Genomic DNA, 57671 nt, shown 5'->3' with positions numbered 1-57671 from the left:
CCACACATACAAGGAATTTATTCCCTTCACCATCTACAAAGCGTGATTTCCTTGTAGATAACACCTTTTTTGTTCCTCCTCTAACCGTCATATTCTCTTCAACGATACTTTCAATACCATCTGCCAAGACTTGCCTATCAATCTTCAAAAAAGATTCACGCTCTTCTTTCGTCACCTCTTCAGCAAGTGTCTTTCCAATGATTTCCTCACAGGAAAGGCCCATCATTTTACAGAAAGCTTCATTTACCAAAATTATTCTACTTTGATCATCCTTAACAAAAACGGAATCACCCATATTGTTTAGAATAGTCTGGGTGTATTCATTATCCTTATTAAAATGATTTTTTAGGCTAAGTGGTTGACTCATCTGGATACTACGGTTATTTAGGTTAGAACTGGGGACAATACCGGCATTACTATTACGAAACCTAGCTTTAAGACTAGGTCGCATACTTCCATGAGGGAGTAGGAATCTGCTAATCAATACAAAGCAGTCCTTAAATTTAAACTTATTTTTTTGAAACAAGGTAAAAGCCCGTAAACTAAAAAGTACAAACCCCTATATTTTAACAGGAATACACAACACAATATTACTTTTAACAACTTCCCTAGGCCGCTTTAGGAATATGTATCAAAAAACGATTGACTTTCTCTAAAGCACATTTTTTTCAAAGAGATTTTCTAATTCCTGTTCAGGATCAAAGCAAAGACCTGGATGTGGTTTTGAACTTTGAATAATGGTACTTCTAGAAGCTGTAAGCCAACGAAATCTTGATGGTAAATCTAACTTCCCTATAGCTCCACCTTTGGGTTCACCCTCACATACCTTCTCCCAAGCTTTTAAATAATCTTCAATAATATCGGGTTCTATCTCTGATGTAAAAGCCTGAATACGCTTGCGATTTACCAAGAATTTTATTCCTAAGAATTTTTTTCTTTTAGAGAATACTATGGCTCCGACGTTAATGAATTCTCCTCGTTCTACCTTGGGCACTAGCCTTATAATAGCAAATTCGTATGTAACTCTATCTTGCATCTTGGGCCTCTTTAACCAACACTTCTAATTTTGCCAATCTTGTTTCTAAAAACTTCCTATAAGCAGCTAGTTTCTCTTGTGGTGTTATGGGGTCAGATTCACTCAATAACCAATCTTCGGGAATTTTAGATATAATTTCTGTAATGGTAGCTTCATTTATGTTTGCTCTGATATCTTCTGCGGCCTTTGGCAACTCAGTAGCACGCTCCAAAAGCACATGGTCCTTAATAGCGGGGAAGGTTCTTTCTAAATGAGTATTCCAAGTTTCCCAGTTATGGTGGAAATAAAAACTAGACCCATGATCAATCAGCCAAAGTTCTTTATGCCAATTGAGCAAATTCGTATTCTTTGCCGTACGGTCTATATTACTGATCATACTATCCAAAAGAACAACTTTTGAAGCCGTAAAAGGGTCCGCAACAGAAACCAACGGATCATAAACTATGGAACCCGAGAGGTAATGCAAGCCAAGATTCAGACCCACACTGAATTTAAGTAAATCTTGAATTTCTTCATCTGGCTCAGTTTTACTAAAACTATCGTCCAAATTCATGAAAACAATTTCAGGTACTTTAAGACCCATAGCACGTGCTAATTCTGCCCCAATAAGTTCAGCAATCAAAGCCTTTTTACCCTGGCCTGCACCTCTGAATTTAATAACATACAAAAATTCATCATCTGCCTTTACTAGACCCGGAAGTGAACCTCCTTCTCGCAAAGGTTTGATATATTGAACGACATTTACGGTTCTAATTTCAATTGCCTTCATAATTGCTAAGGTAGTGAAAGTTGAATTTTACAACCAAGAGTAATTTGTAATAGATCTACCTAACAATAAAACAACTGCAAAAAGCCCCAAACGGGGCTTTTACCTGTAAAAAATATTCTTATAATTTAAGTTTTCTCATGAAAATCCTCATTTTAGGAATGATCTTATCTGCATCTTCCTCAAGAGCAAAATGGCCGGTATCATAAATATTATAGTCGATTTCTTTCACATCTTTCTTAAATGCTTCTGCACCACTTTCTGGAAAAAAAGCGTCGTTCTTTCCCCAAACAATGAGTAAAGGAGGTTGATTATCCCTCAAATATTGCTGCCATTTTGGGTACAACTTTATGTTATTCCGGTAATCATAGAACAAATCTAGATTTACAGCATGGGCATTAGGCCTTGACATTTTCAAATAGTCCAAATTCCAAGTGTCAGGATCTATGTTTTCCGGGTTTCTAGTTCCATGTGTATATTGCCACTTTAGGCCTTCTATGGAAAAAGCATGTAAAAGAGCTTCTTCTGTCTGCTTATTTCTATTAGCCCACATACTTTTTGTGTCCTTCCAAGCGGCTCCCAATCCTTCTTCATAGGCATTCCCGTTTTGGTTGATAATAGCCATAACCCTTTCCGGGTGAGCTGTGGCAATTCTAAACCCTATGGGAGCACCATAATCTTGAATCATCAATGCATAAGAAGTAATGTTCTTTTTCTCAAGAAAAGCATCTATAGTTGATGCAAGGTTATCAAAAGTATATTCAAATTTATCTGAATCGGGAAAATCACTGTTCCCAAATGCAGGATAATCCGGAGCTATCATATGAAACTCGTCCGATAATTGATTTAGTACTTTTCTATATTGATGAGATGAAGTAGGAAAACCATGAAGCAAAACTATAGTCTGGTTTTCAGGATTTCCTGCTTCTCTGTATGCTATATTCACTCCATTAACTTCAAGGGTTCGATACTTAACTTTGTTTGTATTTTCATCACAACTACAATGAGTTGATATTTCCAAATCAGCCGATATTGCTCCAGAAACAAATAAAGGCGCTATAGCCAGTGCATAAAGAATTAAATTTTTCATAATTAAAATATTAAGGATTAATTTATTACCGAATGTTCGGTAAATAACTATTTTAAATTTTTTTATTTGTTCAAATATTTAGACTCTATATCCTTTAAGGTTTGGTCAAATATGCTCAAATCATTCAATCCTTTAGTAACTACAAGGCTCCCCTGTAGTTCCACTAAAGTTCGAACGGCATATTTCTGCGCCTTACCTTCAGACAAACCAAATGATTTACCTATGGTTTTGAATGCGTCAATCCACTGGGTCATGCCGTTTTTAATCTGATTTTCAAATAATTCTAAACCAGAACCCAAAGAGAATGCACGCAACACACATGCGTTTTTTCCATCGCTATACAAAACTCTAATATTATCCAACCCCCTCAACAATCGCTGTGCTGGAGGAATAGTTTCATCATTTAAAATATTAAATACATTTTCTTCCGCCCACTCCCCCAAATAATTTAACACCGCTACAGCCATTCCTTGTTTCCCTTCCGGAAAACGGTGATACAGACTAGCTTTTTTTAAACCAGTTTTCTCGGCCAGTTCAGAAAGGCTTGCACCATCGTAACCATTAGACCTAAAAACCTCTACAAGCTTTGTTACAATTTCTTTATCCAATACTTTTTGTGGTCTCATAAGGCAAATATAACACAATTATTTATTTTACCAAACGTTCGGTAATTACAATTTGTTCTTTTACAAAAACAAAAAAGTTGCACATATTGTTTTGCCCTACCTCCATCTCGCATTAAACACCAAAGTTTAAGGCATAAAAAAAGCCGAGAATACATCTCAGCTTTTTTCTTATTATCCTGTACTCGAGGCGGGAATCGAACCCGCACTCCAAAGGAACTGGATTTTGAATCCAGCGCGTCTACCAGTTCCGCCACTCGAGCATTAAAATCGGACTGCAAAAGTAAATAATTTTTTTATTTCCAAGGTAAAAAATAACAACATTTATCCTTTAGCAACACAAATAAATGTCTAAATTTGCACCTCGCTAACAAAACGACTTGTCAATAAACTAATTAACAATACGTTACCCATGGCCTACCAAGTTCCCGAACCAAAAATATTCGCCTGTACACAGAGTACTGAATTGGCACGTAAAATTGCCAAATCCTACGGTGCCGATTTGGGCAATGTACTCTTCTCTAGATATAGTGACGGAGAGTTTCAACCATCGTTCGAAGAGTCAGTTAGAGGGGCGCGTATTTTTATCATTGGTTCTACCAACCCTAGTTCTGAGCATTTAATGGAAATGTTATTGATGCTAGACGCAGCCAAACGTGCATCTGCTAGACACATAACAGCTGTAATGCCATATTTTGGCTGGGCCAGACAAGACAGAAAAGATAAGCCTAGAGTACCTATTGCAGCAAAGCTAATAGCCAAAATGCTTGAAGCAGCTGGGGCAACAAGAATAATTACAATGGATTTGCATGCAGACCAAATTCAAGGTTTTTTTGAAAAGCCTGTTGATCATCTGTTTGCATCCACCATGTTCTTACCTTATTTAAAGAATTTAAAACTAGATAACCTAACCATTGCCTCTCCGGATATGGGTGGTTCCAAACGAGCCTACGCCTATTCCAAAGCATTGGGTAGTGATGTTGTTATTTGTTACAAACAAAGAGCTAAAGCCAATGTTATATCTCATATGGAGCTTATTGGTGACGTTCAAGGTAAGAATGTGGTCTTAGTAGATGACATGGTAGATACCGCCGGAACATTGACAAAGGCTGCGGATTTAATGATGGAAAGAGGCGCATTGAGCGTAAGGGCCATTACAACGCATGCTCTTTTATCCGGTGATGCCTACGAAAAAATTGAAAAATCTCAATTGTTAGAATTGATCGTAACAGATTCTATTCCTTCAAAAAGAGATTCAAATAAAGTGAAAGTATTGAGTTGTGCGGAGCTTTTTGCAGATGTTATGCATAGAGTGCACCACAACACCTCAATAGCATCAAAATTTTTAATGTAGTCCTATGGGCTACTCCAATTACGAGTATTAATTATTTAAATCATATAATGAAGTCAATTAAGATTAAAGGATCAGAAAGAGAAAGCGTGGGCAAGAAGGCAACGAAAGCCCTACGTAATGCTGGACAGGTTCCTTGCGTTGTATACGGAGGGGAAAAACCATTACACTTTTCAGCTGAAGAGTTAGCGTTCAGAAATTTAGTTTACACCCCGGCCGCACACACCGTAAAGGTTGACTTAGGCGATGTTAAGGTAAAAGCGATTATGCAAGACATTCAGTTTCACCCAGTGACTGATAAAATTTTGCATATCGATTTCTATCAACTTTTTGATGATAAAGAAGTTACCATGAACATTCCTGTTCGTTTAGAAGGTAACGCTCCAGGTGTAAGAGCCGGTGGTCGTTTACTTTTTAGAAAAAGAAAACTTGCTATTAAAGCACTTCCAGACAACTTGCCAGATTATTTTGATATTGATATATCTAAATTAAAAATCGGTGACAACATTACCGTTGAATCTTTGTTGAAAGATGAATTTACCATCTTACACCCAGAGTCTATGGTTGTTGTTCAAGTTAAAACTCAGCGTACAGCGGTTGCCGTTGACGATGACGAAGAAATTGAAGGAGAAGAAGGTGAAGCTACTGAAGGAGCAGCTGAAGCTACTGAAGGTGGAGAAAGCCAAGAATAAATTTCATTTGAAGTTTTATAAAAAGCGCCCTAATTTAGGGCGCTTTTGTATTTTTATACCTTAACATTGCATCTTATATTTATTTAAAACATAATCTTATTCCAGAAAAGAGCTACTCCAAAAACCAAACGATTATGTTCAAATTTCTAAAATTAATTTTTAATACGGACAAAAGGGTTCTAGAAGAAACAGACAGCATGAAAAAATACCTAATTATTGGTCTAGGCAATATAGGCAGCGAGTATTCAGAAACCCGTCATAACATTGGGTTTAAAGTTTTAGATGCTCTTTCTGAGGTTCTAAACTTTTCTTTTGAGACTGTAAAACTAGGAGACTTAGGCGTATTCAAAATTAAAGGTCGGAGTGTTATTTGTCTTAAACCATCAACTTATATGAACCTTAGTGGTAAAGCGCTAAAGTATTGGATGGATAAAGAGAATATTCCTTTAGAAAACATTCTAGTTGTTACGGATGATATTAATTTGGAGTTTGGGTCATTACGCTTAAAAACGAAGGGAAGTAACGGAGGTCATAACGGTCTCAAGGACATTCAAAACGTTCTACAAACCACGAATTACAACCGACTCCGTTTTGGTGTAGGAGCAGATTTTGGAAAAGGCAGACAGGTAGAATATGTTTTAGGTGAATGGAGCGAAGCAGAGAGAAATGCTTTAACAGAGCGGTTCGAAAAAACCACAGAACTGATTCAATCATTTGTTCTAGCCGGTGTTGCACGAACAATGAATCAATTTAACGGGTCTTAAACTCTGTAATATTACTAGTTGAAATATTTCCTTCTTCGTCTGTAGTAACAACTTTCCAATAATAAACTTCATCAGAAACTACCTGTACCTTTAGCTCATTAACCCCTGCATTCGTATTTTGCAACAGTGTTACAGGTGGATTCTCATTTGAAAAATATACATCGTAAGATTTAATATCATCATCTAAATCTTGGCCTGTCCACTTTAAACTTATTTCATTGTTCACATCTTTAAAAGCTGTAGAACCTTGAGCAGGGAAAGTCAATTCAGCCGGAAAAGGAACGTGACTAACTTCTGAACCCGGATTGTAAAACAACCAAGAATCACTACTTACAGATGTTGTTGTTTCTGAATTTTCAGAGACTACTACCCATGAAAATGGCGTACCCTTGGCAAGAGACAATGTTTCTATAGTAGCAGAAGTGTTTTTATACTGAATTGTACCTGTAGTTAGGTTGGTCACTTGCAAAACATATACTTCTGTGTTATCTGCTGCGTTCCAATTAAACCTTACTATACTACTTGTTTCACCATCACTTTGAACTGGTGTGCATTCAGAATTTTTGGCCGGAGATACCAAACTTACTTTTTCCGGCGGTTTAGGCGAGTCTTTTTTACAACCCGAAAAGAGCACCAAACACAATAGTATAAAAGCTAGTATTCTCATCGTTTTATAACTTTAACCGTTCCTTCAATAGTTTCTCCTTTTACTTTAACAATATAAATTCCAGAAAGCAGTGACGAAAAGTCTAAATCCACTTCACCACCTCTTGGTGTACTTTGCTCACTTTTAACCAATGAACCACTTATAGTAAATATATCAATTCTTACTTTTTCCGTAGATGAGCCCAATAGCAATCTAGTATTGGTATCAAAAGGATTAGGAAAGACCAGAGGTTCACTTCCTACAAAGAAACGGTCTTCATAAACACCTTGACATGACCGACCTGTGGACACCCGCAGCATATTACCTCCAGATTTAAGATCTAATGTAATCTCTGATTTATCCGTAAGCACAGTCTCTCCATTTAATTCTACAGTATAAAGTTCTGCTCCTTGCATAGAAAGAACCACCGTTTTACCATCTAGGGAAACGGCAGAAGTTACACCTAATGGTTCTGGTTGTGAAACCGTAACCTGTGAACAGAACTCTTCATATTCAAAATCCGCACCCGTAGCATTTATACAAACAGTATATACACCAGAGGTTAAACTAGAAAGTGAGAATACATTAGTGAATGTATTGGTGACGTTCGTAGTGTTACCCGTAATAGAAATGGAGTAATCCATAGATGTCAAGGTACTTATAGTAATAACACCATCATCATTGTTTCTACAAGATTCACTATCTACGGTAATTTCGAAACTATCTGCTGGAAAACGATGCACTTGGCAACCAGATGTGTCTACCTCTGCCCCTTCGGGTGTATTAAGACAAAGATCATCCCCGTCATCAAAAACACCATCATTATCAACATCAGGTCTAAACTCACCTTCAACACAAATATCCAAGGAAAATTCATTGATAAACCCGCCATCCTTGGCCGCATTGTCCACCACTGTTAATATCCATTCACCCAATATAGACTCTCCGTTAAAAGAACTTAGCGAACCAAGTGGTTTTACTGTTCCTTTAATTGCCGTTGTAGCGGTTGCACCACAAACAAAATTAGCCACAGCAGAATCATCAAAAGTTGCATCTACATTATCTAGTTCTCCACAGGAGCTAGAAATTAATGGAACCACGGTGTTATTAGGCGATGTAAGTGTAACTACGATATCCTCTAAATATTCATGATCAATATTTAATCTCACGTTAATATCATCTACTTTCAAATCCTCGAAAAATGCTATTTTTGATATTACCGTTGTTCTTTCAATAGCGCTTATTTCCAAAGGCAGATCTCTTGCGCGCTTATTAGTACAGTCCAATTTAATCGTAGCAAACTTACGAACAGCGCTGTAAGGCCCCTCACCACATTCGTTTTTGGGTTTTACACGCCAAAAATATTCGGTTTCGTTAATTAAATCTACGGGAGCATAGCTATTTCTTGTAACCGTAACCAATTCCACCAAGTTGGCAAAGTCAGCATCAGTAGCAATATGTACTTCGTATGAAGTGTACGAGGGGTTATCCTCCCATTGCAAAAGTTCAGTTGTGGCTGCATCTTCTAAATCATCTACGGGCGCTGTTAACTCAACCGTTGGAAAATCGGTATCATAAATATTTAAATCCAACGTCATCTCTTTGGTTACACTTAACGAAACAGCAGAAACGGTCAATGAATAGACCCCTTCCGAAACACCTTCCGTGTTTTCAATAATCATATCAACCCTTGTTCCGTCTACTGAAACCGTATCTGGCATAAAAGTGATTCCCAAATTTTCTGGCGCATCGATCACGTTAAAAACAACCTCTTCACTAAATCCTAAATACGCCTCATAGGTAAAGGGAATTGTAAGGTCATCAAAATGACAGGCCTCAAATTCCAACTCCGGAAAATTCATTACGAATTGAGCCTCTTCGATATTAAAATTTTCCACGTTTACTGCATAGTAAACATTATCAGAGGCCTTTACCATAATTCGCGCTTCAGCGGTAGAAATTCCACCGGGTACAACAATCTTATGAGACCCGTCATTCACTACGCCAGAGGCCAAAGGAATTGTAAAAGTAACTCCACCATCCACCGAAAGAACAATATCTACATTTTTAGTTGCAACCGGTAACATATCAGTACCGGCAACATCCCAATCTATTTGTAATAATTCACCAGCAACATACGTTTCCCCATTTGCCTGAGAAGTGATCCGAAAAGGTCCAGCACTATTTACAACGGATACGTTCATTAACTCGGATACTACTTGTCCTCCCCCTGAAGCATTATCTCTAACACTAAAGGCAAAATTCATTTCTCTTTCCACATCGGAAACGGTTTCCCAAGCAGAACCTAGTGTTGGGAAGGTTTGGGTTAAATTGCCTTTAACCACTTGCGAAAGCATTGGAAAATATCGTATTGGCGCCAAACTTGGCAGTCTTGATCTAAAATTTGCTCCACTCGCATTATTAGGGCCAAAAGAAGCTTGGGTAACTATGCCATTATCTATCTGTTCCCATGTATAGGTCAAGACGTCATTTTCGTCTGGATCAGTAGCACTACCTTCCAACATAAATGCCGTAGACTTTGGAATGACATAATCTTCTAAATCCGCAACTACAGGTGGATTGTTTGAAATAGAGATTACCTCTCCACAAGTCTTAGTCTCTAGATTTTCTATAATTTGTTTTATACTGATGTAATGAAAATAATCATCCCCCCTAGCGGCAACGTCATTTACATCCGTAACGCCGGCATAGCCCATAATCGTGGAACCACTACCCGGCTCTACTTGCATTAAGGTACCCTCAAATTCATGAGACCAAGTATGATTCGCTCCTAATTGATGGCCCATCTCGTGAGCTACAAAATCAATATCATATCTATCCCCTTTTGGCGTTTGACTAGATGAATAGGCACTTCCTTTTCTATTGGTAATACAAATTGCACCAATAAAACCGGCATTTCCATTATTCACACCTTTGTGAAAAACATGGCCAATATCATAATTGACCTCTCCTATTTCACTGGTCATGGCCGCTTGTGCCTGGCCACCTAACTCACTTAACGATCCTGTATAAGGGTCATTTTCAACATCAGTATAAATAATCTTATCCGTATCTGCTACAATCTCCAAACGTACCGCCAAGTCCGTTTCAAAAACTTCATTGACCCTCGTTACAGTGGCATTGATCCCTGCAAGAGCATCTGCTACTGTACCACCATGGTACGCTGTATACTCCGCAGTTGCTGAAACTGCCAACCTATATATACGCAACACCTGCCCATCTAAAGGTTTGGCCGTCAGATTTGCTCCTGCAGACAACACCTTTTCTTGCGTACTACAAGTAAAATCAGATTCATCTGCGCTTTTTGCACTTCTTGAGTATACTATATATTTATCGTCATCTATTTTTTCAATAAAACTAGTTTCCTCCTCTTTTGCAGACACGATCATGGCCTGTACATCTTTTTGAGAAACACTAAATCTTATTCGATTTTCCTTATTATTGACCGCTTGGCCGGAAAATGACTTAATTTCAGGATACTTCTTTGATAAAGCTTCGGATAAAACTGGAGTTTCCCGAACACTGTATGCAATCATTTTTCCTCTTGAATTTGGGAAATGAACAATTTTAGAAAAATTTTTAGAAGTTACCGAAGATTTCAGATTTTGCTTGAAAAGGTTTTCGTGTAAGGCAAAAACTTTTCCGTCCTTTACGTTCAATTCTTGTGAAACTATCTTGTAAGAAGATTTTTTTAACGAAGAGCTTTCCCAGTATTCACTCTGTGCCGAAGCGGAAAAGGAAAGAAATGCTATGGTAATTGAAAAAACAAGACGTAATTTTGTAACCATCAAGGGGGTTTAGAACTAATTCAAATATAAGTCTTTTTATTATTTTTATAAGGTGGTAACAGTCCAAAGCATTTCCAAAAACGATAAACGGCATCCGACTGCCATTACCATAGGCACATTTGATGGCGTTCACATAGGTCACAGGAAAATATTGGAACGTTTGATCAACAACGCCGCTTCCTTAAACCTTAAATCTACAGTTCTTACCTTTTTCCCGCATCCCCGAATGGTTTTACAGAAAGATGCGAACATAAAATTGCTAAATACTATTAAAGAAAAGACCAAAATTCTGGAAGACTTAGGATTAGACCAACTAATCATACATCCTTTTACGCAAGAATTTTCTAGGCTATCTGCAACAGAATTCGTCCGTGACAATTTAGTGAACCAATTACAGACCAAAAAAATAATCATTGGTTATGACCACCGTTTTGGCAGAAACCGAAATGCAAATATTACGGATTTGAGAGCTTTTGGGAACACGTATGGTTTTGAGGTCGAGGAAATAACCGCTCAAGAAATAGATGAAGTATCCGTTAGTTCTACCAAAATAAGGAAAGCCCTTCAAGAAGGAGATATAAGTACAGCAAATGCATATCTAGGATATAACTACATGCTAACGGGCATTATTGGAAAAGGAAAAGGATTAGGGAGACAAATTGGTTTTCCTACAGCAAACCTGAATATTGCCGAATCCTATAAATTAATACCTAAAAATGGTGTCTACTTCGTAAAAAGCGAGTTCTCGGGCAAAACCATTTACGGCATGATGAACATTGGTTATAACCCGACTGTTGCCGGAAAAGAAAAAACTATTGAAATCAATTTTTTCGATTTTGACCAAGACCTTTACGGAAAAGAACTGCAGATAGATATTTTGCACCGCATACGCGATGAGCATAAGTTTGAATCTGTAGAGGCACTAAAAATACAACTGGAAAAAGACAAGCAGACCTCGCTTGCCCTAATCTCAAAATAATGTTGGATCGTTTTCTTTTTTCGAAAATCGATAATTCACAACTAATTATATTCCGTATTTTTTTTGGAATCCTTGTCTCTCTTGAATGCTATGGCGCCATTATAACCGGATGGATACGAAGAACACTGGTTGAGCCTAAATTCACTTTCAATTTTATTGGTTTCGATTGGTTACAGCCACTACCAGGTTACGGAATGTACTTTTATTTCTTCATTATGGGTACGCTAGGGGTTTTAATAGCCCTTGGATTCAAATACCGGTTTGCCATAATTTCGTTTACCTTAATGTGGACAAGTGTTTATTTGATGCAAAAAACATCGTACAACAACCATTATTACCTTCTGGTTCTCATTTCATTGTTTATGTGTATTTTACCAGCACACAGAAACTATTCGTTGGATGTAAAGCGGAATCCACTTTTAAAAAGTGGCAGCATGTTCGCCTATGCAAGGTGGATTATCATATTTCAATTACTTATTGTGTATACATACGCTTCCATTGCCAAGTTATACGGAGATTGGCTAGATTTTGGTATCGTTCGTATTCTAATGCTCAACAAGGCTAGCTACCCAATAATCGGAAGTATTTTACAAGAACCGTTCGTCCATAAAATAATTGGAATTTCAGGTATATTTTTTGATTTACTTATCGTACCGGCCTTACTTTGGAAACCTACCCGAAAAGTTGCATTTTTTGCTTCGGTGTTTTTCCACCTATTTAATTCCATAGTATTTCAAATTGGGATATTTCCTTATTTATCATTGGCCTTTACGGTGTTTTTTTTCGAACCGGAAACCATACGCAAAATCTTTTTCAAAAAGAAAAAACCATACCTACTCCAAAATTTTGAACTCCCGTCTTTTAAAAATCTCGTTTACGTATTAGGAGGCATTTATTTTATAGTGCAGCTAGCGCTACCTATTAGACACCATTTTATAAAAGATGATGTTTTATGGACAGAAGAAGGTCATAGATTAAGTTGGCGCATGATGCTAAGAAGCCGCATTGGAAAACTCAAATTCCAAGTAGTAAATAAAGAAAATGGAGAAAAAACCTTAATAAAAACAGAAGATTACCTTTCCAAAAAGCAGATGAAAAGAATTGGGGGTTATCCAGATTTTATTTGGCAATTTGCCCAAAGGCTAAAAAAAGAATATGCAGATAAGGGTGAACAAATAGAGGTGTACGCAGTAAACTCCAAAGCAAGTGTTAACGGAAAACCGTATCGCCCTTTTATTGACCCTAAAGTAGATTTAGCAAGCACCAAGTGGAATTATTTTGGGCACAACGAATGGATTTTTCCCTCTCCCTACAAAGAAAACGATCTTAAAAATTGATTGCCCTTTCACAAAGTTGCAAAGGCATTCCCCAAGGATCCCTAAGCATGACCAAATGAGCATCTTTCCGCTTTATTTCCTCTACTAATGTAGCACCCTCCGCTATAAGTCTTTGTTTATCAGACTCCGCATCGTTAGAAACGAATGCCACATGAAAGGCAGACGGTTCTTGTTTTTGGAAGTTGGTCATAGGTTGGTCTTCCTTTTGATAAAGTTCCAGTATAACCCTATCCGTTGAGTCGGCCAAAAACGTCATGAAGGGACTATTTTCTTTAGCCACTACTACCTTTAGTCCTAAATGGGTAACAAACCAGTTCACTCTTTTCTTTATATCCGTAACGTTCAGCGCAAAATGTTCAAAAATCATAAAATAACAAGATTAAACGATCGTAAATGTATTCGTTTTTAATCATTAGTTTAAATTTGCAGACTAAATTTAAGAGCCATGTTACAGCTACAGGTCGTTCGAGACAAAAAAGATAACATCATAAACGCACTGAAAAAGCGAAATATAGATGCCGAACCCCTAATTAACGAAGTATTAGAATTGGATGAGAAAAGACGTTCAACTCAAACTTCGTTGGACGAAATCTTGGCGGAAAGCAATAAACTTTCCAAAGAAATAGGTATGCTCTATAAAAATGGAAAAGCCCAAGAAGCCAATGTACTGAAAGAAAAAACGGGAACTTTAAAAGAAGATTCCAAAAAATTGGGCGAAGAACTCAATAGCATTGCCCAAGATTTACAAAAAGCACTCTACCAAATTCCCAACGTACCACATGAATCAGTACCTGCAGGTAGCACGGATGAGGATAACGAAGAAATCTTTAAAGAAGGTAATATTCCTAATTTAGTAGAAAATGCGCTTCCCCACTGGGAACTGGCTAAGAAATACGATATTATTGATTTTGAGTTGGGGGTAAAAATTGCCGGTGCCGGTTTTCCTGTTTACAAAGGAAAAGGAGCCAGATTGCAACGCGCCCTTATTTCTTATTTTCTAGATAAAAATACAGAAGCTGGTTATACCGAAATGCAAGTACCGCATTTGGTAAATGAAGCATCTGGTTTGGGAACAGGACAATTGCCGGACAAAGAAGGCCAAATGTACCATGTAGGGGAAGATGACCTATATCTTATTCCTACCGCTGAAGTACCGGTAACCAATATATTTCGCGATGAAATAATTGCAGAAAGTGATTTTCCTATTTGTTATACCGCTTACACCCCTTGTTTTAGGAGAGAAGCTGGTAGTTATGGAGCACACGTTCGTGGCCTCAACCGTTTACATCAATTCGATAAAGTAGAAATTGTTCGTGTTGAAAATCCTGCTAATTCCTATAAAGCTCTGGATGGCATGGTAGAACATGTAAAAAATATTCTTAGGGAACTAAAATTACCATACAGAATTCTAAGGCTTTGTGGTGGTGATTTAGGTTTTACCGCGGCTATTACCTTTGATTTTGAGGTCTTCTCCACCGCTCAAGACCGCTGGTTGGAAATAAGTTCAGTTTCCAATTTTGAAACATACCAAGCCAACAGATTGAAGTTACGCTTTAAAGATGAAAACGGGAAAAGTCAATTTGCACATACCTTAAACGGAAGCTCTTTGGCGTTACCAAGAGTATTAGCCGGGATTTTGGAGAACTATCAAACTGCGGACGGAATTGAGATTCCAGAGGTATTGGTGCCTTATTGCGGATTTAGTCGAATAGATTAAATAGAACCACACAAGAATAAAAAATCGGCCAGAACTTACAAGTCTGGCCGATTTTGTTTTACACAATTTACATCTCTCCTTCCCCAACCTCTTCACCTGAAGCGTAGACCACATAACTTTTCCTAGTGGTATTGAACGTTACCCGTATTGGTTTTTCATTTCTAATCAAATCTAAATAATCACTATACCTATCTATAGGTTCGTAACCCACTCCGGTTTTTATGTCTTCGTTATAGGTATTCTCAGATAAATTCCCATCTACAAAGATTAGATACAACCTATATCCATCCGCACAGTACAAATTAATTCTACCTGAATTAGTTCCGTTTGGATAAAGAAATGCCGCATAGCGGTCACAATTTTTTACAAATGCTGCCATTTTTCCGATTTTAAATTTATACTCATTAATATTCTGATTATAAATATATTACACTTAAATACAGACATTACTTAACATTGTATGAATGGCTTTTAATCGTGTGTAAAACGAAGCAAACCTGGGTTACCTCCTATTTATGGCAAATTATAGTCCCATTAACAGATTCTTTTCCATGGCTGACGTAAATTTGTTAAATTTCATGTATGAAGGCTCTATATAGCATCGCCATTCTTCTTATTACATTTTCCGCTGTTGCCCAAGATGATTTCTTGGCGAAGCAGTATTTTAACGATGGTAATTTTGATAAAGCGGTAGTGTACTACGAAAAGCTTGTCAAGCAAAATCCCCGTAGAACAGATTATACCGAAGCCCTTATTGCCACCTATCAACAACTGGAGCGTTATACAGATGTAGAAGAATTATTGTCGGAGAAAGTTAAAGAGAATAATGTGTACCCTACACTGCTCATAGAAATGGGGTATAATTATAGATTGCAAGATCAAAGGGAAAAAGCTCAGGATTACTACCAAAAAGCAATTTTACAAATTAAAGAAAATCCTAATTATGGTTACGGTATTGGCTTTAGATTTCAAAAATATGCACTTTTAGACCAAGCCCTTGCGGCCTACACCATGGCCATGGAACTTAATCCCCAATTAGATTTTAATTACCAAATGGCTCGTATTTATGGTGAACAAGGAGATGTTGAAAAGATGTATGTTTCGTATTTAAGACTTATTAGCGAGGGTAAAACATCAAAATCCAAAGTACTCCGTAATATTGATGAGTTCATCACTGCGGACCCAGAGAACGAGAATAACATCATACTAAAAAAAATACTATTACAAAACGCACAAAAAAATCCGGAAATTCTTTGGAACGAACTGCTCAGCTGGCTCTTTGTACAACAAAAACAATATGGCAGCGCGTTTAGACAAGAAAAGGCTATTTATAAACGTGTTGAAGGTGCTAATATGCAACGCCTAAACACTCTTGGCAATTTAACGCTTGAAGAAAAAGAGACAGAAACCGCCCAAGAAATATTTCAATATATAGCAGACAACAGTGGTGATGCCGTAACCAAACTTAACGCTCAACTAAACCTAATAGATATTCAGCTCTTAGACGCTACCCAAAAGGACCTTGAACATATAGAGAAAGAATTTGAAGAACTCATAAGTTTTCACGGTTACAAAGCGCAAACTTTACAATTACAAGTAGCGTACTCTAATTTTCTCACCTTTAAAAAAGAAAATCCGGAAAAAGCAATTCAGATTTTAAAACAAAGTTTAGAACTACCACTTAATGCACGTGGAAAGGCTTTTGTAAAATTAGCCCTTGGTGATATTTTAGTTTATGACAAGCGGTTTAATGAAGCTCTTATTTATTTTTCTCAGATACAACAAAATCTAAAAAACGATGTCTTAGGGCAAAATGCTAGGTTTAAAGTGGCTCAGACCAGTTTTTATAAGGGCGATTTTGATTGGGCGCTTACACAGCTAAAAGTACTAAGAAGCTCTACCTCTCAACTCATTGCCAATGACGCCATGCAATTGAGTTTATTAATCTCCGATAATTCACTGGAAGATTCTACACAGACCGCTTTAAAGAAATTTGCCCGAGCAGATCTTTTGGCGTATCAAAACAAAACAAAAGAAGCCATTGCTGAGCTTGATGGTATTCTTGAAAACCATAAAGGCGAAAAAATAGAAGATGAAGCGCTACTAAAGCAAGGAGAGCTTATGGAATATATAAAAGACTATGAAGCAGCGGAGTATAATTACCAGAAGATAATAGAGTTTTACGCCAATGGTATAATAGCGGACGACGCCTATTTTGCACTTGCAGAGTTATATAAGAATAAATTGAACCAACCAGAAAAAGCGAAATCGCATTACGAGAAAATTATCTATAATTACCAAGACAGTTACTATTTTCCGCAAGCGCGAAAGAATTTTAGAATGCTTAGAGGTGATGCCATAAACTAAACCAACAATATGTACATATACAACATTACGACCAATATAGAAGAATCCGTTCATGATGAATGGCTGGTATGGATGCGCGAAGTTCATATACCGGACGTACTTGCAACCGGAAAATTCCTAAACGCCAAAATGAGTAAGATTATGGTGGAGGAAGATATGGGCGGCATAAGTTATTCCGTACAATTTACGACTTTAAGCAAAGAAGAGCTACTTCGCTATTACTCTGAAGACGCACCAAGATTACGGGAGGATGCCCACAAACGGTTTCCAAACAAATTCGTATCCTTCAGAACCGAAATGGAAATCGTAAGCGAGCATTAAAAAATATGCATTACCTCTTCAGTTATGGAACGCTTCAAAACCTTTCTGTTCAAATTAAGGTTTTATGGTGGGCATTTGAGAGGTCGCGAAGCCATCCTAGTTGGATATCAAATTTCCCCTAAAAAAGTAATGGAGAGCTACTTGGTCATTGAAGTTACCAATACCAGAGAAAACGCAATTAACGGCATGGTCTATAAACTAGAGCAGTATGAATTACAAAAAGCAGACCTTTACGAAGGCACAGCATATAAAAGAATACAAGTCAGTTTAAAATCAGGCAGCAGTGCTTGGGTTTATATAAAGGCTTAAAAGAAAAATATGGGTAAGAAAAAGAAGAAAAGCTACGATAAAAAATTTTCAAAACCTTGGAAAGAGGACAGTCCGGTAAAAGCTAAAAAGCATTTGGGACAGCACTTTCTAAAAGATGAGGAAATTGCTCAAAAAATAGCGGGGACCATTTCACTAAATGGTTACAGAAACGTAGTTGAAATAGGACCTGGTACAGGCGTGCTTACAAAATATCTTCTTCAGCAAGATATGAGGCTCATAGCAATGGACCTGGATGCAGACTCAATTGTTTACCTTAACCATAGTTTTCCTTTAGAACATGCCAATGTTATGTCCGGTAAAAGCACGCTTGAGGTTATTGAAGCAGATTTTTTAAAATATGACCTAAACACCCTTTTCGGGGATGAACAATTTGCCATAACCGGAAACTTCCCGTACAATATCTCTACCCAAATTATTTTCAAAATGTTGGAAATGAAAGAACAAGTGCCTGAATTTTCAGGTATGTTCCAAAAGGAAGTAGCTAAACGTATTTGTGAAGGAGAAGGAAATAAAACGTACGGTATTTTATCTGTATTAGTACAGGCCTATTATGATGCCGAATACCTTTTTACAGTACCTCCGCAAGTGTTTGACCCTCCACCAAAAGTACAATCTGGCGTATTACGCTTGGTACGCAAGGAGAATTTTAGCTTAGATTGTGACGAAAAACTATTTTTTAGAGTGGTGAAAGCTGCTTTTAATCAGCGCCGTAAGACTATCAGGAACAGTTTAAAAACTTTTGATCTTTCGCCAGAACTTAGGGCTGATATTATATTTGACAAACGCCCGGAACAACTAAGCGTAGTGGATTTTATTGAACTTACTAAAAAAGTTGCATCTGATTTAGGGTAAATATCCACCGGCATATCCTCTTTAGAACCTTTTTTCATTCTTTCTATAGCTATAAATTGGATTTAATGGATAATGCATACTAAGAAATCGTAAAGAGCACAAAGCTTTAAGCCTTTTTCTTTAGCTTTGCAGCTGTTTATTCATAACCGCTTTATATGATAAGATAAGATGACACCTTTTAAACTAACAGATGACCTTCTAGCTGAAATTGAGCAGCTGATTGAATCCAAAAGAGATACCGACCTGGTAAAACTAATGGATGATATTCACTATGCCGATATTGCCGATATCATTGATGAGTTAAATGAAGACGAAGCCACTTATCTTATAAAACTTCTTGATAGTGACAAAACATCCGATGTTCTTACAGAGCTAGATGAAGATGTTCGTGAAGCTATACTTAATAACCTTTCTGCCAAGGAAATTGCCGAAGAACTTGATGAATTGGATACGGATGATGCCGCAGATATAATTGGGGAACTCCCCAATGAAATTATTCAAGAAGTAATTTCCGAAATTGAAGACCGTGATCATGCCAAAGACATTGTAGACCTTTTAAGATATGATGAGAACTCTGCCGGTGGTCTTATGGCCAAAGAATTAGTAAAAGTCAGGGAAAATTGGGATGTGCTCAAATGCGTTAAGGAAATGCGCGCTCAAGCCGAAAACGTAACTAGGGTTCACTCCATTTACGTAGTTGATGATAATGATAAACTCAAAGGTCGCTTATCCTTGAAAGATCTGTTGACCACATCTACTCGCACCCACATTAGTGAGGTTTACATCCCAAAAGTAGATTCTGTTAATGTCAACGAAAAACCGGAGGAAGTAGCCAAAATCATGTCTAAATATGACTTAGAGGCCATTCCCGTTGTGGACGAAATTGGTCGTTTGGTGGGTCGTATTACTATTGATGATATTGTAGATGTTATACGTGAAGAGGCCGATAAGGATTATCAAATGGCGGCAGGTATCTCGCAAGATGTAGAAGCAGATGATAGCATTTGGGATTTAACCAGAGCGCGCCTTCCTTGGCTATTTTTAGGCCTGGTGGGCGGTGTTGGCGCTGCTGCCATTATGGGTGGTTTTGAAGAAATGATCAGTAAGCATGCCGTTTTATTTTTCTTTACTCCTCTTATCGCTGCAATGGCAGGCAATGTAGGCGTGCAATCTAGCGCTATTATCGTACAAGGTTTAGCCAATGACGATTTAAAGGGGAGTGTAAGTAGCCGTCTGGTCAAAGAAATGTTATTAGCCTTATTGAACGGATTTGCACTAGCTACTATTCTTTTAATTTTCACTTGGTTCTGGAAAGGGGAATTTCTAACATCATTAGCCATTTGTCTGTCTCTAATAGCTGTAATCCTCGTTGCCGGTTTCATTGGCACTTTTACCCCCTTATTTTTGCACAAACGCGGTATTGATCCGGCAATTGCCACGGGTCCTTTCATTACGACCAGTAATGACATTTTTGGTATTCTTATTTACTTCTCTATTGCTAAAGTGGTGTTGGGCATCTAAAAATTAATATCTTTCAGATCATAAATTTTAATTTGATGAAAGCAATCAACCTAACGCAAAAGCATACTCTTTTTAACAAACAGTGGCATCCACATCAAATCGCAGTTGTAGATGACATGCAGGTTCTACTGGCTAAAATTCAAGGTGAATTTGTATGGCATGCACATGAAAATGAAGATGAGCTTTTTCAAGTATTAAAAGGTGTACTGTACATGAAATTTCGGGATCGTACAGAAGTTGTTCACGAAGGTGAAATTATAGTTGTTCCAAAAGGAGTGGAGCATTGCCCTTCAACAAAAGAAGGAGAAGAAGTCCTTGTTTTACTTTTTGAAAAACAGAACACGGCCCATACCGGAAACATAGAACATGAAATAACACAGAACATTTATCCCAAAATCTAAATTTATAGTATGAGAATTTTACACGTTGATGTCAACCATCCACTATTAATAGAACAGTTTAATGAATTGGGATTTCAGAATGATGAAGACTACACCTCTTCAAAAGCTGATATTGAGGCTAAAATTCATGAATATGACGGACTGATTATTCGTAGTCGATTTAGCATCGACAGTGAATTTTTAAATAAGGCTTCCAAGCTAAAATTTATAGGAAGACTAGGTGCCGGTTTAGAGAATATTGATGTACTCCATGCCGAGGCTAACGATATTTTCTTAGCAGCTGCCCCAGAAGGCAATAGAAATGCCGTAGGAGAACATACCTTAGGCATGCTCCTATCACTCTTTAATAAACTACAAAAGGCCGATAAGGAAGTCCGTAGGGGTAAATGGGACCGTGAAGGCAACCGTGGCATTGAACTAGACGGAAGAACCGTAGGTATAGTTGGGTACGGTAATATGGGCAAGGCTTTCGCTAAAAAACTACGTGGTTTTGATGTAGAAGTAATCTGTTATGATATTCAAGGTGGTGTTGGTGATGAAAATGCACGTCAAGTAGGCATTATGGAATTACACCAAAGAACAGACGTCCTTAGCTTACACATTCCTCAAACAGACCTTACTATTGGTATGGTAGATGCTGAATTTATAGAAAAGTTCCACAATCCTTTTTGGTTACTTAATACAGCAAGAGGTAAAGCCGTTATAAGTAAAGATTTAGTATCTGGCCTTAAATCAGGTAAGGTTCTAGGAGCAGGGCTAGACGTTTTAGAATACGAAAAAGCTTCTTTTGAAAATATGTTTACTACAGCAGCGGATGGCGATGTAGACCTTAGCAGGATGCCCGAAGCCTTTCAGTACCTTATTCAAGCGGAAAACGTAATACTTACTCCACATGTAGCTGGTTGGACGGTAGAGAGTCTTGAAAAACTGGCACAAACCGTAGTAGATAAGGTAAAAGAAAAATTTTGCTAACTTAGAAGACCATAGTCCAAATTGCATATACCTCCCCCACCGGATTATGAGGCGTATAGTTTATTCATCTAAAAATCAAAAACGATGCAATTAGGTAACTTTTCTGTGAGCTTGAATGTTCAGGACATTCAAGTATCCAAACAATTTTATGAAACTTTGGGCTTTTCTGTATTTGCAGGGGATATTGAGCAAAATTGGTTAATCCTTAAAAATGGTAATGCTACCATAGGTGTTTTTCAAGGTATGTTTGACAAGAATATTCTAACCTTTAATCCAGGGTGGAACTCAAATGCGGAACCACAAGATTCTTTTGACGATGTCCGAAAACTTCAAAAACACTTTAAGGCAAAAGGAATTCACTTAGAAGCTGAAGCAGATGAAAGCACATCAGGTCCTGCAAGATGTATGATCTTAGACCCAGATGGTAATCCTATCCTTATTGATCAACATGTTTGAGCATGAACTACAAAGCAGATTCACCGCTAGAATATATTGCTCAACTTCCACCAGAACGTCAGGAAGTTATTTCCTTGCTAAGAAATACCATATTAAAAAATATACCAAAGGGTTTTGAAGAACAAATAAGCTACGGTATGTTGGGTTATGTTGTTCCACATTCTGTATACCCAGACGGGTATCATTGCGACCCAAAGCTACCGCTTCCGTTTATAAATTTGGCTTCTCAAAAGAATTTTATAGCGCTCTATCATTCCGGTATTTATGCCAACCCAGAATTGCATGATTGGTTTGTAACTCAATACCCAAAACATTGCAAGCGCAAATTAGATATGGGCAAAAGTTGTATTCGGTTTAAATCAATGACAGACATACCGTACGAACTCATTGCTTCGCTATGTCAAAAAATGACCGTAACCGATTGGATTCAACTTTACGAGAAAAATACAAGACCAAAAAGTAAGTAAACATCATCTACGAACCACACAAAACCAAAAATGAATGAAAAACAGAGTTACCGGTCTAGGCGGATTCTTCTTTAAAAGTAATGACCCAGACCACATGAAAGAATGGTATAAAGAGCGCTTGGGACTAAACACAGATCAATATGGGTGTACTTTTTGGTGGAAAGACAAAGAAGGCAACGATTGCTCTACCCAATGGAGCCCAATGAGCGAAGACACCAAATATTTTGAACCCAGCCAAAAGCAATTCATGATGAATTTTAGGGTAGAAAACCTAGTTGAGCTTTTAGAAGCTTTAAAACAGGAAGGCGTTACCATCGTTGGGGAAATCGAAGAATATGATTATGGAAAATTCGGATGGATCTTAGACCCGGAAGGCAACAAACTAGAACTTTGGGAACCTATAGACAAAGCGTTCCTGTAATTAGAAAATATAGTTATATTTAAGACACCGTAACCACCAAACCCACATACCATGTCAGAAGAAGGAAAAGATTTCTCAGAAAATGCAAAAAAAGCGGCGAACGACTTTCAAGAAGAAGTGAAACAAACCTTTGACCCAAATAATCCCGACAATGGTAAGATTGTAGCGATTATTGCCCATATTACAGTAATCGGTTGGATCGTAGCCCTAATAATGAATTCTCAAAACCAAACAGAATTTGGTAGCTTTTACATACGTCAGACGCTGGGCATTTGGCTACTGACCATTGTTTTAGGAATTATCCCCATTGTAGGATGCTTTGCAGCTATAATAGGCCTTGTATTAATAATCATGAGCCTTATTAATGCCGCTAGCAACAACATGAATCCAACTGTGCTGGTAGGCGAATATTTTCAGGATTGGTTCAAAAGTTTATAATCTCATAATTTTTAAACCTTAACCATGGAACATCTAGAACTAAGACCCATGTTGCCAGAAGATTGGCCTTCCGTTTCAAAAATATATGCCGATGGCATAGCAACTGGTTACGCCACATTTGAGAACCAACCTCCTTCTTACGAGGCCTGGAACAGTTCCCACATCGCAAATTGCAGAATAGTGGCTTTTGAAGAAGACCAATGCTTAGGTTGGGCAGCACTTTCTCCTGTATCTAGCAGATGTGTATATGGTGGTGTGGGCGAAGTTAGCATCTATATTTCTAAGGAAGCCAGAGGAAAGGGCGTTGGCTCCGTACTTATGCAAGCCTTAATTGCACAGAGTGAAGAAAACGGAATATGGACCTTACAATCCGGTGTGTTTCCTGAAAATATAGGAAGTATTAAACTTCATGAAAAAATGGGTTTTAGATGTATAGGAAAACGGGAGCGCATTGGTAAAAGAGATGGCGTTTGGAAAGACAATGTATTGTTTGAAAGAAGAAGCAAAGTAGTTGGTATCGATTAACTCCAAATTACTTCTAAAAATTTTGTCGAGACTCCGTAAACTTTCGTTCCAATTCTGCCTGAAACTCTTCCATTACAGGCTTTACGGTACTTTCCGGTAGATCCGATATTTTAATGTACATCAATCCATCTATAGCATTGTTGAATAATGGATCAACATTAAAGGCAACCACCTTCGCATTTTGCTTTATGTACTTTTTTATTAGAACCGGTAAGCGTAGATTACCCGGTTCTACCTCATCGATCAACTTATCGAATTTGTTCAAATCCGCCTGCGTTTCATCAAAAACAAATTCTTTATCGGCATCCTTTAATTTTACCTTAAATTCCTTTTTAGGGCGTACATATTGAGCTACGTAAGGATCCCAATAATTACTTTTCATAAACTCGATCATCAGTGATTTCGAGAAATTAGAAAACTGGTTACTGATGCTCACACCGCCAATCAAATACTTATGTTCTGGATGTCTTAGAGTTGTATGTACAATACCTTTCCATAACAAAAACAGAGGCATTGGTTTTAACTGATATTCCTTAACAATGTAAGCTCTACCCATCTCAATGGATTGGGTCATCATACCAAAAAGTTCAGGCTCAAAACGAAAAAGATCTTGAAGATAAAAACCATCTATACCATATTTGGCAAAAATCTCCGCCCCCAATCCCATGCGGTATGCTCCGGCAATTACCTTAGCTTCATTATCCCACAAGAACATATGATGGTAATAGGAATCAAATTCATCAATATCTATAGAATTATTGGTGCCTTCTCCTATTTCGCGAAAGGTAATCTCTCGTTGGCGTCCAATTTCTTGAAGCGTAAAAGGAATTTCATCGGCGGGTGCTAAAAATACTTCGTAGTTTTTGCTTTGTACCATACGCCTATCATTTTCGACAAGCTTTTGAATCTCGGCTTCAATGACTTCTTTACTAACCGGCTTCACAATTTTTCGTGGTTGTTTAGGCAGTTTTAAAGAGGTAGGTATCTGGTCTATAAGCCTTTCCTTTTCGTATGCGTTGGCAAGTATATATGTCTTTCTACGCAGCAGCTCCGTATACTCCTCTAAAGATTCCTGTTCCTTCTGAGTTGCAATAGAAATAGGTTGACCAATACGTATCTTAATGGGTCTGTTTCTTTGGGAATAAACCTCTGAGGGCAACTTAGCCGTACGGAAAACACCACTAATTTTTGCCAAGCGATAGAACAACTTGCTGTTCTTTGCATGAAAGTAAATAGGAACAACGGGAACTTCTGCCTTTCTGATCAATTTTATTGCCGTTTCTTCCCAAGGTTTATCTACGGCAATTTTGCCTTCTTTCTTAGTAGACACTTCCCCTGCAGGAAAAATACCGATAGGGTGTCCATTTTTTAAATGTAGCATGGCGTTCTTGAATCCTGCTATACTACTCTTAGCTTCTTTGCGGTCTTCAAATGGATTAACCGGAAAGATATATTGGGCCAATGGTTTAAACCGTTGTAATAAAAAATTGGCCATTACCTTATAATCTGGTCTATGCTTCAACATTAGCTTTAGCAGAACAATCCCGTCCATACCACCTAAAGGATGGTTACTAACGGTAATATAAGGCCCTTCCTTGGGAAGGCGTTTTAAATCTTCTTCTGGGATTTCATAATCTATTTCATAATCTTCAAGCACGGCATCCAAGAAATCAGGGCCATCTAAATGGCTCATCTTATCATACCGTCTGTTCATGTTAGAAATCTTAGTGACCCTAAGCAATACCCAAGCCATAAACGTACCTAAAAACCCGTATTTATCAAGTTTGGTAGCTTTGGCCACTTCTTTCGCGGTCACTAAACCCATAGTTCATTTTTCGATTAGGTGCCCGCTAAGATAGGAAAAACGTTATAGGGGAAACCCTTTTTAACAAATTTAGACCTACAAAGCAGAGATTACTTTACGACCAGTTGCAAGGTCTCCTTACCCCTCTGCTCTAAGAGGACTTCATGCCCGTTTTGTAAAGACTCAATTGCCTTGTCATCAAAATGTCTAATGGTGTAGAGCGATACACCTTCATGATGAGCGACTTTAAATCTACTTTTCAACAGATTTAAAAGATCATCTAAACGACCGAAACGATTATCAACACAAACTGAAAAACTAATTGCAGAGTTTTGAATCAAGTCGACTTTCATCTTATGATCATGGAACAATTTAAAAAGTTCGCTGATACTATCTTCAACTATGAATGAAAAATCCAAAGAAGATAATTTCATCAGTACCTGATTTTTCTTTACGATAAAACAGGGGACTTTTGGCTCTATTCCAACTCCTTTTCCAACAGTTGTACCTGCATTGGTAGGATTTAAAAAAGACTTTACGTGAAGCGGAATCTCTTTTTGCTGTAAAGGTTGTAATGTTTTAGGGTGTATTACAGAAGCCCCGTAAAACGCAAGCTCTATGGCCTCTCTATACGATATATTGTTCAACAATTGAGTTTCCGAAAAATATCTTGGATCTGCATTCAATACTCCCGGTACATCTTTCCAGATGGTAACCGAATCTGCATTTAAGCAATATGCCAAAATAGCCGCTGTATAGTCAGACCCTTCCCTACCCAATGTAGTTGTAAAATTGTTATCGTCACTACCCAAAAAACCTTGGGTTATATTCAATTTAGTTTTATCTATACCTTTAGATATCCTTTCTTGGGTCTTCTCCCAATTAACGGAAACATCACGGTAAATATCATTGGTTTTAATAAAATCCCGAATATCTACCCAATTACTATTGATGCCTACTTCGTTTAAATACGCGTTTAATATTGTTGTAGACACCAACTCTCCGTAACCAACTACTTGATCATAAACGAAGTTGTAATTAGGAGATTTATTCCAAGCTAAAAAGCCCTGCACTTCATCAAATAAACCTTTTACAAGACCAAAAATCTCATGGTTAGCGTTAGAAAAGAGATCTTTTAAAATTGCGTTGTGATACGCTATAGTCTCCTGAAATGCTGCCGTTAGGGCAGATTTATCATCAAAATACGCATTTACGGTGGCTTCCATGGCATTGGTGGTCTTACCCATAGCAGACACTACCACTATAGTGTTCTCATGCCCCGTTTGCTTTAATACATCAACAACGTTTTTTACTCCTTCCGCATCTTTTACAGATGCTCCACCAAACTTAAAAACTCGCATATTTTTATACTATTAATTTTTATTTCCGCTAGACGGGAAAAGTATTTCTTATTTTTTATCTAAAACCTGCTACAGCTCTTCTAAAATAGAATTCCCTTTAGATCTGTCTCCAGAAGTCCACTGCCAAGTTTCGTGCAATCTTATTTTTCCTTCTTTGGTAAACTCCGGTATGGATGCGCATATACCAGTCATTAACTCACCATTTACATTAACTTGATGATAACGCATATCTATATTTCCCTTATCATCTACCAAACCAATAAGGTGACCTCTTTTTATGTTTCCTCCGGTATATTCGGAGGTAAGTATATTTCCTGTTTGTTGGTAATGAAAAATGGTTTCTTGCGTAGTTTCCCCGTTATCGGAGTTTTGCACGGGTCGGAACCTTTTACCATTATAATCCATAAAATAGCCGATTAAAGTTCTAAAAACGCTTTCATTCCATTTTCATCTAACTGCACCACATCCCAGTCCCTCATTACATTTGCTCCTTTTTTCTCGTAAAATGTAATTGCGGGTTCGTTCCAATCCAGTACTTCCCAACAGATTCGTTTTACACCAAGATCATTTCCGTATTTTACAACTTCTTTTAAAAGGGCACTTCCAAGTCCGCTTCCACGCATTTTCTCCGTAACTATTAAGTCTTCTAAGTGAATAACCGGTCCTTTCCAAGTAGAATATCTTGGGTAAACCAAAGCCATACCAACGATAGTCCCTTCATTTTCACCAACAAAGCAATGAAAAAGTTTTTTTTCACTAAAACCGTCATTTTTCAAATCATCTACAGTAACTTCTACTGCGTTAGATTCTTTTTCAAAAATAGCCAGTTCCTTAACAAGTGTAAGGACTTGCGGCATATCGCTCTCGTTGGCCTCTCGAATTGAATAATCCATAATTGTTACAAATAAAACACAAAGTTATAAATTTAAAAGTTCAAATATAAACCATTGAACCATAGTTTCACAAAATAGCCGATATTTGTGGTCAAATAAACAGTCTATCCATGCAGCACAAAAAAAACCAGACCCTCGGAGAATTTATTATCGAAAACCAAGATTCGTTTCAGTATTCCTCCGGAGAGCTTTCTAAATTAATCAATGCTATTCGTCTAGCGGCAAAAGTCGTCAACCATGAAGTAAACAAAGCTGGTTTGGTAGATATCCTTGGTAAAGCTGGGGAAACCAACATTCAAGGCGAGGACCAACAAAAATTAGATGTATTCGCCAATGAGAAATTCATCAATACGCTTGCTAACAGAGAGATCGTTTGTGGAATAGCTTCCGAGGAAGAAGATGATTTTATAACTATAAATAGTAATGACGAGCGCCACCAAAACAAATATGTGGTGCTTATTGACCCGCTAGATGGTTCATCCAATGTGGATGTCAATGTTTCTGTAGGGACCATTTTTTCAATTTACAGAAGAGTTACCCCAGTAGGGACACCTGTAACTTTAGAAGATTTTCTACAACCCGGTAACCAACAAGTAGCTGCCGGTTATGTAGTTTACGGAACATCTACCATGCTTGTGTATACCACTGGTGATGGCGTAAACGGATTTACGTTAAACCCCGCTATTGGTACTTTCTATTTATCACATCCTAATATGCAGTTCCCAGAAAACGGAACTATTTATTCTGTAAACGAGGGGAAATACAGACATTTTCACCAAGGCGTAAAAGATTATATAAAATATTGCCAAGAAGAGGAAGGAGATAGACCGTACACATCAAGATATATTGGCTCCTTAGTTTCTGATTTTCATAGAAACATGATAAAAGGCGGTATCTATATGTATCCTAAAAGTAGCGTAACACAAGAAGGTAAGCTACGTTTATTATATGAATGTAATCCAATGGCATTTTTAGCGGAACAGGCAAACGGACTAGCTACAGGTGGCAAAACACGTATCATGGATATTGTTCCTAATGAGTTACACCAGCGCGTACCTTTCTTCTGTGGAAGTAAAAATATGGTAAACAAGCTTCAGGAATTCTTAGACAAGTACCATTGAATAGAATGAAAGACTTTTACTATTTAAGGTAAAAATTCTAATTACTTATAACAACTAAAAAAGCCCGGAAGAATCTAGATTCTTCCGGGCTTTTTTTAGTTTAATTTACTAATGCTTTACAAGGTATAGGTAATCTTCAAAATCTATTCTACCACTGAAGATAGCAACGGATTTTTCAATAATCTTATCTGCTTGTTCTCCGGAAAATCCTAGGCCAATAGCATATTTCTTTAATAGCACCATTTCTTCATCATCTATATAGTGATCTGAAAAGATAATGCGGAAAAGGTCATATATCCTTTCAAGCCTTTTCTCTGAAGTGTGTGGTGGATCAATGGGATACTTATTCTCCTTTTTCATCACCTCCTTATATTCAGACTCGGTAATATCAAACGTAGCTGCAAAGCGGTCCAACATCCTTTTTTCTTCTGAGCTTATTTCACCATCTACGCTAGCCAAAGTTGCAATAGCTGCAAAGTGCGCCAGGTTTCTCCTATGCTCACCACTAGTATATAAATCTGCAATCGCCATAAATATCAATTTTATTGGCAGCAAATATAAATTTTTTAGAGGTCATACACCTCTAACTGAATGATTATTTTGGGCTCATAATGGTCTAGCCTATTATATGCCAATATGGGAAAATGACATTTTATAATATTACGTAACTTTCAACAACCATGAAAAATCCGCTTCTAGAATTTACAGACAAAGGTATTTATTGTAGTGCCGCCAAGGTATATCTAGACCCATGGCAGCCTGTTGACAAGGCCATAATTTCTCATGGTCATGCTGACCATAGTAGATGGGGACATAAGAAATACATAACCCACCACAGAAACGTACCGATCATAAGTCATAGGTTAGGTGAGATAAATGTAATCGGAAAAGAATGGGGAGAAACCTTTAACATTAACAATGTGAAGTTTAGCTTGCATCCCGCAGGACACATTATTGGTTCTTCTCAAATTAGAGTAGAATACAAAGATGAAGTATGGGTGTTTACTGGGGACTATAAAACGGAACATGATGGTATCTCAACCCCCTACGAACCGGTAAAATGTGATACTTTTATTACTGAATGTACTTTTGGTCTCCCCGCTTTTAAGTGGACTCCGCAACAAGAGGTTTTTGAAAACATCAACCAATGGTGGGCAGAAAATCAAGCGGAAGGAAAGACATCGATTTTATTTGGATATAGTTTAGGAAAAGCGCAACGCCTATTAAAATACCTAAACACGGATATAGGTAAGATATATACTCATGGTGCTATAGAAAATATGACTCAAGTACTGAGGCCTTTGGTTGATTTTCCTGAAACGACCTTAATTACCAAAGAAACCAAAAAAGAAGAATTGCTCGGCAATATAGTATTGGCACCACCTAGCGCTCACGGAAGTACTTGGATACGTAAAATGGTTCCCTACGTAACTGCTTCTGCCAGCGGATGGATGACTTTTAGAGGTGCGCGTAGACGCAGAGCAATTGATAAAGGTTTTGTATTAAGTGACCACTGCGATTGGCAAGGACTTTTATCCAGCATTGAAGCCACCGGAGCGGAAAAAATCATTTGTACCCACGGTTATACCGAAATATTTTCCCGATACCTACGCGAACAAGGTTATGACGCACGTACCGAGGAAACTCAGTATGGAGACGAAGAGGACAATACGGTTCCTGATGAAACAGCAACCCTAGAAAAGCAAACATCATGAAACCACAAACAACATCAGAAACGGATGTCCAAACCGACATTGCTTCAAATGAATTGGGCATGAGAGGATTCGCTGCACTAATAAAAACACTGGACAGCACCAACAAAACCAATGTTAAGGTTCAAGCGCTAACCGATTACTTTTTAGCCGCTACAAATGAAGACAAGGTGTGGACCATTGCCATCCTATCTCATCGAAGACCTCCACGACCTGTAAACACTACTTTGCTAAGAGAATGGGCCTCGGAATTGGCGAACATTCCACTTTGGCTTTTTGAAGATAGCTATCATATTGTAGGAGATTTGGCGGAAACCATAGCGTTAATTGTTCCTTCAAGCAAAATCGCAACGGAAAAAACATTGACTCAGTTTCTTGAAGAAATGATTGCACTGAAGAGAAAATCGGACCAAGAAAAAAAGGAATATCTTTTCGAAAACTGGAAAGTCCTAGATTATTACGAGCGGTTCGTCTTTACCAAACTCATCACCGGCGGATTTCGCATTGGGGTTAGCCAAAAATTAATGACCCGCGCTTTGGCAAAAGCAACAGAAATAGATGAGGATATCTTGGCCTATAAACTCATGGGGAATTGGGATCCAAATGAGATATCCTTTCAGGAACTTATTTTAGAAGAAAATGCGAGTGACTACCTTTCAAAACCTTATCCCTTTTACTTAGCCTATGCAATAGAAGGTGAGCCAGAGGATTTGGGCGATGTCTCACAATGGTCCGCCGAACATAAATGGGATGGAATACGTTCCCAAGTGATTCTTAGAAATAATGAACTTTTTGTTTGGAGTCGCGGCGAAGAGCTCGTAACAGATAAGTACCCAGAATTTAATGAGTTTATTGGTAAAATCCCGAATGGCACGGTTATAGACGGGGAGATTCTCCCTTATATAAATGGGCAAATAGGCTCCTTTAATGATCTGCAAACCCGCATTGGGCGCAAGAGCGTTTCAAAAGCTTTACTTAAGAAAGTACCTGTTATGCTAAAGGCTTACGATATCTTGGAATGGAATGGAAAAGATATTAGAGACCTCCCTTTTTCTGAACGACGTGAGATTTTAGAGAATTTATATCAAACGCTAACTAATCTTGAAATTTCGTTTCAACTCTCGGAAACCATGCATTTTAAAACTTGGGAAGAAGTTGCTACAGAAAGGACACGTTCTCGTGAAATGTCAAGCGAAGGGCTAATGTTAAAACGAAAGGACTCTCCTTACCTCGTGGGCAGGAAGAAGGGGGATTGGTGGAAATGGAAAGTGGATCCTTTGACCATTGATGCCGTCCTAACCTATGCTATGCGTGGACATGGCCGAAGGAGCAACTTATTTACAGATTATACTTTTGCCTTATGGAAAGAGAATGACGAAGGCGAAAAAGAACTGGTTACTTTTGCGAAGGCCTATTCCGGATTAACAGATGCCGAATTTAGAAAGGTAGATGCATGGATAAAGAGAAATACCCTAGAACGCTTTGGACCGGTGCGCTCGGTAACACCACAACATGTTTTTGAAATTGCTTTTGAAGGTATTGCATTGTCAAAACGCCATAAAAGTGGTGTTGCTACGAGATTTCCGAGAATTCTACGCTGGAGAAAAGATAAATCCATTCACGAGGCCAATTCTTTAGAAGATTTAAAATTGATGATTCCTTAGCTGAAACATGAATAGAGAAGAGCTATACGATATTGCCCTGAATTGGTTTCAACAACAAAACTGGAAACCTTTTAAGTTTCAGAAAGACACTTGGAAGGCTTTCCTTCAAGGTAAAAACGGACTATTGAACGCGCCAACCGGAAGCGGAAAGACCTATGCCCTTTGGTTCCCTATTGTTCTGAACTATATTAAACAAAACCCTCAATACAAAACAAAGCACAAAAAAGGACTTAAAGCAATCTGGATTACTCCTTTACGTGCCCTTTCCCAAGAAATACGGCAATCTGCGGAACGGGTCACAGCAGATCTAGAAACACAAATGACCGTTGGTATCCGTACCGGAGATACTACTACAAAAGAACGGGCAGGGCAAAAAAAGCAAATGCCGGACTTGCTCATTACTACTCCTGAAAGTCTGCAATTGTTACTAGCGACCAAGGGCTATGATAAAATCTTTAAGGATTGTTCCGCTATTGTGGTTGATGAATGGCATGAACTGTTGGGTACCAAGAGAGGCGTTCAGATGGAACTTGCCCTATCAAGACTAAAAACAGTATCCAAAGAGCTTCGTATTTGGGGTATTTCTGCAACCATCGGTAACTTGGAACAGGCAAGAGATGTACTCCTTGGCCCAGAAACCCAAGCCTTACAAGATTCGGTCATGATAAGGGCCAACATTAAAAAGAAGATAACCGTAAAAAGTATTATCCCTAAAAAGATGGAGACTTTCCCGTGGAGAGGACATTTGGGATTACACTTACTGGAAGATGTTGTACCTATTATCAATAACAGCAAAACCACCTTACTTTTTACCAATACCCGCAGCCAATGCGAAATCTGGTTTCAAAAAATTCTTGAAAAGCACCCTGAGTTTGCAGGCGATATGGCCATGCACCACGGCAGCATTAATAAAGACACACGTAACTGGGTGGAGAATGCCATTAGGAACGAAGAGTTGAAAGCCGTAGTCTGTACCTCTAGTTTAGATTTAGGAGTAGATTTTGCTCCTGTAGAAACGGTTGTCCAGATTGGTGGACCAAAGGGTGTGGCGCGTTTTTTACAAAGGGCAGGACGTAGTGGACACCGCCCTGGAGAAGAAAGTGTTATTCATTTTCTGCCCACCCACGCCATAGAACTTATTGAGGCTTCCGCACTACAGAAAGCAGTGAAACAAAATGCCGTAGAAGACCGGATGCCTTACCTAAATTGTTATGATGTACTCCTACAATATTTGACAACTCTTGCAATTTCCGATGGATTCTATCCCAACGAAATCTACAAAGAAATAAGTCAGACATTTTGTTATCAAACCTTGACTAGGGACCAATGGCAATGGCTATTGAACTTTTTGGTTATGGGTAGTCAAAGTCTTCAAACCTACGATGAATATAAAAAAGTAGAGGTTGAAGAAGATGGGAAATTTAAAGTCACCAATCGCGGGGTAGCCATGCGCCATCGGTTTCAGATAGGGACTATTGTAGGGGATGTCAACCTAACCGTTCGTTATCAAAAGGGAGGGTATATAGGCTCTATAGAAGAGTTTTTTGTATCCAAGTTGAACAGAGGCGATGTTTTCACGTTTGCGGGCAGGAATCTTGAATTCATTAGAATAAAGGACATGCAAGTACACGTTCGGAACTCCAATAAAAAGACCAATAAAATTTCTAGCTGGTCCGGTAGCCGTATGACCTTATCTGCGCAAATGTCTAAATTATTACGAGAAGAATTATACAGTTCCTCGGAAGACAAAAAATACCAATCCGTAGAAATACGATCTTTGGCTCATATTTTTGAACGTCAGAGACGGGAAAGCATTGTACCATATCCCAATGAATTCCTAATCGAAACCTTTAAAACACGTGAAGGTTACCATCACATATTTTACCCGTTCGAAGGTAGGTTTGTTCATGAGGCTATGGGAAGCCTTTTAGGATATCGTATTAGCTTGCTATCGCCCATAACCTTTTCACTAGCGTTTAACGATTATGGTTTTGAACTACTGTCCGATCAAGAAATAGATATGCAACAAGTCATTGATAATGATTTGTTCACTGCCGAATATCTTTTAGATGATTTACAAAAAAGCCTGAATGCCACGGAAATGGCACGTCGTAAATTTCGTGATATTGCAATTATTAGTGGTATGGTCTTTACTGGCTATCCCAACAAGGGCATAAAGATGAAACACCTACAGAGCAATTCCCAATTACTTTTTGAGGTTTTCAGAGATTACGAGCCTGAAAACCTACTCTTTCAACAAGCTTTTACCGAAACCTTTCAACATCAGTTAGAAGAAGGCCGTTTACGACTTTCCCTAGAACGTATTGCTCAACAAGAAATCGTTTGGAAACCTTGTAAGAAAGCTACTCCATTTGCATTTCCATTAATTACTGATCGCTTAAGCCGCGAAAAATTATCCAGTGAAAAATTAGCCGATCGTATAAAGCGTATGTCCGCGTTATTGATGAAAAAGTAGATACCTTTGGCATTAATGAGCACTTTAGAAACTAAAGTTAATAATCAACATTTTATTATGCATCCTTCCGGAGTTTTGTTTTGGAAGGAAAAATCGATGCTATTGATTAGTGATGTGCACTTAGGAAAGATTTCACACTTTAGGAAATTTGGCGCGGCGGTGCCTCAAGCTGCGATTCAGAAGAATTTTGAATTAATGGATGTTGCGGTCAATTTTTTTCAACCTGAGGTCCTTGTTTTCATGGGTGACTTGTTTCATTCTTCACTCAATAAAGAATGGCAGCTTTTTGAAGCATGGGCAAGTACCATTACCTCGGACATTATTCTTGTTGCCGGAAACCATGATATTATTTCTCCGCTTAAATATGAAAAGCTGGGCATACGGGTAGTTTCGGAAATACAGCTAGATGGTTTTCTTTTGACCCATCATCCGGAAGAACGCGAAGGATTCTTCAATTTTTCCGGCCATATTCACCCCGCAGTTCGTTTGCAAGGTATGGGAAGGCAATCTCTACGCCTATCCTGTTTCTTTAAATCTGAAAATCAGTTGATTTTACCGGCTTTTGGGACCTTTACCGGCACTTATACTCTAGAACCGAAAGCGAACAATGAAGTATTTGCTGTTACCCAAGAAGAAGTGTTCCAAGTGCAAATGAAGGAAACAAAACGCAGAAGAAGGTATTAAACCAGTCCATTTTATATCAATTCGCATCAATCGTACTGTTTTTGCTATCGTAATTTTGTAAAAAATAAACCTTATGAAAAAGAGACTGGCCCTACTTAACCTGTTATCCGTTCTTTTCGTTATCGGAATCAATTATATTTCTCAAATGTACCGTTTGAACAATACGACTATTGGAGAAATAAGCGGCAGATATGACAATCTCTTTACACCTGCACCCTATGCTTTTTCTATCTGGGGAATCATATTCCTGGGCCTTTTAGCTTATGCTATTTTTCAGGTGAAACGTGCATTTTTTAGCACGAAGAAAAGTGAGTTTATTGAACAGACCGGTTATTGGTTTATTATTGCTAACCTCCTGAACTCCGCTTGGGTCCTAGCATTTGTTTTTGACTACACAGGATTATCCGTATTGATAATGCTGGGAATTTTAATTGCACTCATAAAAATAATTACAAACACCCATATGGAAAAATGGGACGCTCCTATTGAAATCATAGCCTTGGTATGGTGGCCCATTTGCCTTTACAGCGGATGGATTACCGTAGCCACAATCGCCAATATTTCGGCATATTTGACCAAGTTAGGTTGGAACGGAGCTCCACTTTCAGAAGTCTCATGGACTATAATTCTCATAGCCATTGCAGCAGGAATAAACCTTGCTATTACATGGACCCGTAACATGAGGGAATTCGCACTCGTTGGCGTATGGGCCTTGGTCGCTATTTTTATTCGACATAAAGATGATTTTAAAGTTGTTGCCTATTCTGCCCTTGCTGCGGGAGTTGTTCTTTTCGTTTCCTCTATGGCGCATGCTATGCGAAACCGCGAAACCAATCCAGGACAAAAATTAAAGGAACGATTGCAGGGAGACCAATAAGGACAATCATAAATGGTCTAAACCATAGACTTTATATCATTGCTCCATGATGGATAGGTAAAAATAGTCTGCTTTATTTGTTTGGCGGTCATACCTTGGTTTATGGCCATAGTAAATAAATTAATGGTTTCTCCGGCATCTGGCCCTATTAAATGGGCTCCTACTATTATTCCTGTTCGTTCGTTCAAAATAATTTTATAGGCATATACAGGTGCATTAATTCGTTTGGCATTGAACCACTCTGTAGCCGATTCAAAATTCACTACCACATTTTTGTATCTACTCTTAGCTTCTTCCTCAGAATACCCTACTGATGCTAAATTAGGTAGCGTATATACCACTGACGGCGTAACGGGAACTTGTAATTTTTTCTTATTCCCTTCAATTATATTATTTGCCACCACATTACCTTCCCTCCCAGAAAGTGGTGTTAACGGTAATCCTTTATCGGACACGTCACCACAGGCATAAACATTCTTATTGCTTGTACTCTGTAAGAAATTGTTGGTATCAATACCATTATCGGCAAAAGTAACATTCCCTTTTTCTAGGTGTAATTTAGAAATTGCGGGTACTCTTCCTGCCGTATTAAAAACCGTCTTTGTTACAATGCTCTCGGTCTTACCCTTTTTCTCGTACGTTAATTTAAAATTTTTAGTGCCCTTTTTTACCCCTGTGATTTTTGCTCCGAAAATAAAATCGATACCAAGTTCTTTTGAATAGGCCGTCAGCTCTTTTACCAAATCAGCATCAAAAGCTTTTAACGGTCTTTTTCCAGAATCGATTAGGGTAACCTTTGCCCCCGCTCTAGCAGCAATATGGGCAAATTCCATTCCTACGTACCCCGCTCCAATAAAAGTGATGTTTTTAGGTAATTTTTTCTGGTTTAGAAAATCATCGCTCGTTTTTAAATGTTTACTACCCTTAATACTTAACTCACGCGGCTCATAACCTGTAGCGATTACAATTTTACCTGCCTGAATAGTCTTCCCTTCTACGGAAAGTGTATTCTCATTTATAAATTTTGGAGATTGATGAAACATATCAATACCCAGGCTTTTTATTTTTTTCTCCGTAGATTTTGGAACCGCTTGGGTAAAATCCTTTTTAAAGGCCATAAGTGTTTTCCAATTTAGTTCAGGATTTTTCTTAATACCCTTTCCAAAAAGGTTCTTGCTAGCTTCCAAAGCTTCTGTGGCACCCAATAATACTTTTTTAGGATCACAACCCCTATTGGCGCAGGTTCCTCCATATTCTCTTTTGTCCGATATACCTACTTTAAGACCGGATTCAGCACAAGCCTTTGCAACGGTTTGTCCAGCAACTCCACTGCCAATAACAAATACATCATATTTTTGTTCCTTCATCTTGGGATATTATTTGAGCAATAAAATTCCAATTCTTAGACGGAATAAGTGCGTCCTTCCCATTCAATTATTAACGCTACTAGATTAACGTAACTATTTTTTTGAATCAATAATCCTATATCGCACAAAAAAGCGATTAATCGGACACAAAAACCTAAAAGGAGTTCGCTACCTTTACAATCTCAAAATTCTAAGGATTTGGATGTATTTTCAAGTCAAGGTATTATCATCTTGGGCGGATTGGTCAAAACCTATTTCGTTTGAGTTCTTAAAAAATATAACGGTTGACGCAATCTTCTATTCAACAACTGTTTTCTCAGTCTTCGCAAACTCGAAAACTGCAGGATACTATTGCCCAAAAATTTCCGGCAAACGCAGATAAAAATCGAATTACCGAACAAGCAATTGTTTTAAAAGGGCTTACTGGTTCCTCTTTATCTTTTGTTTTTTCCGATATGTTCAAAAATGCCGATAGGCCCTTTCTGCTCATTTTTAATGATAAGGAAGAAGCGGCTTACTATCTAAATGATTTGGAACAAATTGTTGGAGAGAAAGATGTGCTTTTTTACCCCGGAAGTTATCGCAGGCCTTATCAAATTGAGGAAACGGACAATGCCAATGTACTATTGCGTGCCGAAGTGCTAAACCGCATTAACTCACGCAAAAAACCTGCAATAATTGTTACTTATCCTGATGCCTTATTTGAAAAGGTGGTTACCCGCCGTGAGCTTGAAAAAAATACGCTCAAAGTAAAATTGAACGATACTATTTCACTCGATTTTCTTAATGAGGTCCTTTTTGAATACAAGTTCAAACGAGTTGATTTTGTTACCGAACCTGGTGAATTTTCCGTCCGTGGCGGTATCGTAGATGTGTTCTCATTCTCTAATGACGAGCCCTATCGTATTGAGTTTTTTGGTGATGAAGTTGATAGCATCCGTACGTTTGACGTAGATACCCAGCTCTCTACAAACAAAGTGAACAAGATTAATGTTATACCCAATGTAGCGAATAAATTTTTAGAGGAAAAAAGGCAGAACTTTTTAGAGTATGTCTCTTCTGACACTATCATCTTTGCTAAAAACACGGATTATATTTTTGACCGTTTGGATGATTTCTTCGGAAAAGCTGTTGAGACTTTTTCTAAGTTGTCCAAAGACATCAAGCATGTAGAGCCCGAAGCTCTTTTCATGAATTCGGAGAGTTTTAGGAAGCAATTGAGGGCTTTCGCCCTAATGACAACTGAGGCTTCTACGACGCAAGATTTTATGAACGGTGCAAGTACCATTCAGTTCAATACACATCCCCAGCCATCTTTCAATAAAAAATTCGATTTACTAATCGAAAACTTAAACGCATACAAAGCGCGAGGGTACACCAATTATATTTTCTGTGCCAGTGAACAGCAGGCAAAACGTTTTCATGCCATTTTTGAAGAAGTAAATGAGCAGGTAGACTATCAAACAATTGTAACTCCTATTTATCAAGGTTTTATTGATGACGACCAAAAGGTGGTCTGCTATACAGACCACCAAGTTTTTGAGCGCTATCATAAATTCAACCTAAAAAATGGCTACGCTAAAAAACAAGCTATTACCCTTAAAGAGCTAAATAAGCTTGAAATTGGTGATTACGTGACCCATATAGACCACGGAATTGGAAAATTTGGTGGACTCCAGAAAATTGATGTAGAAGGCAAAAAGCAAGAAGCCATTAAATTGATGTATGGTGAGCGCGATATTCTTTACGTAAGTATTCACTCGCTTCATAAAATATCCAAGTTCAACGGCAAAGATGGTGCAGTTCCCAAGATTTTTAAATTAGGTTCCGCAGCTTGGAAAAAGCTAAAACAGAAAACCAAGACCAGAGTCAAAAAAATCGCTTTTGACCTGATTAAAATCTACGCCAAACGCCGGCTTGAAAAAGGGTTTCAGTACGACCCTGATAGCTATTTGCAAACCGAACTGGAAGCTTCGTTCATTTACGAAGACACCCCAGACCAAAGTAAGGCTACCGAAGATTTTAAAAAGGACATGGAAAGTGAACGCCCTATGGACCGTCTTATTTGCGGTGATGTAGGTTTTGGCAAGACTGAAGTTGCTATTCGTGCCGCTTTTAAAGCCGTGGATAACGGCAAGCAAGTAGCAGTTTTGGTCCCTACAACAATTCTAGCGTTTCAGCACCACCGCACATTTAGCGAAAGGCTAAAAGAAATGCCGGTAACTGTTGATTACCTTAACCGTTTTAGGACTGCGAAGGAACGCAGGGAAACCTTAGAAAAGCTGGAAGCCGGACAAGTAGATATCATTATAGGCACACACCAGCTGGTAAACAAAAATGTAAAATTTAAAGACCTTGGATTGCTCATTGTTGATGAGGAGCAAAAATTTGGGGTTGCCGTAAAAGATAAATTAAAGTCCATAAAAGAGAATGTAGATGTTCTTACATTAACGGCAACGCCTATACCTAGAACACTGCAATTCAGCTTAATGGCCGCCCGTGATCTTTCGGTAATAAAAACGCCTCCACCAAACCGCTACCCCATTGAAAGTAGGGTAATTCGTTTTGGCGAAGAAACCATTCGTGATGCCGTTAGCTATGAAATACAGCGCGGCGGTCAAGTATTCTTTATCCATAACCGCATTGAAAACATCAAAGAGGTTGCGGGTATGATCCAACGTTTGGTACCCGACGCTAAAGTAGGTATTGGTCACGGTCAAATGGATGGTAAAAAGTTAGAAACACTTATGCTCTCTTTTATGAACGGAGAGTTTGATGTACTGGTTTCCACAACAATCATTGAAAGCGGTTTGGATGTAACCAATGCAAACACCATCTTCATCAATAATGCTAACAATTTTGGACTGTCAGACCTTCACCAAATGCGTGGTCGTGTGGGTCGTAGCAATAAAAAAGCCTTCTGCTATTTCATTACACCACCTTATGAATCTATGACCACCGAAGCCAGAAAACGTATTGAAGCTTTAGCTCAATTTACGGAGCTGGGTAGTGGCTTTAATATTGCGATGAAAGATTTAGAGATTCGTGGTGCCGGAGATTTGCTTGGTGGCGAACAAAGTGGGTTTATTAACGAAATTGGTTTTGAGACCTATCAGAAAATTTTAGGGGAAGCCATAGACGAGCTGAAAGAAAATGAATTCAAAGACCTCTACGAAGAAGTAGAAGGTCACAAGGAGAAAGTCTTTGTTAAAGAAACTCAACTAGATTCTGACTTCCAATTGCTATTCCCTGATGATTATATTAACAATATTACCGAGCGTCTAACCCTCTATACGGACCTCAACGAAATTACGAACGAAGAAAATCTTCAGAAATTTGAAGCTCAATTAATTGACCGTTTTGGGGAGATTCCTGCGGAGGCAGAAGACTTGCTTAATTCGGTGCGCATCAAATGGATTGCAAACAGCATAGGTATTGAAAAGGTTGTAATGAAAAAAGGCAAACTAATTGGTTACTTTATTTCAGACCAGCAATCTCCTTTTTACCAAAGTGCCATTTTTACCAGGGTTTTACAGTTTGTTCAAAGTCATCCTCAGCATTGTAAAATCAAAGAAAAACAAACTAGAAACGGACTTAGATTATTATTGGTATTTGAGAGAATTACATCTGTAGAAAAAGCAATAAAAGCCATGGCTCCTTTAGAGGAAATCGTAGAACCGGTTTCATAAATGGTTTTTATTCAACTATATTAGTTTCAGCTAAAATGCTATCTGTCTTTTAGCTGAAACCTTTTGTTGACCAAACAATACACATTACAATGAAACTGAAAACCTGCTTTGGCCTAGCGGCTACCATTCTTCTGTGCTTAAATCTAAGTGCTCAACCCAGCAAAGAACTCGTAAATGTGCTTGTAACGCCCAATCATACCGATTGGACGTACAATGTTGGCGAACGATCGGAATTTTCTATCACAGTTTTGCGCAATAACGTTCCTTTGGAAAACATTACTATTAAGTATACTATTGAAACCGACCCTGGTTACCGTTCCATAAAAATTTGGGACGAAGGAAAATTGACTCTCAAAAATGGCGTTGCAAAAGTAAAATCAGATAAATTTAATAAACCTGGTTTTCTTCGCTGTACTGCAAAAGTTATTGTAGATGGCAAAGAATATAGTTCCTACGCAACAGCTGGCTTTTCACCCGAAAAAATAAAAGTCACTACCACATTACCTTCTGATTTTGAAGCTTTTTGGAACAAAGGAAAAGAAGAACTGGCGGCTATACCCATGAATCCGGTTATGACCCTTATGCCTGAGCGATGTACGGACAAGGTAGATGTCTATCACGTACGATTAGACAACATAAAAGGAAAAATCTACGGCATTCTTTGCACCCCAAAAAAAGAAGGGAAATACCCTGCTATCCTTCACGTTCCTGGAGCTGGTATTCGCCCATATTACGGAGAAGTAGATGAAGCCGCACAAGGATTTGTCACTTTTACAATTGGCATTCACGGAATACCAGTAAATCTTGACCAACAGATTTATGATGATTTAAAAGCGGGTGCCTTGAGTAACTACAATACCATTAATTTAGACGATAAGGAAAATGCATACTACCACAGAGTATACCTAGGCTGCATTCGTGCTGTTGATTTTCTGGAAAGCGTTTCCAATTTTAATGGTGAGGATATAGCCGTTACTGGCGGAAGCCAAGGTGGAGCACTTTCTATTGTAACCGCAGGTATAGATGACCGCATAGATTATCTAGCTGCATTTTACCCAGCTTTGAGTGATCTCACAGGTTTTTTACATGGCCGTGCCGGAGGTTGGCCACAGCTATTTATTGACGATTTCACTAATAAACCAGAGAAAATAGCGGTATCAAAGTACTATGCTGTAGCTAATTTTTCACGCTTTGTTAAAGCGGAAGGTTGGTACAGCTGGGGCTATAATGATAATGTTTGTCCGCCTGCCTCTACTTATGCCGCTTACAACCTAATTCCCGCTAAAAAAGAACTTCATGTTTTTCAAGAAACCCGTCATTGGACCTTTCCTGAGCAACACGAACTAAAAAATGAATGGCTTTTTTCAAAGTTAAGGAACTAGTTCAAAACCGGGCAAATTCCTATCTTTAAACACACTGAAAACACACTACTATGAAATATAGGTTTTTACTAGTCCTCCTTGTAGTCATGAGTGCTTTGTCTTTACAAGCACAAAATGCAGATTCACTTTACTTAAGACAACATTACGATTTAAAAGAATATCGCATTCCTATGCGTGATGGCGCTGAACTTTTTACAGCGGTTTACACCCCGAAGGACAAATCTAAAGACTATCCTATTTTATTGAACCGTACGTGTTATAATGCTAGTAAATACTCTAACTATAACTACAGTAGCTATCCGTCAAAGTATTTGATTGAAGATGGCTATATCTTGGCTTTTCAAGATGTTCGTGGAAGATATATGTCCGATGGTGAATTTGATAACATGCGTCCTAACATTCCCGGAAACAATCGCAGGAACAAAAAAGATATTGATGAGAGTTCAGATACCTATGACACCATAGACTGGATGATAAAAAAAATTAAAGGGAACAATGGCCGCGTAGGAATGTACGGTATTTCGTATCCAGGACATTATACAGCCGCAGGGATGATTGATGCGCATCCCGCATTAAAAGCATCTTCTCCCCAGGCACCCATTGCCGATTTTTTCTTTGATGATTTTCACCACCAAGGGGCGTACTTAGAAAGTTACACTGCTGCTTTTGCCGTTTTCGGTTACCAAAAAGACAGCCTTACGAGAGACCCTTGGTATATGGACAAGTTGATGCGTTTTTATGGCAATCCTGCTCCAGATGCCTATGAATTCTTTTTAAAGCTTGGCCCTCTAAAGAACATCACTAAAAACTATCATCAAGACAACTTTTTTTGGAACCAAATTGTAGACCATCCTAACTATGATGAATTCTGGCAAAAAAGAAACATTCTTCCGCATTTAAAAGATATTGACCATGCCGTTATGACCGTTGGTGGTTGGTTTGATGCAGAAGATCTTTATGGTCCTTTAAACATATACAAAACTGTTGAAGCTACAAGTCCAAAAGCAAAGAACAGTATTGTTATGGGACCTTGGGACCATGGTGCATGGGCTCGTGAAAAAGGAAAGACTATTCACAACCATATTTATTTTGGAGATAGCATTTCCTCCTTTTTTCTCAAAAATATTGAACGTAAGTTTTTTGCTCACCATTTAAAAGAAGACGGACCGGACACGCTTCCAGAAGCTTACATGTTTGACACAGGCACCAAAAAATGGGAAACTTTTGATGCATGGCCTCCTAAGGAAATTGAATCTATAAGTCTTTATTTTGGTCAAAACGGACAATTGAGCATCAATAAGCCTGTTGATGAAAAAGCTGTATTTGAGTATACCAGCGATCCACATAAACCTGTTCCGTACACCTCCCAAGTAGAAGGATTGACTTTCACTCCTAGAAGATACATGTCAGACGACCAAAGAGAAGCTTCCAGACGCCCTGATGTACTCACTTTTAAAACCGAACCTCTGGAGGATAATAGAGTTTTAGCCGGCGAAATAATGGCCAAACTTAAAGTGGCCATGACGGGAACAGATGGTGATTTTATTGTAAAATTAATTGATGTTTACCCAGATGACCATGAAAGTTATGAGCATAACCCTGACAACATTATTATGGGCGGTTACCAACAATTGGTTCGTGCCGAAGTTTTTAGGGGCCGATTCAGAAACAGTTTTGAGAAACCGGAGCCCTTTGTTCCTGGCAAACCAACCGATGTGAATTTCAGATTACAGGACATACTGCATACGTTTAAAAAGGGTCATCGTATTATGATACAGATTCACAGTACTTGGTTTCCGTATATTGACAGAAACCCACAAAAGTATGTAGATAATATCTATAAAGCCGATGAAGAAGATTTTATTAAATCTACTATTCAGGTATTTGGGTCTTCGTCCGTAGAAGTAGGAGGAACGCAAGATTGCTGTGTACCTGAACCATTTCGTGCTAAGAATGAAAATGCTATAAAAGATTAGGGTTTCGCCTAAAACCGATACTTTTGCAGTATTATTTAGGAGCTTTTATATTATGAAAAAATATCTTGTTGTATTCATATTGCTTTTTGCCTTTTGTGCACAGGCCCAACATACCATTTCCGGGACATTTTCGCCTGCAGACAAATACAAATTTTTATTGGCCTATAGGTTAAAGCCCGGTTCACAATCTTTCATTGCCAATACCACCATTAAGGATGGTAAATTTTCATTGAACATACCTGAGAATGCAAAGGCTGGTATGTATCGGTTAGTATATGCGGTTCCTCAAGATGAGTTTTATTTTGATGTCATTTACAATGGAAAAGAAGATGTTGAGTTAGCTTTTGATGCTACTCAGGGCGTTTCCTTTATTTCATCCGAAGAAAATAAAATAATGACATCATATTTTCAGAACATAGGTTCTTTGGTGTCACAATTGGTCAACTTTTACATTGAAGGGAATTCGGATAAAAATGAATTTAGAGAATGTGCAGATCAACTAAGATCAACCCAAAAAGCATACGAGAAACAATCAGAAAACCTAATGGTTCAAAATTTTATTTTTGCCAATAGACCCTATATCCCATCTAATTTTGAATCGGTTCAAGATTATATCAATCATAAGAAAGAACATTATTTTGATCACTTAAAAGTTGACAATAGCGTTTTACAAGCTTCAGACTTTTTAACCGATAAATTAAAAAACTACGTTTTTACCGCTTTGCCGGCAGAACCTGTGTCTTCCGAAGAAACTGAAAAACTAATTCAGGCAAATATTAAAAAGGTAAACAACAAACTATCTCCAGTAGCAGATGCTTATAAATTTGATGTGTTTTATAATTTATGGAAAATGAGTATTAATGGTGGATTGAACGAAACCACAGATTTTATTTATGACAGCTATTTAAAATCTCTTGCTACTTCTTCTAACGACCCTAATAAAGCTCAAGAGTTAGCCTCTCAACATCGTTTGCGAATTGGAGCAAAGGCACCGGAATTGGAATGGAAAACAGGTAATAAGCAAAACAAACTTAGTGCCCTGAACGGTTTTGAAAACTATCTCCTTGTTTTCTGGAGCAGTACATGTTCCCATTGTTTAAAAGAACTTCCTGAACTCCACAAAGAGTTAAATAAATATAACAACATAAAAGTTATTGCTGTAGGCTTAGAAGACAATGAGGATACATGGATACCGGAATCTGCAAAATTACCAAACTTTGAACATGCCATTGCATTAGGAAGGTGGGAAAGCAAATACGCCAGAACCTATGACATACGCCAGACCCCAACATATTTTCTATTAGATTCCGATAAGCGAATCATAGCCAAACCGGAAAACGATAAAGAAGTTATAGAACTACTTAGAAAGTAATTGCTTAAAGGGTTTTTAAATCTTTTATGGTCTTGAATGCTACATCTACTTGTTTGTCATCCACAAGAATAGTAAACTCATTGGTTGTTGAAATTACTTCGTAAAGAACAATTCCTTCCCAAGCTAAACGCTGAAAAATGAAGTAATAAATTCCTGGAACCGATACATTTTCAGCAGGTAGTTTTACCGTTATAGACGATAGGTTCATTGCTTTCTGAGTACACTTTTCATTTTTAAAAAGCTCTTCTACTGTACCATCCAAACTATTGCTTACTACAATATTCAATTCATTTACCCCTCGTGAAGACGTATAGAAAACATCCTTGTTCTTATTAACCTCTTCAAGCAGTTGGGTTTGGTTCTCTAGAATAGATTCTGAAACTAAAAAAGTGAAATCCGTGAGTGATGAACGTACCGTTATCTCTCCAATATTCTTTAAAACCTTGATAATCTTATGAGTGGCCCTAAACTCTAAATCATCAGATAGACGTTTCAATGCCATTACGATTGCCCCGTTACGAATATCCTTTCCTAACTCATTCTCAATTTCAGGTTTTACTATTCTAGAAAGTGAAGTTAAATTAATAATGCCTTGTGCCAGCGCACTTTGCAAAAAAGGCTTCTTTTTAATGTACTGTTCAACTACGGACGAAATCGTTTTCATGGGTTCATAAGTATTGATTGCTGAGCAAAAATAACATATTGTTATAAATAAAACAAATTGTGTATAATTATCTTTATGTGAATTTTGACGAGTGCTTTGTTTCACCCTATTAACGGGCGTATCAGGAAGATAAAAAATTTTAAAGAGCACTTAAAAATGATAAAATGCGCTTTCTAAATGCTCAATTTTGAAGATTTTACTGTTCTTTAAAATCGTAATAACATCAAAACGAACCTCTAAATCAAGGTCGTTATCAGTTATGTAATGATCCGCAGCAGAAACTAAAAGCTTTATTTTTTTTGGTGTTATGGTCTCCGCAATAGGAATAATCTGGTCATTGCTCCGTGCACGTACCTCAACTATAACCAACATATCCCCATTTTGAGCAATAATATCTATTTCGGCTTTTAGGTAACGGTAGTTCTTATAGAGAATATCATACCCTTTTTTGATTAGAAAGTCCGCTGCTAATTTCTCTCCTTCTTTACCAAATTCATTGTGTTTACCCATATAAATGCTACTAAGTCTTAATAAAACGTGTACTTCATCGAAAAAGCTCGCAAAGCAACATCAAAAATTGAATTGCTATCGTAAATCAGTCAACAGTATGTCGAAAATACCAGAAAACACATACTATCCAAAATCTTTGTGCGTTAAGAACTAGCCCCAAACACATGAAACGGTTCTTTTAAAGCCTACGAAAATTATGGAATATTTTGTTAACTGTAATACGGCGCCTTTGGCACCGTATACTACTCCCTTAGACAGAAATAGGGCTGCCCATCTGTACAGAAGACTTGGATTTAGTGCCTCCGTTGAAACTATTGATCAAGCCGTTGGTTCTACTGCAGAAACGGTAGTAAGTGCTCTTATGTCCCAAGCCCTAGGTGCTCCGCTAATACCAAAACCCGTATGGGCAGATTGGAACGGTAGCAACTATCCTGAAGATAACAGCGAAAGAAATCAGTTAAGACGTACACAAGAAGATGACTTTAGCATAGCTTACGCCAAGAACTTGCTGAATAACAATCTTCGTGATCGGATGAGCTTTTTTTGGAGCAATCATTTTGTTACAGAATTGGATATTTACGAATGTACCCCGTTTCTTTACTACTACGTTAATTGTCTACAACGTAATGCCCTTGGTAACTTTAAAACGTTTGTTAGTGAAATTGGGCTTACTGATGCCATGTTGTATTACCTAGATGGTGTTTATAACAATGGGCACAACCCAAATGAAAACTATGCTCGTGAACTATATGAGCTTTTTACCCTTGGGGAAGGAAATAACTACACAGAAGAAGATGTCATAGAAACCGCCCGTGCGCTTTCAGGTTATGTTGAGCGTGGCGAACTAGGTTGTGAAAAGGTCTCTTTTGACCCTGAAAGACATGATACGGATAGTAAGACCATTCTAGGCCAAACAGGAAACTGGGGCTATGATGATGTTATCAACATTTTGTTTGAACAACGCTCTACAGAAATAGCAGGTTTTATCTGCAGAAAATTATATGAGTTTTTCGTACACCCGGATTCTAATGACAATGCGGGTAATGCCCAGCTTATAATCTCTGGCATGGCAGCAACTTTTATTGCCAATGATTTTGAGATTGCCCCGGTACTTTCAGAATTGTTTAAAAGCCAACATTTTTTTGATGACGAGGCCATTGGTGTAATCATTAAAAGCCCATATGATTTCTATTTCAACTTATTAAAAGAAAGTAGTTTTGGTTATGATGACACTACCATAGCCAGTCTTATAAACTATAGTGGACTCCTAAGCCAACGAATGTTCGACCCTTTTGATGTGGCAGGCTGGCAACGAAACCGTTCTTGGATAAATACCAATTTTATGATTGGCCGGTGGTTGACCATAGAAACCATTATGGAAGAATTCTTTAATGCAGACGATGAGCAATTTAGAACTTTAGGTCTTTCGTTGGCAGGGAATGACGGACTTACAAGTAACGACCCAGATACTATAGCCAACCATATTATAGATTTTATTCTTCCGAAAGGTTTACTTGATGCATCTGAATATGATAAGGCATATACCATCTTCAGAGGCGATGTTCCTTCTCAATATTATGAAGGAGGTAGTACGCCAACATGGACTTTATACGGAGCTATGGAAGCACCAACCCAAGTCTATCTTCTCTTACAATATCTAATTAGACAACCAGAATTTCAACTAAAGTAAACCTACTACTATGTGCGATACCCACCACACAGATCCCCATAAAGGGCTAGAACACGATGGCCACGATCAAGAACACAAATCTTGGAGCAGACGTTCATTTTTACAAGCACTCGGAATTGCCGGTTCCGGCTCCATGATGCTAGGCAGTAATATGCTTACTGCTTCTGCACCATCTCCATTAACGGCCGCAATAGCCAATGCAGAATCAGATAAAATCCTTATTCTAATTAGGCTCTCGGGCGGTAATGATGGGCTTAGTACGGTAATTCCTATTGAGCAATTTGATTCATATGCTAACGCAAGACCGAATATATATATTCCTGAGAGTAAAGTTCTAAAACTTACAGATGAGTATGGAATACCTTCATACATGAAATCTTTGGAACCTAGATGGGCCGAAGGTCAATTTAAAGCGGTTCATGGTGTTGGTTACGAAGGTCAAAGTCTATCCCACTTTACAGGCTCGGACGTTTTTGCCAATACAGATTTAACCTCAACAGGTTTCAGCGGACTAGATACAGGTTGGATGGGAAGACATTTTGAAGAATGTTACCCAGATTATTTAGTATCACCCCCACCTGCTCCGGCAGCTATTCAAATTGGTCAGTTTGGAAGCTTGGTTTTTCAGGGTGATGAAACAAATTATGCTTTTGTAACCTCTAATGTAGAGCAGTTAGAAGAAATAGCGGAATCTGGTGTGCGTTACGGTCTAGAACAAGAACTATTCAACGATTGTATGTATGGCGACCAACTAAAATTTTTAAGAGGAGTTGCCAATACTACCTATGAATATTCCGGTGTAATTCATGATGCTTGGTCGCGAGGGACCAACCAAGTGGAATATCAAAAAAATAGTTTTGCCAAACAATTGGCATTATTGGCCCGTTTAATAAAAGGAAATTTAGGTACTAAGGTGTATATGATTTCTATGAATGGGTTTGACACACATGGTAACCAGCCATTGGCCCATGAACGTTTAATGAGCAATCTATCCATAGCAATCGATAATTTTTATGAAGATCTAGCATATACTGAACAAGATGACAATGTGCTTAGTATGACGTTCTCAGAGTTCGGGAGACGTATTTTTGAAAACGGATCCAACGGTACCGATCATGGTAAAGCAGCGCCAACCTTATTTTTTGGACCAGGTTTGCAGGGCAGCGCTTTTGTAGGGGAACACCCTACATTGGACAATCCCGATGGAAGAGGAAACCTAGAATATACTATGGATTTTAGAGATTTATACGCTACGGTTTTGGCAGAATGGCTCTGTGTACCCATCCCTTTAGTTGAACAACATTTATTAGGACATACTTATGCACCGGTCAATCTTGGTTTTAACTGTAGCGGAACCGATTTTCCCGATATTGTCTATAGCGATGGTGAACCAACAATACCAACGTCACCAGATGGCGGATTGACGGAGAAACCTGTTGTACCGAACAGCGAGCAGCTAAACTCCATTGTTCACAAACCGTTCTATCCATCTGAGAATTCACCCCATATCTATTTAGAAATGCCGGTAACGGCCCATGTAGATATTCAGCTTTTTAATATTATAGGACAAAAAGTAGGTACCTTAAGTAATACCATCATGTCCGAAGGGGTGAACGAAATAAATATTAAAGAAAGCTTACCCGGGCATTTGGCTGCTGGTAAATATATCTATCGCATTCAAGTGCAACAGCATAAAATGAGTAAATCGGTGATGGTGGCATAAACTTGCTTATTATTTCCATAAAAAAACCTTCGCCAATGAAATAATCATAGCGAAGGTTTTTTCTTGCTTAACAATCTTATCCTTAGGTCAATTTAGACTTATCATTTTTAGTTTTGAACGATAGTTCTTTTGTAATACGCGAAGATTTGTTTTTATATAATCGGGCTACATCGTCTTTTACTTCATTATTTACAGCTGTTTCGACACCGTTTTTAATCTTTTCTAATCCTTTGAAGTTCTTGGGGATTCCTGCACTCATGGTTTATCTGTTTTAAATTAATGGTTAAATAAGGGGCTACTATATTAAACAGTAGGAATACAAAATTCGTATACATTTCCGTTGAACTGCAAAAGAAGTATTAACTCACTGACAACCATTCGTTTAACTTTCACGTATCCTATCAGAAATCCACTTGTGAAATGCAGTCCAAAATCAGTACTTTTGCACCTTAATTTACAATCAATGGCCGAAAAGCTTACACACCCAGAGAGATATACAATTACAGCCGCATTACCTTATACAAATGGCCCCATACATATTGGCCATTTGGCCGGCGTTTATGTGCCCGCAGATATTTATGCGCGATACTTACGCTTAAATGGTAACGATGTTGCTTTTGTATGCGGAAGTGATGAGCACGGTGTAGCTATTTCAATGAAAGCCAAAAAAGAAGGTATTACACCCCAGGAGGTCATTGATAAGTATGATGGTATTATTCGTAAATCTTTTAAAGATTTTGGTATAACTTTTAACAACTACTCTAGAACTTCAAGAGAAATTCATCATAAAACGGCTTCTGATTTTTTCGTAAAGCTATATGAGCAAGGTGATTTTATTGAAGAAACTACAGCTCAATTATATGATGAGGAAGCCAAACAATTCTTGGCAGACCGTTTTGTAGTAGGTACCTGTCCTAAATGCGGATATGAAGAGGCTTATGGTGATCAGTGTGAAAACTGTGGCTCTACATTGAACGCTACGGATTTGATTAATCCGAAATCTACTATTACCGGTACTGTTCCTACAACCAAAGAAACCAAACATTGGTTTCTACCTTTGGATAGATATGAAGATTTTCTAAAGGAATGGATTTTAGAAGGACATAAATCCGACTGGAAACCTAACGTATACGGACAATGTAAAAGCTGGATCGATGATGGACTAAAACCACGTGCTGTAACTAGAGATTTAGACTGGGGTATTCCTGTACCTGTAGAAGGTGGTGAAGGCAAAGTACTATACGTTTGGTTTGATGCGCCTATTGGCTATATCTCTTCTACCAAAGAATGGGCTGAGCGTGAAGGAAAAGACTGGGAGCCGTATTGGAAAGATGAAAAAACGAAGCTTGTTCATTTTATAGGTAAAGATAATATTGTTTTTCACTGTATTATTTTCCCCGCTATCTTAAAAGCACATGGCGATTATATCTTGCCGGAAAACGTTCCTGCCAATGAGTTTTTGAACTTAGAAGGCAACAAGCTTTCCACATCAAAGAATTGGGCGGTTTGGTTACATGAATATTTAGAGGAGTTCCCGGATATGCAAGATGTACTTAGATACACTTTAACCGCGAATGCTCCTGAAACCAAGGATAATGATTTCACCTGGAAAGATTTTCAGGCGAGGAACAACAATGAATTGGTTGCCATTCTCGGAAACTTTATTAACCGCGTAGTAGTCTTGACGAACAAATATTACGAAGGTATTGTTCCGTCTCCATCTGAATTTTCTGAAGTAGATAAGGAAACGTTGGAGCAGCTTCAAAAATATCCTAAAATCATTTCCAATTCCATTGAACGGTATCGTTTTAGGGAAGCAGGTCAAGAATTGATGAACTTGGCTCGTTTAGGAAATAAATATCTGGCAGATGAAGAACCTTGGAAGGTAATTAAACAAGACGAAGAGCGTGTAAAAACAATTATGTTCGTCGCACTTCAAATAGCCTCTGCGCTATCTGTTTTGAGTGAACCTTTCTTACCGTTTACTTCTGAGAAACTTAAGAATATTTTGGCAGTTGGTGCAGGTGAAGCTGAAACCTCTTGGGCAGAAGTTTCCACCAAGGACGTATTAATCCCCGCCAATCATAAAATAAATAAGGCCGAGCTGCTCTTTAGAAAAATTGAGGACAGTGAAATACAGGCCCAATTAGACAAACTTGAAGCCACAAAAAAGGCCAACGAAAACGCGAATAAAAAACTTATGCCACAGAAAGATACTATCAATTTTGATGATTTTACAAAACTAGATATGCGTGTAGGCACCATTTTGGAAGCCGAAAAAATGCCTAAAACCAAGAAGTTATTGGTTCTAAAAGTGGACACTGGTTTGGACACACGTACTGTTGTTTCAGGTATTGCAGAGAGTTTTACACCAGAAGAAATAATTGGCAAAAAAGTTACCGTTCTTATCAACCTAGCTCCTAGGGCATTGCGTGGTGTTGAAAGCGAAGGCATGATTTTAATGACCGAAAACGCAGATGGTAAGTTAGTTTTTGTAAACCCAGATGAAGATAGTGTTGGTAATGGGGAAGGGATAAGTTAAATAACAGTTTCTATATTTTTTAAAAATTAGTGATTTCATGTTGCAAATACTTTATAAAATTTAAGTATTTTCCCGCAACTTTAACACTAATGAAATTATGAAAAATCTTTATTACCTTCTCTTAGTCCTCGTTTTCTTTGGTTGCTCATCTAAAGACGATGGTCCTGAATCAGCACCAACTGAACCAGAAAACAAAACAGCGAAAGTTAATATTGATAAATTAGTTGGCACTACTTCGGAAAATGGAGGAAAAGCAACTTTCACGTTCACGTTGTCAACTACGCCTTTGAATGATGTTACCATACCAATTTCAGGATATGATGATACCGAGGGAGAAGGTCCATCCTCGATTACCTTAACTCCTGAAAATTGGCAAACCGGTGTAACTTTGACTATCGAAGGTATTAATGATGACGAATTTGATGGAAATGTAACTTACACTTTGGTAACAGGTTCAATTAATTCCACAGACCCTGATTATAATCCTATTAAAGGTGAGGCTATAGATGATTTGTCCATTACAAATTCTGGTGATGATCTCAAAACCTCAATAGACAAAGAAAGTAAAATCGATAATGGTGGTGGCTTCAAAAACAATTCTTCTCCTAGAAATCACTTCTATACATTTGTAAACAATACGCCAAATACGAGAATTAGTATTATTGTAAAAGCAAAGTCCGAAGATGCCAAAGTAGATATTATGCTTTTTAAAGGCGAAAATTATAATTCTACACTAGAAAGTGATAAGAGTTACAAATCAACAGAGGACTCCATTGAACATTTACTTACAGAAACCGGAACTTATACTGTAGTTATAACGGCTGAAAAAGAGATTGAAACATCCTACTCCTTAAGTTTCTTGGCTAACCAAGAAATAAAAGAATTAACACCTACAGTAAATAGTGTTGAAACAGTTAGTGGAGTGTGGGAAAACGCGGGGGGTTATGATAATTATCTATCCCCAAGTAATAGAATGTTCAACTTTGAGGTCACTAAAGAGAATACCTATGTTGATATTTTATTAAATTCCGACAGTCAAGATGTTAAAGGAAAAATTATTGTTCTAAAAGATAATAATGGAGAATATGCACAAGTAACTTCCTCATTAAACTATGACGTAAAGAAGGAAATTTCAGAGTTTCTTATTACCGAGCCAGGTAATTACTCAATTGTTGCTACGGCCGCCGAATATGGGAATGGGGGATTTTCTCTTCAACTATTTGGAATGAATAATTCAATTAGTACTATAACTGCAGAAAAAACCGATGTTCTCACTCAAGAAGGAAATTTTGAGCCTAGTGGTGGTGGTATAATGACTCCTTACTCTCCTTTGGGAAAGGCGTATAAATTCAGTACCGTGAACGATAACACCATCATAGACATTGTTGCGGAGTCGAATAATAGCGAAGCCTCGCTTAATTACTATCTTTATAAGCTAACACAAGGAGAGAAAAAGCTAGTCTTTCAGGCTACCAAAACAAGACTAACTGTAAAGCCAAAAATGTCAACCTTTTCCAAAATTTTACCGGAAATGGGAGATTACGAACTTGTAGTCACTTCCGAAACAGAAAGTACTGGAACTTTTGAAGTAACCTTAAGCAGTAAACCTGAAAGCGTTGTGAATTTTGTTGAAATACCCAGTATTACATTTAAGCAAAATAGCGTATTAGAAATAGATGGGGATGTTTTTGACCCTTATAATGACAAAGCAGAAGTTTGGGAATTTAATACATTAAAACCAAATACCTATTTAGATATTCTTATTGATACTTATAGCGATACAGTAAAAGCAAACTTTTACATCTTTAAAGTTGAAGGCTCAGAAAAAAAACAAATATTAAGAAAATGGGGTTCTCGCCTTTCTTTAAAATCTAAATCAGAAGAGAGAGCCTTTCTTTTAGATAAGATAGGTACATATCAAATTATAATAACGACGGAAGAAGATAGTTCTGGTAATTATGATATTTCAATTTCATCAAGAACAGGTTACATCTCAAATCCTGAAAAAGTAAACTAGTATTGGTTGTAGCGGATTAAGAATTCGAAAGCAGCCACCTGGTCAACAATACTATTTATGCAATTAGTTTCTTACATCAAAAAAAACACTCAACTCCCTCAAAAGAGTATTGAGAATACAGTAGAACTTCTTAACCAAGATTGTACCGTCCCTTTTATTTCGCGCTATAGAAAAGAGATAACAGGTAATTTAGACGAGGTTCAGGTTGGAGCCATCGTGCAATTTAAAACTCAGTTTGAAACACTAGAAAAGCGAAAGACTGCAGTTCTAAAGGTTATAGAAGAGCAAAACGGATTAAATGATGAGCTTCGGCTTAAAATTCAACAGACCGATGACCTTGTTACGCTTGAGGATTTATACCTGCCATTCAAGAAAAAACGAAAGACCAAAGCAGAAACCGCTCGTAAAAATGGATTAGAGCCTCTAGCTAAAATGATTATGGCTCAAAACCATAATGATATTGAAGCGGCTGCCAACCAATATACCAATGGTGAAGTTGCCAATACGGATGAAGCTTTAGAAGGTGCTAGGCATATTATTGCAGAATGGATTAACGAGCGTATATCTATAAGAAACCAGGTACGAAACCAATTAGAGCGCAGTGCACTAATTATAACAAAAGTTATCTCAGCCAAGAAAGCAGATGAGAAAGCACAGAAATTTAGAGATTATTTTGATTGGAGCGAAGCTTTAAAACGATGTCCTTCGCATAGATTGTTGGCTATTTTACGTGCCGAAAACGAAGGTTTTATTCGCGTAAAAATAGAAATTGATTCTGATGAGATGCTTAGGCGTATTGAAGACCGGGTTATAAAATCCAATAATTCCTGTACGCCTCATATTGAATTGGCTATTGCGGATGCATACAAGCGTTTGCTTTATCCTTCATTATCGAATGAAATCCTCAAAAACGCAAAAGAAAAAGCAGATGATGATGCCATTATGGTATTTTCTAAAAACTTGAAACAACTCCTTTTGGGAGCTCCTTTAGGTGAAAAACGGATTTTAGCAATAGACCCAGGTTTCCGATCAGGCTGTAAAGTAGTTTGCTTGAGCGCACAAGGAGATTTAGAACACAACGAAAACATATATCCGCATGCCCCGCAGAACAAGGATACCGAAGCCATAAAAAAAATAAGTTCGCTTTGTGACGCGTATAAAATAGAAGCTATTGCCATTGGTAATGGAACGGCATCCCGTGAAACCGAACAATTGGTAAAACGTATTCATTTTAAAAATCCTATTGAAGTTTTTGTAGTAAGTGAGGCGGGAGCATCCATTTATTCCGCTTCAAAAATAGCCCGTGATGAATTCCCCAATTACGATGTAACCGTACGAGGTTCTGTTTCTATAGGAAGACGACTAGCCGATCCATTGGCAGAGCTCGTGAAAATAGACGCCAAATCTATTGGTGTAGGACAATATCAGCATGATGTGGACCAAAGTAAGCTTCAGAATTCATTAGACACTGTGGTAGAAAGTTGTGTGAATTCCGTTGGTGTAAATATCAATACCGCAAGTGTACCGCTACTGAGTTATGTATCCGGCATTGGCCCGAAATTGGCAGAAAATATTGTAACCTACCGAAATGAAAATGGAGCTTTTACAAGCCGTACTGAAATTAAAAAAGTAGCCCGCCTTGGTGGTAAAGCTTTTGAACAAGGAGCAGCTTTTCTTCGTATAAAAGATGCTAAAAATCCATTGGATGACTCTGCGGTTCACCCGGAAAGTTATGCTATAGTTAAAAAAATAGCCAAGGACAAAGGTATTCCGCTTACAGAATTAATAGGAAACAGTAGTGCTTTAAAAAGCGTAAAACTAGAGTCCTATTGCACGGAAACCATAGGTTTACCTACTCTTAAAGATATTATAGAGGAACTTGAAAAGCCAGGTCTTGACCGTCGTGAGAAAGCCAAGGTTTTCACTTTCAATCAAAATATAAAATCCATTACGGATTTACAGGAAGGTCAACTATTACCTGGTATCGTTAATAACATTACCAACTTTGGGTGTTTTGTTGATATTGGAATTAAAGAAAGTGGTCTTATTCATGTATCAAACTTATCGGATACATTCGTAAAGGATGTGAACGAACATGTGCATCTACAACAACAAATAATCGTAAAAGTATTATCTGTTGATATTCCTAGAAAACGCATTCAGTTGGCCTTGCACAAAGGATAAATATATTGCCTAAGAATAGCTGCAGAACTTCCAAAACATTCCAACTCTATTCTACTAAAACAAAAATCAATAAAACAAAAGC

The 57671-nt window shown here is 38.0% G+C and carries 51 protein-coding genes and 1 tRNA gene (1 of these 52 only partly in view); 33 read left to right on the top strand and 19 right to left on the bottom strand.

Going from position 1 to position 57671, the window contains the following annotated elements:
- From KO521_RS18165 to KO521_RS18140, 6 genes are all read right to left on the bottom strand, one after another.
- Nucleotides 1-367: the start of a PAS domain-containing sensor histidine kinase gene (locus KO521_RS18165; RefSeq protein WP_215941321.1), read on the bottom strand. It extends 791 nt beyond the left edge of the window; only the first 367 of its 1158 coding nucleotides appear in the window; it begins with the start codon at nucleotides 365-367; its stop codon lies beyond the left edge, outside the window.
- A 285-nt stretch (nucleotides 368-652) separates the two neighbouring features.
- Nucleotides 653-1036 (bottom strand): DUF3037 domain-containing protein, encoded by a 384-nt coding sequence (locus KO521_RS18160; protein WP_215941320.1) that lies wholly within the window; start codon nucleotides 1034-1036, stop codon nucleotides 653-655.
- Complete coding sequence (locus KO521_RS18155; protein WP_215941319.1) at nucleotides 1026-1805, bottom strand: HipA family kinase; 780 nt, start codon at nucleotides 1803-1805, stop codon at nucleotides 1026-1028. The genes KO521_RS18160 and KO521_RS18155 overlap by 11 nt, the downstream gene beginning before the upstream one ends.
- 118 nt (nucleotides 1806-1923) lie before the next feature.
- Complete coding sequence (locus KO521_RS18150) at nucleotides 1924-2892, bottom strand: alpha/beta fold hydrolase (protein ID WP_215941318.1); 969 nt, start codon at nucleotides 2890-2892, stop codon at nucleotides 1924-1926.
- 62 nt (nucleotides 2893-2954) lie between these two features.
- Nucleotides 2955-3518, bottom strand: coding sequence for a TetR/AcrR family transcriptional regulator (locus KO521_RS18145; protein ID WP_215941317.1), 564 nt, complete (start codon nucleotides 3516-3518; stop codon nucleotides 2955-2957).
- A 179-nt stretch (nucleotides 3519-3697) separates the two neighbouring features.
- Nucleotides 3698-3778 (bottom strand) — tRNA-Leu (locus tag KO521_RS18140).
- Nucleotides 3779-3927: 149 nt separating this feature from the next.
- Between KO521_RS18140 and KO521_RS18135 the strand changes: the two genes are divergently transcribed.
- From KO521_RS18135 to pth, 3 genes are all read left to right on the top strand, one after another.
- Nucleotides 3928-4869: a ribose-phosphate pyrophosphokinase gene (locus KO521_RS18135; RefSeq protein ID WP_215941316.1), complete on the top strand. Its 942-nt coding sequence runs from the start codon at nucleotides 3928-3930 to the stop codon at nucleotides 4867-4869.
- A 47-nt stretch (nucleotides 4870-4916) separates the two neighbouring features.
- Entirely contained in the window at nucleotides 4917-5558 is a 642-nt protein-coding gene (locus tag KO521_RS18130; protein ID WP_215941315.1) for a 50S ribosomal protein L25/general stress protein Ctc, read from the top strand.
- A gap of 134 nt (nucleotides 5559-5692) precedes the next feature.
- Nucleotides 5693-6322: an aminoacyl-tRNA hydrolase gene (pth, locus tag KO521_RS18125; protein WP_215941314.1), complete on the top strand. Its 630-nt coding sequence runs from the start codon at nucleotides 5693-5695 to the stop codon at nucleotides 6320-6322.
- Here the strand turns inward: pth and KO521_RS18120 are convergent.
- Together KO521_RS18120 and KO521_RS18115 are read right to left on the bottom strand one after the other, a co-directional pair.
- Complete coding sequence (locus KO521_RS18120) at nucleotides 6309-6989, bottom strand: hypothetical protein (protein WP_215941313.1); 681 nt, start codon at nucleotides 6987-6989, stop codon at nucleotides 6309-6311. The genes pth and KO521_RS18120 overlap by 14 nt on opposite strands.
- Nucleotides 6986-10777: a reprolysin-like metallopeptidase gene (locus KO521_RS18115; RefSeq protein ID WP_215941312.1), complete on the bottom strand. Its 3792-nt coding sequence runs from the start codon at nucleotides 10775-10777 to the stop codon at nucleotides 6986-6988. The genes KO521_RS18120 and KO521_RS18115 overlap by 4 nt, the downstream gene beginning before the upstream one ends.
- Nucleotides 10778-10829: 52 nt before the next feature.
- On the opposite strand from KO521_RS18115, the gene KO521_RS18110 reads away from it, so the two are divergent.
- Nucleotides 10830-11756 (top strand): bifunctional riboflavin kinase/FAD synthetase, encoded by a 927-nt coding sequence (locus KO521_RS18110; RefSeq protein ID WP_215941311.1) that lies wholly within the window; start codon nucleotides 10830-10832, stop codon nucleotides 11754-11756.
- On the top strand, nucleotides 11756-13093 hold the full coding sequence (locus KO521_RS18105; RefSeq protein ID WP_215941310.1) for an HTTM domain-containing protein: 1338 nt from the start codon (nucleotides 11756-11758) through the stop codon (nucleotides 13091-13093). The genes KO521_RS18110 and KO521_RS18105 overlap by 1 nt, the downstream gene beginning before the upstream one ends.
- Here KO521_RS18105 and KO521_RS18100 read toward each other — a convergent pair.
- On the bottom strand, nucleotides 13083-13460 hold the full coding sequence (locus KO521_RS18100) for a VOC family protein (RefSeq protein ID WP_215941309.1): 378 nt from the start codon (nucleotides 13458-13460) through the stop codon (nucleotides 13083-13085). The two genes, KO521_RS18105 and KO521_RS18100, sit on opposite strands and share 11 nt — an antisense overlap.
- 78 nt (nucleotides 13461-13538) lie before the next feature.
- Here KO521_RS18100 and serS point away from each other — a divergent pair, with 78 nt between their 5' ends.
- Nucleotides 13539-14810 (top strand): serine--tRNA ligase, encoded by a 1272-nt coding sequence (serS, locus tag KO521_RS18095; protein ID WP_215941308.1) that lies wholly within the window; start codon nucleotides 13539-13541, stop codon nucleotides 14808-14810.
- A gap of 67 nt (nucleotides 14811-14877) precedes the next feature.
- Here the strand turns inward: serS and KO521_RS18090 are convergent, their stop codons facing one another.
- Nucleotides 14878-15189, bottom strand: a complete 312-nt coding sequence (locus KO521_RS18090) for a hypothetical protein (RefSeq protein ID WP_215941307.1) — start codon at nucleotides 15187-15189, stop codon at nucleotides 14878-14880.
- A gap of 203 nt (nucleotides 15190-15392) precedes the next feature.
- Here KO521_RS18090 and KO521_RS18085 point away from each other — a divergent pair, with 203 nt between their 5' ends.
- The 12 genes from KO521_RS18085 to KO521_RS18030 all read left to right on the top strand — a co-directional run bounded on the left by KO521_RS18085 (nucleotide 15393) and on the right by KO521_RS18030 (nucleotide 23881).
- Nucleotides 15393-17177, top strand: coding sequence for a tetratricopeptide repeat protein (locus KO521_RS18085; RefSeq protein ID WP_215941306.1), 1785 nt, complete (start codon nucleotides 15393-15395; stop codon nucleotides 17175-17177).
- 9 nt (nucleotides 17178-17186) lie between these two features.
- Nucleotides 17187-17498 (top strand): DUF4286 family protein, encoded by a 312-nt coding sequence (locus KO521_RS18080; protein WP_215941305.1) that lies wholly within the window; start codon nucleotides 17187-17189, stop codon nucleotides 17496-17498.
- Between the two features lie 24 nt (nucleotides 17499-17522).
- Entirely contained in the window at nucleotides 17523-17807 is a 285-nt protein-coding gene (locus KO521_RS18075) for a gamma-glutamylcyclotransferase (RefSeq protein ID WP_215941304.1), read from the top strand.
- Nucleotides 17808-17816: 9 nt separating this feature from the next.
- Nucleotides 17817-18680, top strand: a complete 864-nt coding sequence (gene rsmA / locus KO521_RS18070; RefSeq protein WP_215941303.1) for a 16S rRNA (adenine(1518)-N(6)/adenine(1519)-N(6))-dimethyltransferase RsmA — start codon at nucleotides 17817-17819, stop codon at nucleotides 18678-18680.
- 168 nt (nucleotides 18681-18848) lie between these two features.
- Nucleotides 18849-20201, top strand: coding sequence for a magnesium transporter (gene mgtE / locus KO521_RS18065; RefSeq protein WP_215941302.1), 1353 nt, complete (start codon nucleotides 18849-18851; stop codon nucleotides 20199-20201).
- Nucleotides 20202-20236: 35 nt separating this feature from the next.
- Entirely contained in the window at nucleotides 20237-20602 is a 366-nt protein-coding gene (locus tag KO521_RS18060; RefSeq protein ID WP_215941301.1) for a cupin domain-containing protein, read from the top strand.
- A gap of 9 nt (nucleotides 20603-20611) precedes the next feature.
- The gene (locus tag KO521_RS18055; protein WP_215941300.1) at nucleotides 20612-21574 is read left to right on the top strand and encodes a 2-hydroxyacid dehydrogenase; all 963 of its coding nucleotides are present in this window, start codon (nucleotides 20612-20614) and stop codon (nucleotides 21572-21574) included.
- A gap of 84 nt (nucleotides 21575-21658) precedes the next feature.
- A complete protein-coding gene (locus KO521_RS18050) occupies nucleotides 21659-22030 on the top strand; it encodes a VOC family protein (protein ID WP_215941299.1) in 372 nt (123 codons plus the stop codon).
- A gap of 2 nt (nucleotides 22031-22032) precedes the next feature.
- On the top strand, nucleotides 22033-22497 hold the full coding sequence (locus tag KO521_RS18045) for a DUF1801 domain-containing protein (protein WP_215941298.1): 465 nt from the start codon (nucleotides 22033-22035) through the stop codon (nucleotides 22495-22497).
- A gap of 34 nt (nucleotides 22498-22531) precedes the next feature.
- Complete coding sequence (locus KO521_RS18040) at nucleotides 22532-22918, top strand: VOC family protein (protein WP_215941297.1); 387 nt, start codon at nucleotides 22532-22534, stop codon at nucleotides 22916-22918.
- A gap of 51 nt (nucleotides 22919-22969) precedes the next feature.
- Complete coding sequence (locus tag KO521_RS18035; protein WP_215941296.1) at nucleotides 22970-23356, top strand: YtxH domain-containing protein; 387 nt, start codon at nucleotides 22970-22972, stop codon at nucleotides 23354-23356.
- A 24-nt stretch (nucleotides 23357-23380) separates the two neighbouring features.
- Complete coding sequence (locus tag KO521_RS18030; protein ID WP_215941295.1) at nucleotides 23381-23881, top strand: GNAT family N-acetyltransferase; 501 nt, start codon at nucleotides 23381-23383, stop codon at nucleotides 23879-23881.
- A gap of 13 nt (nucleotides 23882-23894) precedes the next feature.
- Here KO521_RS18030 and KO521_RS18025 read toward each other — a convergent pair whose 3' ends face one another.
- The 4 genes from KO521_RS18025 to KO521_RS18010 form a co-directional block, all read right to left on the bottom strand.
- Nucleotides 23895-25706: a GNAT family N-acyltransferase gene (locus KO521_RS18025; protein ID WP_215941294.1), complete on the bottom strand. Its 1812-nt coding sequence runs from the start codon at nucleotides 25704-25706 to the stop codon at nucleotides 23895-23897.
- Nucleotides 25707-25795: 89 nt separating this feature from the next.
- On the bottom strand, nucleotides 25796-27046 hold the full coding sequence (locus tag KO521_RS18020) for an aspartate kinase (RefSeq protein WP_215941293.1): 1251 nt from the start codon (nucleotides 27044-27046) through the stop codon (nucleotides 25796-25798).
- Nucleotides 27047-27115: 69 nt separating this feature from the next.
- Nucleotides 27116-27451 carry a n-acetylglutamate synthase gene (locus KO521_RS18015; RefSeq protein WP_215941292.1) on the bottom strand — a complete coding sequence of 112 codons (336 nt, stop codon included), beginning with the start codon at nucleotides 27449-27451 and terminating at the stop codon, nucleotides 27116-27118.
- A gap of 11 nt (nucleotides 27452-27462) precedes the next feature.
- Entirely contained in the window at nucleotides 27463-27939 is a 477-nt protein-coding gene (locus KO521_RS18010; protein ID WP_215941291.1) for a GNAT family N-acetyltransferase, read from the bottom strand.
- A 110-nt stretch (nucleotides 27940-28049) separates the two neighbouring features.
- Between KO521_RS18010 and fbp the strand changes: the two genes are divergently transcribed.
- Complete coding sequence (gene fbp, locus KO521_RS18005; RefSeq protein WP_215941290.1) at nucleotides 28050-29060, top strand: class 1 fructose-bisphosphatase; 1011 nt, start codon at nucleotides 28050-28052, stop codon at nucleotides 29058-29060.
- 108 nt (nucleotides 29061-29168) lie between these two features.
- Here fbp and KO521_RS18000 read toward each other — a convergent pair whose 3' ends face one another.
- Complete coding sequence (locus tag KO521_RS18000; RefSeq protein ID WP_215941289.1) at nucleotides 29169-29591, bottom strand: TerB family tellurite resistance protein; 423 nt, start codon at nucleotides 29589-29591, stop codon at nucleotides 29169-29171.
- A gap of 149 nt (nucleotides 29592-29740) precedes the next feature.
- Here KO521_RS18000 and KO521_RS17995 point away from each other — a divergent pair, with 149 nt between their 5' ends.
- From KO521_RS17995 to KO521_RS17975, 5 genes are all read left to right on the top strand, one after another.
- Nucleotides 29741-30775, top strand: coding sequence for a ligase-associated DNA damage response exonuclease (locus KO521_RS17995; RefSeq protein WP_215941288.1), 1035 nt, complete (start codon nucleotides 29741-29743; stop codon nucleotides 30773-30775).
- A gap of 59 nt (nucleotides 30776-30834) precedes the next feature.
- On the top strand, nucleotides 30835-32436 hold the full coding sequence (locus KO521_RS17990) for an ATP-dependent DNA ligase (protein WP_215941573.1): 1602 nt from the start codon (nucleotides 30835-30837) through the stop codon (nucleotides 32434-32436).
- 7 nt (nucleotides 32437-32443) lie between these two features.
- A complete protein-coding gene (locus tag KO521_RS17985; protein ID WP_215941287.1) occupies nucleotides 32444-34912 on the top strand; it encodes a ligase-associated DNA damage response DEXH box helicase in 2469 nt (822 codons plus the stop codon).
- 15 nt (nucleotides 34913-34927) lie between these two features.
- Nucleotides 34928-35596, top strand: a complete 669-nt coding sequence (gene pdeM, locus KO521_RS17980; RefSeq protein ID WP_215941286.1) for a ligase-associated DNA damage response endonuclease PdeM — start codon at nucleotides 34928-34930, stop codon at nucleotides 35594-35596.
- Between the two features lie 73 nt (nucleotides 35597-35669).
- Nucleotides 35670-36473 carry a tryptophan-rich sensory protein gene (locus tag KO521_RS17975; RefSeq protein ID WP_215941285.1) on the top strand — a complete coding sequence of 268 codons (804 nt, stop codon included), beginning with the start codon at nucleotides 35670-35672 and terminating at the stop codon, nucleotides 36471-36473.
- 17 nt (nucleotides 36474-36490) lie between these two features.
- Here KO521_RS17975 and KO521_RS17970 read toward each other — a convergent pair whose 3' ends face one another.
- Nucleotides 36491-37840 carry a dihydrolipoyl dehydrogenase family protein gene (locus KO521_RS17970; RefSeq protein WP_215941284.1) on the bottom strand — a complete coding sequence of 450 codons (1350 nt, stop codon included), beginning with the start codon at nucleotides 37838-37840 and terminating at the stop codon, nucleotides 36491-36493.
- Nucleotides 37841-38124: 284 nt separating this feature from the next.
- Between KO521_RS17970 and mfd the strand changes: the two genes are divergently transcribed.
- The 4 genes from mfd (at nucleotide 38125) to KO521_RS17950 (ending at nucleotide 46259) form a co-directional block, all read left to right on the top strand.
- A complete protein-coding gene (gene mfd, locus KO521_RS17965) occupies nucleotides 38125-41529 on the top strand; it encodes a transcription-repair coupling factor (protein WP_215941283.1) in 3405 nt (1134 codons plus the stop codon).
- Between the two features lie 89 nt (nucleotides 41530-41618).
- Nucleotides 41619-42911 carry an acetylxylan esterase gene (locus KO521_RS17960; protein ID WP_215941282.1) on the top strand — a complete coding sequence of 431 codons (1293 nt, stop codon included), beginning with the start codon at nucleotides 41619-41621 and terminating at the stop codon, nucleotides 42909-42911.
- A 50-nt stretch (nucleotides 42912-42961) separates the two neighbouring features.
- On the top strand, nucleotides 42962-44887 hold the full coding sequence (locus KO521_RS17955) for a CocE/NonD family hydrolase (RefSeq protein ID WP_215941281.1): 1926 nt from the start codon (nucleotides 42962-42964) through the stop codon (nucleotides 44885-44887).
- Nucleotides 44888-44939: 52 nt separating this feature from the next.
- A complete protein-coding gene (locus KO521_RS17950) occupies nucleotides 44940-46259 on the top strand; it encodes a TlpA family protein disulfide reductase (protein ID WP_215941280.1) in 1320 nt (439 codons plus the stop codon).
- Between the two features lie 4 nt (nucleotides 46260-46263).
- Here KO521_RS17950 and KO521_RS17945 read toward each other — a convergent pair whose 3' ends face one another.
- Together KO521_RS17945 and KO521_RS17940 are read right to left on the bottom strand one after the other, a co-directional pair.
- Entirely contained in the window at nucleotides 46264-46923 is a 660-nt protein-coding gene (locus tag KO521_RS17945) for an aspartate kinase (RefSeq protein WP_038236035.1), read from the bottom strand.
- Between the two features lie 150 nt (nucleotides 46924-47073).
- Entirely contained in the window at nucleotides 47074-47433 is a 360-nt protein-coding gene (locus tag KO521_RS17940; RefSeq protein ID WP_215941279.1) for a YraN family protein, read from the bottom strand.
- A gap of 196 nt (nucleotides 47434-47629) precedes the next feature.
- On the opposite strand from KO521_RS17940, the gene KO521_RS17935 reads away from it, so the two are divergent.
- Nucleotides 47630-49123 carry a DUF1800 domain-containing protein gene (locus KO521_RS17935; RefSeq protein WP_215941278.1) on the top strand — a complete coding sequence of 498 codons (1494 nt, stop codon included), beginning with the start codon at nucleotides 47630-47632 and terminating at the stop codon, nucleotides 49121-49123.
- 10 nt (nucleotides 49124-49133) lie between these two features.
- Nucleotides 49134-50846 (top strand): DUF1501 domain-containing protein, encoded by a 1713-nt coding sequence (locus tag KO521_RS17930; protein WP_215941277.1) that lies wholly within the window; start codon nucleotides 49134-49136, stop codon nucleotides 50844-50846.
- An 82-nt stretch (nucleotides 50847-50928) separates the two neighbouring features.
- Here KO521_RS17930 and KO521_RS17925 read toward each other — a convergent pair whose 3' ends face one another.
- Nucleotides 50929-51105: a hypothetical protein gene (locus KO521_RS17925; protein ID WP_215941276.1), complete on the bottom strand. Its 177-nt coding sequence runs from the start codon at nucleotides 51103-51105 to the stop codon at nucleotides 50929-50931.
- A 204-nt stretch (nucleotides 51106-51309) separates the two neighbouring features.
- Here KO521_RS17925 and metG point away from each other — a divergent pair, with 204 nt between their 5' ends.
- The 3 genes from metG to KO521_RS17910 all read left to right on the top strand — a co-directional run bounded on the left by metG (nucleotide 51310) and on the right by KO521_RS17910 (nucleotide 57589).
- Nucleotides 51310-53388, top strand: coding sequence for a methionine--tRNA ligase (metG, locus tag KO521_RS17920; RefSeq protein WP_215941275.1), 2079 nt, complete (start codon nucleotides 51310-51312; stop codon nucleotides 53386-53388).
- 97 nt (nucleotides 53389-53485) lie between these two features.
- The gene (locus tag KO521_RS17915) at nucleotides 53486-55405 is read left to right on the top strand and encodes a hypothetical protein (RefSeq protein ID WP_215941274.1); all 1920 of its coding nucleotides are present in this window, start codon (nucleotides 53486-53488) and stop codon (nucleotides 55403-55405) included.
- 57 nt (nucleotides 55406-55462) lie between these two features.
- Nucleotides 55463-57589 (top strand): Tex family protein, encoded by a 2127-nt coding sequence (locus KO521_RS17910; RefSeq protein ID WP_215941273.1) that lies wholly within the window; start codon nucleotides 55463-55465, stop codon nucleotides 57587-57589.
- Nucleotides 57590-57671: the final 82 nt, after the last annotated feature.

It is taken from the genome of Zobellia uliginosa (genome assembly GCF_018860745.1).
Taxonomy (GTDB): Bacteria; Bacteroidota; Bacteroidia; order Flavobacteriales; family Flavobacteriaceae; genus Zobellia; species Zobellia uliginosa_B.
This window is presented reverse-complemented; position numbering and strand designations above follow the sequence as displayed.

Excerpts from the sequence above, each read along its gene's own strand:
- KO521_RS18115 (WP_215941312.1), bottom strand. The coding sequence starts at position 10,777 with ATGGTTACAAAATTACGTCTTGTTTTTTCAATTACCATAGCATTTCTT.
- KO521_RS18135 (WP_215941316.1), top strand. The coding sequence starts at position 3,928 with ATGGCCTACCAAGTTCCCGAACCAAAAATATTCGCCTGTACACAGAGT.
- KO521_RS18085 (WP_215941306.1), top strand. The coding sequence starts at position 15,393 with ATGAAGGCTCTATATAGCATCGCCATTCTTCTTATTACATTTTCCGCT.
- KO521_RS17955 (WP_215941281.1), top strand. The coding sequence starts at position 42,962 with ATGAAATATAGGTTTTTACTAGTCCTCCTTGTAGTCATGAGTGCTTTG.
- serS (WP_215941308.1), top strand. The coding sequence starts at position 13,539 with ATGTTACAGCTACAGGTCGTTCGAGACAAAAAAGATAACATCATAAAC.
- metG (WP_215941275.1), top strand. The coding sequence starts at position 51,310 with ATGGCCGAAAAGCTTACACACCCAGAGAGATATACAATTACAGCCGCA.
- pdeM (WP_215941286.1), top strand. The coding sequence starts at position 34,928 with ATGAGCACTTTAGAAACTAAAGTTAATAATCAACATTTTATTATGCAT.
- KO521_RS18130 (WP_215941315.1), top strand. The coding sequence starts at position 4,917 with ATGAAGTCAATTAAGATTAAAGGATCAGAAAGAGAAAGCGTGGGCAAG.
- KO521_RS18090 (WP_215941307.1), bottom strand. The coding sequence starts at position 15,189 with ATGGCAGCATTTGTAAAAAATTGTGACCGCTATGCGGCATTTCTTTAT.
- fbp (WP_215941290.1), top strand. The coding sequence starts at position 28,050 with ATGCAGCACAAAAAAAACCAGACCCTCGGAGAATTTATTATCGAAAAC.
- KO521_RS18000 (WP_215941289.1), bottom strand. The coding sequence starts at position 29,591 with ATGGCGATTGCAGATTTATATACTAGTGGTGAGCATAGGAGAAACCTG.
- KO521_RS17995 (WP_215941288.1), top strand. The coding sequence starts at position 29,741 with ATGAAAAATCCGCTTCTAGAATTTACAGACAAAGGTATTTATTGTAGT.
- KO521_RS17915 (WP_215941274.1), top strand. The coding sequence starts at position 53,486 with ATGAAAAATCTTTATTACCTTCTCTTAGTCCTCGTTTTCTTTGGTTGC.
- KO521_RS18040 (WP_215941297.1), top strand. The coding sequence starts at position 22,532 with ATGAAAAACAGAGTTACCGGTCTAGGCGGATTCTTCTTTAAAAGTAAT.
- KO521_RS17940 (WP_215941279.1), bottom strand. The coding sequence starts at position 47,433 with ATGGGTAAACACAATGAATTTGGTAAAGAAGGAGAGAAATTAGCAGCG.
- KO521_RS18120 (WP_215941313.1), bottom strand. The coding sequence starts at position 6,989 with ATGAGAATACTAGCTTTTATACTATTGTGTTTGGTGCTCTTTTCGGGT.
- KO521_RS18035 (WP_215941296.1), top strand. The coding sequence starts at position 22,970 with ATGTCAGAAGAAGGAAAAGATTTCTCAGAAAATGCAAAAAAAGCGGCG.
- KO521_RS18030 (WP_215941295.1), top strand. The coding sequence starts at position 23,381 with ATGGAACATCTAGAACTAAGACCCATGTTGCCAGAAGATTGGCCTTCC.
- KO521_RS17930 (WP_215941277.1), top strand. The coding sequence starts at position 49,134 with ATGTGCGATACCCACCACACAGATCCCCATAAAGGGCTAGAACACGAT.
- KO521_RS18020 (WP_215941293.1), bottom strand. The coding sequence starts at position 27,046 with ATGCGAGTTTTTAAGTTTGGTGGAGCATCTGTAAAAGATGCGGAAGGA.
- rsmA (WP_215941303.1), top strand. The coding sequence starts at position 17,817 with ATGGGTAAGAAAAAGAAGAAAAGCTACGATAAAAAATTTTCAAAACCT.
- KO521_RS17970 (WP_215941284.1), bottom strand. The coding sequence starts at position 37,840 with ATGAAGGAACAAAAATATGATGTATTTGTTATTGGCAGTGGAGTTGCT.
- KO521_RS17910 (WP_215941273.1), top strand. The coding sequence starts at position 55,463 with ATGCAATTAGTTTCTTACATCAAAAAAAACACTCAACTCCCTCAAAAG.
- mgtE (WP_215941302.1), top strand. The coding sequence starts at position 18,849 with ATGACACCTTTTAAACTAACAGATGACCTTCTAGCTGAAATTGAGCAG.
- KO521_RS18025 (WP_215941294.1), bottom strand. The coding sequence starts at position 25,706 with ATGGGTTTAGTGACCGCGAAAGAAGTGGCCAAAGCTACCAAACTTGAT.
- KO521_RS17950 (WP_215941280.1), top strand. The coding sequence starts at position 44,940 with ATGAAAAAATATCTTGTTGTATTCATATTGCTTTTTGCCTTTTGTGCA.
- KO521_RS17985 (WP_215941287.1), top strand. The coding sequence starts at position 32,444 with ATGAATAGAGAAGAGCTATACGATATTGCCCTGAATTGGTTTCAACAA.
- KO521_RS18080 (WP_215941305.1), top strand. The coding sequence starts at position 17,187 with ATGTACATATACAACATTACGACCAATATAGAAGAATCCGTTCATGAT.
- KO521_RS17990 (WP_215941573.1), top strand. The coding sequence starts at position 30,835 with ATGAGAGGATTCGCTGCACTAATAAAAACACTGGACAGCACCAACAAA.
- KO521_RS18160 (WP_215941320.1), bottom strand. The coding sequence starts at position 1,036 with ATGCAAGATAGAGTTACATACGAATTTGCTATTATAAGGCTAGTGCCC.
- pth (WP_215941314.1), top strand. The coding sequence starts at position 5,693 with ATGTTCAAATTTCTAAAATTAATTTTTAATACGGACAAAAGGGTTCTA.
- KO521_RS17960 (WP_215941282.1), top strand. The coding sequence starts at position 41,619 with ATGAAACTGAAAACCTGCTTTGGCCTAGCGGCTACCATTCTTCTGTGC.
- KO521_RS17945 (WP_038236035.1), bottom strand. The coding sequence starts at position 46,923 with ATGAAAACGATTTCGTCCGTAGTTGAACAGTACATTAAAAAGAAGCCT.
- KO521_RS18045 (WP_215941298.1), top strand. The coding sequence starts at position 22,033 with ATGAACTACAAAGCAGATTCACCGCTAGAATATATTGCTCAACTTCCA.
- KO521_RS18100 (WP_215941309.1), bottom strand. The coding sequence starts at position 13,460 with ATGATTTTTGAACATTTTGCGCTGAACGTTACGGATATAAAGAAAAGA.
- KO521_RS17975 (WP_215941285.1), top strand. The coding sequence starts at position 35,670 with ATGAAAAAGAGACTGGCCCTACTTAACCTGTTATCCGTTCTTTTCGTT.
- KO521_RS18075 (WP_215941304.1), top strand. The coding sequence starts at position 17,523 with ATGGAACGCTTCAAAACCTTTCTGTTCAAATTAAGGTTTTATGGTGGG.
- KO521_RS18060 (WP_215941301.1), top strand. The coding sequence starts at position 20,237 with ATGAAAGCAATCAACCTAACGCAAAAGCATACTCTTTTTAACAAACAG.
- KO521_RS18055 (WP_215941300.1), top strand. The coding sequence starts at position 20,612 with ATGAGAATTTTACACGTTGATGTCAACCATCCACTATTAATAGAACAG.
- KO521_RS18015 (WP_215941292.1), bottom strand. The coding sequence starts at position 27,451 with ATGGATTATAATGGTAAAAGGTTCCGACCCGTGCAAAACTCCGATAAC.
- KO521_RS18145 (WP_215941317.1), bottom strand. The coding sequence starts at position 3,518 with ATGAGACCACAAAAAGTATTGGATAAAGAAATTGTAACAAAGCTTGTA.
- KO521_RS18050 (WP_215941299.1), top strand. The coding sequence starts at position 21,659 with ATGCAATTAGGTAACTTTTCTGTGAGCTTGAATGTTCAGGACATTCAA.
- KO521_RS18105 (WP_215941310.1), top strand. The coding sequence starts at position 11,756 with ATGTTGGATCGTTTTCTTTTTTCGAAAATCGATAATTCACAACTAATT.
- KO521_RS17925 (WP_215941276.1), bottom strand. The coding sequence starts at position 51,105 with ATGAGTGCAGGAATCCCCAAGAACTTCAAAGGATTAGAAAAGATTAAA.
- KO521_RS18150 (WP_215941318.1), bottom strand. The coding sequence starts at position 2,892 with ATGAAAAATTTAATTCTTTATGCACTGGCTATAGCGCCTTTATTTGTT.
- KO521_RS18010 (WP_215941291.1), bottom strand. The coding sequence starts at position 27,939 with ATGGATTATTCAATTCGAGAGGCCAACGAGAGCGATATGCCGCAAGTC.
- KO521_RS17935 (WP_215941278.1), top strand. The coding sequence starts at position 47,630 with ATGGAATATTTTGTTAACTGTAATACGGCGCCTTTGGCACCGTATACT.
- KO521_RS18155 (WP_215941319.1), bottom strand. The coding sequence starts at position 1,805 with ATGAAGGCAATTGAAATTAGAACCGTAAATGTCGTTCAATATATCAAA.